Below are 57671 nucleotides of genomic sequence, written 5' to 3' on the forward strand. Positions count from 1 at the left end.
TTTCCCCGGTGGGTTGTGTAGGCACCCGGCCAGGGGTCCAGGGCGCGAATCTGGTTGGCCACCTGTTGAGCAGGGCGGCCCCAGTCGACCCGGATCTCTCCCTTCTGGATGGGAGGCGCCGGGCAGGCCAGATGGTCGTCTTGGGCCATGGGGCGGCACCGTCCGGCATTCCACTGGGCCAACGTGCGGCACATGAGCTCGGCTCCCAGCGCCGCCAGACGGTCATGAAGCGTTCCGGCCGTATCTTCCGGCTGGATGGGCACCCGCTGCACAGCCAGCACCGGGCCCGTGTCCATGCCTTCGTCCATGAGCATGATCGAAACGCCCGTTTCTTCTTCCCCGTTCATAAGAGCCCGCTGGATGGGCGCTGCACCACGGTATTTGGGCAAAAGAGAGGGATGCACATTGAGGGCCCCCAGCGGAAAGCCTTCCAGCAGGGCCTTGGGAAGGAGCTGCCCGTAGGCCACCAGCACCAGGCATTGGGCATCCAACGACAGAAGGCGCTCCACCGCTTCCGGATGCCGGATCCTTTCCGGCTGGTAGACCGAAAGCCCCAGCCGCTGGGCGGCGATCTTCACAGGCGAAGGCGCCGGCTTCCTGCCCCGCCCCTTGGGACGGTCCGGCTGGGTCACCACCAGGGCAATGTCCGCGCCCCGCTTGGCCAGCTCTTCCAGGGTGGGAACGGCAAAATCGGGAGTACCCAGAAACACCAGGCGGGGAAAGATTTCTGTCAGGCTGTTTGGGCCTCTTTGATCCGCTTTTTCCATTTCCGCTTGAAGATGTCCCGCTTGATAGGATTGAGATAATCAATGAAGAGCCGCCCCTCCAGGTGATCGATTTCGTGCTGCAGCGCCACCGCCAGAAGGCCGTCGGCGCGGATCTCCACCGGGTTTTCATCGGCGTCGAGCCCTCGGACCACCACCGATTCGTGCCGTTTCACATTGGAAAAGAAGTCGGGAACGCTCAAGCACCCTTCTTCCCCAATGACCTGCCCGGAGGCTTCCACGATCTCCGGATTGACCAGAACGATGAGTCCGTGGTCATCCTCTTCCCGCTGCAGATCCACCAGGATGAGCCGAAGGGGACGCCCCACCTGGTTGGCCGCCAGCCCGATGCCCGGTGCGTCGTACATGGTTTCGGCCATATCGTCGATGAGCTTTCGGATACCGGCATCCACCCTCTCAATGGGCTGCGCCTTTTGCCGCAGGACCGGGTCCGGGTACACGCATATATTGAGAATCGCCATCACAGTCCTCTCTTTCCTTAGATGGTCGCACGAAACCTCCGATGTCCCGCCGACTCACTGACTCTAAACATGTCGGTACGGAATTTCAAGGCGAACCCGGGGGACTCCGCCACCCTCACAAACTGGACAGGGGATCCCGATCCACCACCACGTGGACCGTGCGGGGCAGCTTGCTCGCTTTGAGCCGATCCATCAACGATTCCAAAAACGGCTGCAAATGCGCATGGCTCCATGCTTTGATGTACAGGTTCCACCGGAAACGCCCCTTGAGTTTTTGGATCGGAGCGGGGGCAGGGCCCATGAGTGCGATGGGACGGCGGTTCTTTTCGAAGGCGGCTTTGAGCTGCTCCGCCTCCTGGGCGCATTGGCGCGCCGCCCGTCCCGCGGCCTCCGATTCGGGGGCGGTCACCAGCAGGCGAGCCATCCGGGTAAAGGGCGGGTATTGGAGCTCCTGGCGGGACGCCAGTTCCGCTTCGCAAAACTGCAGATAGTCCATGTGCACAGCCGCCTGGATGGCGTGATGGCGAGGGTTGTAGGTTTGGACCAGCACGCGCCCCGGGGCGTCGCCGCGGCCGGCACGACCCGCCACTTGCAAGAGCAGCTGCACCGTGGTCTCCCCCGAACGGAAATCGGCCACCTGGAGGGCCGTGTCGGCATTGATCACGCCCACCAGCGTCACGTCGGGAAAGTCGTGGCCTTTGGCCACCATCTGGGTGCCGATGAGCACCCGGGCCTTGCCGGAACGAAACACGTTCAGGGACTGGACCAGCTGTCCCGGGCGGCTCACCGCATCGCGATCGATACGAACCGTTTCCACATCAGGAAAGGCTTTCTTGCATTCCTCTTCCACACGCTCGGTGCCGAACCCGAAGGGAATGAGCGCATGTTTCTGGCACACGGGGCAGGCCCCCGGCACCTGGGCTTCCCAGCCACAATAGTGGCATTGAAGACGATCGCTGCTTTGATGATAGGTGACGCTCACAGCACAATGGGGACATTGAAGCACGTAGCCGCACGTGCGGCACAAAAAGAAGGTGGCAAAGCCCCGGCGGTTGAGAAAAAGAATCGCCTGCCGGCCCTGTTCCAGGGTTTCACCCAGCGCCTTTTGCAGCTCGGGCGACAGGATGCGAAACGGTCCCCGGTGCCGGCGCATGTCCACGACGGCAACCTGCGGCAAAGGCCGATCTTCCACGCGTTTTTGAAGCCGAAGGAGCTCGTAACGACCCTGCCGCCAATGGTGAATGGACTGGAGGGAGGGGGTGGCTGAACCGAGAAGAACCGGGATGTCCAGCAGGCGGGCCCGCATGAGCGCAGCATCCCGGGCATGGTAGCGAAGCCGGTCGTCCTGTTTGTAGGAGCCGTCGTGCTCCTCGTCCACCACGATGAGCCCCAGATTGGGAAGCGGGCTGAAGACCGCCGAGCGGACACCCAGGACCACCGGGCTTTCGCCCCCCACGATCTTCTTCCATTGATCGTCCCGCACCCCGGGCGACAAGCCGCTGTGCCAGACGGCCAGCCGACGGCCGAAACGGGAGCGAAAGAGCGCCTCCAGCTGGGTGCTCAAGGCGATCTCCGGCACCAGCACCAACGCCGTCCTGCCGGCGGCCAACACCCGTTCGATCAGGGCCAGATAGACTTCCGTCTTGCCGCTACCCGTCACGCCGAAAAGAACGAAGGGGTGGAAGGCACCGGCCGTCAAGGTTTGGCCTACCCGGGTCACCACCTGGTCTTGGTCCGGCGTCAGGGCCATGGGAGCGGTGGGGGCCATGGCCTGGGCGAAGGGCGATTCCTGGACCACCTCCCGATCCTCCACCCGCAGAAAGCCTTCGTCTTGGAGCTTCTTGACCCAGTAGTGCACATGGGCCGCCCGGTTGCGCAGGTGGCCAAGGCTGCAGGTCCCGCCCGCTTCCAGGAGCACCTCCAGAAAGCTCCGCAGATATGGACTCCGGGCCACCCGCTCCGGCGGCGGTTCCTGCACCAGGTGGATCATGCGAACCACCCTTTGGGACGGCTGGGCGGCGGGCCACACATAATCCCTTTGGATCCAGCCTTTTTCTTCCAGTCTTTGGGCGTGCGCCTTCCAGCCCCTGGGCAGAGCCCGAAGCTCTTTGCGCGGGATGGCCCCGGAGAGCTTCAGGGCCTCCTCCAGGGCCCGGGCCCCCGCCGAGCGGGGCGCCGATCTCCCCGGAGCCCCCAACCCCTGAGCGCCTTCTTCAGTCAACCGGTAGCGCACGACGGGCTTTGCCAAAAGTCCCGTGGGAAGCGCCGTCTCCAGCACGGCAGGGAGGGGGTGCAGGTAGTAGGAAGCCATCCACCGGCACAGCTTCATAAGATCCGCGGGCAGCACCGGCCGCTGGTCCAGCACGACCGCCACATCCCTCAGGCCCTTTTCCAGGGCCGGATCGGGCAAGGTCCGGGCCACACCGACAACGATCCCCAGGGCCTCACGGCGCCCCAAGGGAACCAGGACACGAACGCCCGACTGAACCCTGGGCTTCAAGGCAGTGGGAATGCGGTAGTGGAGCGGTTCGGCCGGGCCGTTGGGAATGGCCACTTCGGCATAGGAGACGGCGGGATCGGACTTCATGGGCTGTCGGCGGATGGTGCCTCCACCCGGGCGACGGCGGTCTCTTGGAGCTTGGCCAGATGTCGCCGGCGGGTGGCTTGAAAATCGGCCAGCAGCTTCTTGGGAACCGATCTGGCATGGGGAAAAGTGGTTTTCAAAAAATTGATGGGCTTTCCGTTTTTGTAGAAGCGAAAATCCAGGTGTGGGCCCGTGGCCAGGCCACTCTGTCCCACATAGCCGATCACCTCCCCCTGTTTGACTCGGGAACCCACCTTGAGACCCTTGGCGAATCGGGAAAGATGTCCATAGGTCGTTTTGTAAGTGGCGTTGTGCTTGATCGCCACGAAACGGCCGAAGCCGCCCTTCCAGCCCCTGAAGATCACCTTCCCGTCGCCCAGGGCGCTCACCGGGGTGCCGGTCGGGGCGGCATAGTCGATGCCCAGGTGAGGGCGGTAGATCTTCAGGATGGGGTGAAACCGGCGGTAGGTGAAGGTGGAGCTGATCCGTCGGTAACTCAAAGGGGCCTTGAGGAACATCTTGCGAAGGGACCGTCCCTTCTCGTCGAAATAATCCCCATACCCGTCCGGAAGCTCATAGTAGTGGGCCTCGTAGGTTCGCCCCGAAACACGCATGGTGGCGGCCCGTATCGGTCCCGCTTTCACCCGACGCCCGTCTCGCACCGTCTGATCAAAATAGACGGCGAAGGTATCCCCCGTTCTCAGATCGGTATTGAAATCGATGTCGAAGGCGAAGATATCCGCCAGTTCCATGATCAGGGAAGCAGGCAGCCCGGCGCGGAGGCAGGATGTGTAGAGGTTATCGGTGACGGTTCCCGATACCGCCTGCTGCAGAACGAAAGCACCCTGCCCCTTATCCCGACATACCCATGTGTTTCCCACTTTGGCGAGCACCGATTGCTTGCCGTCCTTATCCGTGTATTCCACACGCACCGGCTCGCCGGTATTCTTGTCCGTATAGACAGCCAAGCGGTCTCCCGGACGGATCCGGTCAGGGCGGCAAAACCAGGGGCACGTCTCTTTCCACTCCAGCACGCAACCGGCCGGAAGACCCGCTTCCTGCAAGATCTTGTACAGGCTGTCGCCTTTCACGACCTGGTGCGTGCGCTTTTCCAACCGCGCCCAGTAGTTTTGTTCCAGCGAAAAGATATCGTCGTAAGCGGCAGGCGGGTTTTGCGTTGATCTCCCTTCCGGCGGGACGGATCCCGCAGGAGACGGCTGTCCCTGCACCCCCGAAGGCCCGTTGGAGGGGGGGGTGTGCACCTGGCGCATTCCCGCAAAGACCGCCACCGCAAGAAGGGCAGCCACGCCCAGGAGCTTGATCGCCCTGGGACCTCGGGGCTTGCGCCGGACCCATGGACTCGATTTCTTGGAAAAACGAATGCGCTTCATCTCGGGACCGGAGGCTACCATAGACCGCCACATAAGGTCAAAAAAAAGTAACCATCGCGCGTTGCAAGGAAGTATGAGATGCGCTTTGTTCTCTTCCCTTACAAAAGACAATAAAGCCCCCACGATGCGCACGTTTCTGTTATCACAGCATTTTTTGTTCATTGCGGACTTTTGAAGGAAAGCGCGAGCGATGCGACAGGCAGATTTTTCTTTATTTCATGCGGGTTTTGATCGATTAAAGGCTTGCAAAGCCTTGATCGGGCGGTATAATTTCTCTGCGTCTTGCGAGCTTATGTTCACGTGGCTTAATCTTCCGTTGCAGTCTGGACGCTCCCCCCCCAAGGCATTCATCAGAGGAGTTGGTTGGTTTTTCGGGGAACCATGAACCAAGAGGAGGAAAGAATGACGAAGGCAGATCTTGTGGCAAAAATGGCAGACGATGCGGGCATCACCAAGGCCGCCGCGGAAAAGGCGCTCAACAGCTTTGTTGACGCCGTGACCGAAACCCTGGCCCAGGGGGACAAGGTGACCCTGGTGGGTTTTGGAACCTTCAGCGTGGCGGAACGGGCCGCCCGGGAAGGCCGCAACCCGCGTACGGGCGAGGCGATCACCATCGCCGCCAGCAAGGTGATCAAGTTCAAGGCAGGCAGCAAGCTCAAAGAAGCTGTCCAATAAACTGTTCAATAAATCATCCCCTCCAAACCGGTTCGACGCTGGGCGATCGAACCGGTTTGGTGTGCATCGATCCCCGCCATGCCATTGGCAAGCTCCCGACCACTCATTGAGCCCCAACGATCCCGAAAGGATCCCACTCTCCCTGCCCATGCGGTGATGGCGTTCACACCCCAGGACCAGCAGGCTTGCCGATCTCTTTTGAGCCGGCGCTGGGAAAGGCCCCATCGGATCTTTTTGGCGGACGCGGTGGCGGGTGATTTTGAGGGCACGCCGGTGGCCGTCCTCGGTCCCATGCTGGGAGCGCCGCAGGCTGTCCTGGTGATGGAAAAAGCGATCGCCCTGGGAGTGCGCCGTGTGATCGCTTACGGTTGGTGCGGTTCGCTGCAGCCCGCCGTGGCGGTGGGTGATGTGGTTTTGCCCACGAAAGCTTTCTCCGAAGAAGGCACCTCCGCCCATTATCCCTTGCAAGGGCCCGCCCGCCCCTCCCCCGCCCTGCTCCATGCCTTGCGCCGGGCGCTGGCCCAATCCCAACTGACCCTTCATGAAGGAAGCGTCTGGAGCACGGACGCCCCGTACAGGGAGACGGAAGCAAAGGTTCTCGCCTACCAGGACCGGGGTGTTTTGGGGGTTGAGATGGAGATGGCGGCCCTGCTCACGGTGGCCGCGTTCCGAGGAATCGAATTCGCCGGCGTCTTGGTGGTATCCGACGACCTGTCCCATCTCAGGTGGCGTCATGGATTCAAGGATCCTGGATTTATCCGGACCCGAAAGCGCCTTCCCCAGCGGATTCTGCAAGCCCTGAGCAGCTAAAGGCCGGCCTGGAAGCGCCCAGATGGCTCCTCCATTCCCGGCCAGATCCCGGCGCACGAACCCCTGGGAACAAGAAAGACGTCATGAGGCACGTCAAGTGGCGGGTCACAAACAACGCTCCGTGTATTTTCAATCATCGAAAGGCAAGGTTTTATGGGCACGCGCCCATGGGCCACCATGGACAGCCACGAAATGTCGAATCGTCGGGATCAGGCGATGTTCGATCCATGTCGAGACCTTAAAGGATGGACTTCTATGCAGAAAACACGCGGTGTTTTGGCGGTGGACGTGGGAGGCGGCACCCAGGATGTGTTGTGCTGGTACGAAGGGCAACTGCTTGAAAACGCGCTCAAGATGATCCTGCCTTCCCCCACGGTGCGGGTGGCCCGCGAGCTGGAAAGGCTCCGGCAGGCAGGCAAGGACGTGGTCCTGGTGGGGCGGACCATGGGAGGCGGTCCGTCGGGCCGGGCGGTCCGCCGGCACCTGGAGGCGGGGCTCAAGGTTTATGCCCTTCCGGACCCGGCCCGCACCCTCCACGACGATCTGGCCAAAGTCCAGGCCATGGGCGTGGAGATTGTGGACACACCCCCACCCGGCGCCACCCCAGTAGTCCTTCAGGACCTGGAATCGGAGCGTCTGGGCAAGGCCCTGGAACTTTTCGACCTCAGGTTGCCGGAGCAGATCGCCGTGGCGGTCCAGGACCATGGCTTTTCCCCCCATGAGAGCAACCGCCTCTTCCGCTTTCGCTATTGGCGGGAATTTCTCACCTCGGGAGGAGATCTGAAACGACTGGCCACCACACCCCCGCCCGCCTACATGACCCGGATGAAGGCCGTCTGCCACACGGCCCCCGGCGCCCTGGTTTTGGATACGGGAACGGCGGCCATCCTGGGGGCACTCCTGGATCCTCGGGGTGCCCGGTGGAACGAAGACGGGCTCATGGTGGTCAACGTGGGAAACTTCCACACGGTGGCGGCCCTGGTACGCCACTATCAGGTCTTCGCCATCTATGAACACCACACGGGCCAACTCACAGCCGACAAGCTCACCCGTCACCTGGAAGCTCTGAAAAGGAAAGAATTGACGAACCAGGAGATCTTCGACGATAACGGGCATGGTTGCGCTTACGGGGACGCCGCTCTGGAGGGAGCGTTCCACAGGCTTCTGGTCACCGGTCCCCAGCGGCGTCGGTTTTTCGAAGATCCCAGCCTTTTTGCCGCCCCCTTCGGGGACATGATGCTTTCCGGTTCTTTCGGCCTCCTGCAGGCGGCGGCCTGGGCCGGCGGATTTTCCTTGGACCCGGAAGGCGTACGGTGATGTGCGACTGGGAATCCAAAGCGAGGAGCACGAGCGGCCGCCATGGGGGCCGCAGACCCCAGCCCCCAGAAGCCTGGCCGCGAACGCAGGAATGGGTTCCCTTTCATGCGGACCCGGGGCTCTGGACTCTCAAGGACAATGTGTTCCGCCGGCCAAGAAACGAGCCCACGTTGGTTCGCCGTTTCTGAATCATCAGGAGTGGGCGGACGGTGAAGAGAGAGAGTCAAGGCAAATCCATGACGACCACCCCATCCAAAGATTCCGTCCGAAGGCGTATCGAAGAGCTTCGCCGACAGATCCGTTACCACAACTATCGCTACTACGCCTTGGATGATCCTGAGATCAGTGACGCCCAATACGATGCGCTCTTTCGGGAATTGGTTCGCCTGGAGGAAGCCCATCCCGAGTTCGCCTCCCCCGATTCACCCACGCAGCGGGTGGGCTTCGCCCCCCTGGAACAATTCGAGCCGTTCATACATCCGGTTCCCATGCTGAGTCTGGAAAATGCCATGGACCGGGAAGAGATGGTGGAATTCGACCGGAGGGTGGCCAAGCTGCTGGGCCTGACGGAGCCCATCGTCTACACGGCCGAGCCCAAGATGGACGGTCTGGCGGTGGAGATCTTGTATGAAGAGGGGAAGCTGATACGGGCCGGTACCCGGGGCGACGGATACCGGGGAGAAGATGTGACGCCCAACGTGAAGACCATCCGCGCCGTTCCCTGGCGTCTCTTTTCCCCGCCCGACGGGCCTCCGATTCCGGAAAGGCTCACCGTACGCGGGGAAGTCTACATGGACCGCAAGGCCTTCCAAGCGCTCAACCGGGATCGGGAAGAAGCCGGAGAGCCCCCGTTTGCCAATCCCCGAAACGCCGCCGCCGGATCCCTGCGCCAGTTGGATTCATCCATCACGGCCAGCCGCCCGCTCAAGGCCTTCTTTTATGGCGTCGGCATATTGGAGGGCGCTTCCTTCCAAACCCAATGGGACCTGCTGCAGGGGTTGAGGCAGTGGGGCCTTCCGGTCAATCCTCTCTCGCAGCGCTGCCGGGGCATCGACCAGGTCCTGGCCTATTACGAACGCATCGAACGACAGCGCCCTGATCTGGCCTACGAAGTGGACGGCGTGGTGGTCAAGGTCGACCGGCTGGAATGGCAAAGGATCTTGGGCGAAAAGACCCGAAGCCCTCGGTGGGCCATTGCGTACAAATTTGCTCCCCATCAGGCCCGCACCCGCATCGTGGACATTCAGGTGCAGGTGGGACGCACGGGGGTTCTCACGCCCGTGGCCCACTTGGAACCGGTGTCCGTGGGAGGGGTCACCATCCGACGCGCCACCCTTCATAATCTGGACGAGATCCAGCGAAAGGACGTTCGGATCGGAGACGAGGTCATCGTTCAGAGGGCCGGGGACGTGATTCCCGAAGTGCTTCGGCCTGTCACGGAAAAGAGAACGGGCCAGGAACGCCCCTTCCACATGGTGAGCCAATGCCCCTCGTGCCACGGGCCGGTGGTGCGTTTGGAAGGCGAAGTGGTCCATCGGTGTCTCAACAAGAGCTGCCCGGCCCAGGTCAAGGCGGCCATCCGGCATTTTGCCGGCCGCGACGCCATGGACATCGATGGATTGGGCCAGAAGATCATTTCCATGCTGGTGGACGAAGGGCTGGTGAAAAATCCCGCCGACCTCTACCGCCTGACCGAAGAAGACCTTCTGAAACTGCCCGGTTTCGCCGAAAAGAGCGCGGCCAATTTGATCCGCGCCATCCAGGAAAGCAAGACCCCGGAGCTGGCCAACTTTATCAACGCCTTGGGGATTCAACTGGTGGGCGTCCATCTGGCCTCCGTCTTGGCAGGCCATTTCAAGACTTTCCAGGCCTTTCGGGAGGCCGGTCGTGAAGAGCTGACGGCCATCGACGGGGTGGGAGATAAAGTCGCCGACAGCATCGTTCGATATTTTGAAAATGAAGAAAACAACAAGATGGTGGAAGGGCTCCTGGCCGCCGGGGTCACCCCCCGCCCCGCGGAAGCAGAGCCGGTGGAAAGGGCATCCTCTTTCTGGCCTGACAAAACCGTCGTATTTACGGGCACCCTGGCGTCCATGAGCCGCAAGGAAGCCGCCGACAGGGTGAAGGCTTTGGGAGCCCGCGTGGCCTCCAGCGTGAGCGCCAAGACGGACGTGGTGGTGGCGGGCGAAAAGGCGGGATCCAAGCTGGAAAAGGCAAAAGCCCTGAACGTTCGGATCATGAACGAAGAGGACTTTCTTCGATCCTTACGGGAGGAAGCGTAACCCAAAGGCAGCCGGGTACACTCGACCGGAAGCAACGGGTTCACCATCCGCTTCCCATCTTGTGCCTTTTGACCTTCATGGGAGGAGACCCATGGCAAAAAAACGCGTTCATGTGTGGATTTCGGGAAGGGTTCAGGGAGTCTTCTTCCGCGCCTACACCAAGGACGCAGCGCTCCAGTTCGGCGTCAACGGCTGGGTACGTAACCTGCCGGACGGACGCGTGGAAGCCGTGTTCGAAGGGGATGAAGAGGCGGTGGACGGCGTGGTCCAGTGGTGCCACAAGGGAAGTCCGCTGAGCCGCGTGGACCACGTGGAAGTGGTGGAAGAGCCGTACCAGAACGAGTTCACCCACTTCGACATCCGCCATTGGAGGTGAGTTCATGGGCAGGTATTGGGAGGCTTTTGTTCAATTCCTCAAAGAATACAGCATGACCAAGGCCGGTGAGGCCCTTCGAAACGTGGACTGGGCCCAGGTGTTGCACCAGCCCGTTTTCTGGATAGCCGCAACCCTCTTTCTTGGTTGGGTCGTGTGGAAAAAGGCCTTCAAGAGCCTCCTGGTCGTCTGTTCCGCCGTGGGCTTCATCTTGTTGCTCCAGCACACCCTGCCCCCTGCAGGCCAGCCTCTGACCCTGGAAAAGCTCGTACCCTTCGCGGTGGGTTGTCTGGGCATCCTGGCCGTGAACGTCTATTTTCTCATCATCCGAAGCGGCTAGGAGCCTGTCTGAGAACGCCCAGATTCTTCCTGTGGGCCCGTGCGGTCGGCCTAACTTTGCGGGAGTCGGGGCGGGTTTTGAACCCGCCTCGACAAAGCTCAAAAAGCATCATGTAGCACAGTTGAATTGCATGTGTCAGAAAGACCCAAAAGGCCAAGAGTTCATTGTTGGACAGCCTCCCAGCCCAAGTTTGTCACTGTTTTGCGTAACTTGTTGTTATTCTTAGAATGTGGTTTTTCATTCTTCACTGCAAATTCTCAAGCGATGCTCAGGACCCTTTTCAAGGGGCTGCGGGGAAGTCCGAGGGCATTGTAAATTTCCACATGGATCGGCTCCGGCTCAGAAGTATTTCGGATGTGGATCCTTTGTCCCTTGTCGTTGATTTTGGTGGTGGTCACCCGTGTAGAGCCCCTGAATGGATGGATGCCTCCCTTGTTTTTGGATCGTAGCCTACGTGTGTCCATTATATTGGAAGGGCAACCCAGCAACACCTGCTCACCGGCCGGGTGCGGCTGGCAAAGCCGGAGATGGCGCCATGAAACACCTACCTGGTAGGCTGGGATCCTGCGCCTCGCTGCGGAAGGTATTGCCGAGCCGGAGCTCGGCGTTCCCAGTGATGTCGAGCCCTGGTTCGCCGCCCCTGGGGACACCGGGCTGGGAACACCGGGCTCCAGCCCGGTAAAGAGAATCACGCTTACAAAGGCTGGTACAGCCGGGGTTATCTGCTTCATTTGGATGCGCCGGCCTTGCTCCAATCCATCACCTTTCGCCTGGCCGATTCATTGCCACAGGAGAGATTACGGCAGTTGGGCCAAGAACTGGCAACCAAGCCCGAAAACGAGCGGGAGAAGTGGAAGCGTCAGCGCATCGAAGCGTGGCTGGATGCGGTGATCGCCTACATACACAACAACCCCGGGAAGGCAGGGTTGTTGTCAATTGTCGCCCGTAAAGGGGCCACCGTCTTTCGGTTCATCTTCAATTGCCGTGCGATCGCACGGTCGTTTTCCTCCGCTTGCCAATAGGCTGCTCCTCTCACGTGTAGGCGAGAGGAAACCATGCTCTATTCGGAGGAACCGCCCTGGCACCTCACTGGACCACTTCGGCCGACAACGACTGGACCACCTCGGGTGAAAATCCGTGGACCAGTCTGGCTGACATCTACTGGACCATTATCGGCCGAAAGATGCCAACCCCAGTAGGTCACATTGCCATCGAACGCCTAACTGCTCGTTGTTGGGCTCTATCATGGCACGCTTTTGCGCAACGCTCAGTCCAGCAATCCGGTCTTTTTTTTAACCAGTCCACCTCTACCTGCAGTTGACCAACCTGGCGGTACAGTCGGTCCCGTTCCTGCTCAATGCGCTCAGCTTCCCGGTCCTTACCCCTGCTGAATACCTTAGGAGCCGCTTCAAGCAATTGCTTCTTCCACAGATTGATCTGGTTCACATGAATACCAAATTCCTGGGCAAGCTCATTGGCCGTCCTTTGCCCTTTGATAGCTTCCAGGGCTACCCTTGCCTTGAACTCGTCTGAAAATCTCCTTCTTCCCTCTTTGGACCCCCTTTCTCGAATCGCTCATCCTCAATTTAGCATATGGTCCCGTTTTTGGGGGCCACTATACATCGCCCCATCACCCAGGGCCGCGAAAAGAGCACCCCGCCTTGCTCAAAGGGCCCTTGAAGCCATCCGTTCGCAGCGGATCGCGAGGACGTTTCTGGTCTCAGGCGTCACCCTCACCCGATCGTCCAGGCGATGGCCTGCGATCCAGCAGATCTTTTCCCGGTCGACCACAATGGGCACACGGGCCCTGTCGCTCTTGGGAACCTTGGCGTCCACAAAAAGATCGTGCACTTTTTTGCTCCCCCCCATACCCAGCGGGCGGAACCGGTCGCCGGGCCGGAAGGAGCGAACTTCAAGGGGCCACGCCACGGCTTCGGCATCCATGTGGACCGTCCAGGGCCCTCCTTGGCGGATGCGGTCTTCCCGAGCCGGGCCCTGCGGCGGAAAATTCTCCACGCGCATCACATGGATTCGCCACGGCCCCCACGTGTACTCCCCCGGCCCTTCCATCCGCAGGGTATCCCCGACCGGCGCTTCCCCACGAAAATGGGCTTCTCCGGGGGCGGTCACCACCACGCGGTCCCCTTCCACGGCCACCCGAACCCCTTTGGGGAGCACCAGCGCCCGACCCGACTGGGCCTTCGCTACCAAGCGGTGGACGTTTTCCACGTGTTCCATGGACAGGCCCCGGGCCAGCCCCACGGACTCCAGCGCTCGACGCAGCAGGCGACCGCGCACGGCAGGATGCTCTTCGACCAAACGCCGCCGGTCCAAGATCACCCGTCCTTCCTTTGCCTTCCGCACGCACCGGCTCCAAATGGACCCCAGCAGGCAGTCCCAAAAGTCGGCATCCCGCGCGGCCAATTGGGCATGGCGGCAGAGGACTCTTCGAACGTCCCCTTCAAATATGCGTTCCAATTCCGGCAGTACCTGAAGGCGCAACCGATTGCGCCGGCAGATGGGCTGACGGTTCGTGGCGTCTTCCCGATAGGGCTGCCCCTTGTCCTTCAGGTAGGCCAGCACGTCCCGGCGCGACGCCCAGAGAAGGGGCCGCACGATGCCCTCGTGCGTCTTGGATCGCATGGCGGCCATGCCCTCCGGTCCCGTGCCCCGCAGGAGACGGAGCAGGACCTCCTCGGCCTGGTCGTCCGCCGTGTGTCCCACCGCCAGTCGATGGGCTCCCAGCCGTTTCATCTCAACGAAGAGAAAGCGGCGGCGGCACTCCCGGGCAGCCATTTCCAGAGAAAGTCCCTGCCCCTCTGTCTTTCTGTACGCCTCCACGTCTTGTCGGCCGGAGACGAAAAAACACCCTGCGCGTCGGGCCATTTCGGCGACGAACCTTTTATCCGCATCGGCATCGGAACCCCGAAGTCCGTGATGGAAATGGGCCACCACCAGCCGTTCGTATTCCAGGGCCTGCCGGAGCGCCCGCAGGGTACAAAAAAGCGCCGTGGAATCAGGCCCTCCCGAAACGGCCACCAGTAACGTTTCGCCGGGAAGGCACAGGCCATGGCGCTGGATATGGTCAGCGGTCTCCTTTTCGAAGGGATGGATCCGGTCCATCAGGAATTGAGATCCGGCGACGGCGTCGGAGGCAGGCTTTCCCGGTTGGAAGCCGTCGGCGGGGGACTGGTCTGCGCTTCCAGGAGCGGCACAGCGTCTTTCCACTTCCTGCCGCGGACCAGGAGCTTCCCGTCCCGGTTGATCACCGTGTTGTCTTCCAGGATGACCAGCCCGTAGCGCTCCGCTACCTCGCTCTTGTACTGGTATTCCATGGAGCGCTTGCGCAGCTTGTAGTTTAGGACCAAATAGACCAGGGCGAACAGCGCCGCCAGCCCCAAAATCGCGCCCCCCGCCAGGAGAACGATCTGAACCGTCCGTTCACCCACGCGGCCCACAATATCCAGGACCACGTCCAGTTTGTAGACCAATCCGATCCCGGCCGCCAGAACCACCAGAAGCCCCAAATAGGGAAGCTTCTGGAGCCAGTCCACGGCCGCGGCCACCCGATGCGTTCCCGGTCGAGGCTCCCCGTCTCCGCTCTCGGTCCGCGTTTCCGCGCCATCGACTTTCTCCGGGGTATGCCCTCCCAAATAGAGATTGAAGCCCACGATGATGGTTCCGATGAGAAAGGTGACGGCCACGGGCGCCAGAAACGCCACCAGGAAATAGGCCTTCCAGGGAAAGGGAATCTCCACCGGTCCGAACCGATCATAGCCGCGCGTTCCCAGCTGGTAGATCCAGCAACCCGCAAAGATGGCCACTTCCAGCCATCCCAGAAAAATCAGATACTTGCGGAAAAGTTCCTTGCGTTCCAAATCATCGAAGAGCGCCGCCAAACTCCCCGATGCCTTCGTCGTGCTCTTTTCGTTCGTCTCCATAGGTGCCTTCACTCGAATCTGGCGGGCTTCCCGCAAGCCGCCGTCCCTCATCCGCGACGGAAACCAAGCTCTGAAGCAGAAACCGCCTCGGCCCAAGTCACCATGGCCGGCAAGCCGGCTTCCATGGAATGGACGAAGGCCTGAAGCTCAGAACCGCGCCGTGGCGCAAGGGCTCCGTTCCCATCGCCTGTCATTCATCGCCCGTCACGATGCTCCCGCTTCGTTGCCACGTCGCAGTGCCCGTTGCCGGAAAATCACTCCATCATGGGCACCTTATCAAAGGCTTGCGAACAGGGTCAACTTGGAATGGCCAAAGCCCTTGGGCAAAGGGCGGAACTTGTGTTAAGAGGGCGCTGACGGTCTCGTTGCCCTCGGAAAACCGACCTGAACAGGAGCCAAGGACATGAACGGTAACGCTGTTTTCCAGACCCAATTGGCCGGTCTGACCCTGCGTTCCCGGGGTAAAGTGCGTGATATCTATGACTTGGGAGATTCTCTTCTCATCGTGGCCACGGACCGGATCTCGGCCTTCGACGTGGTCATGCCCACCCCCATCCCTGACAAGGGAAAGATCCTCACCCAGGTGTCCGCCTTCTGGTTCGATTTCTTCAAGGAAATGGTCCCCAGCCATCTCCTGGCAACCGATGCGGACCGCTTTCCCGAGGTGTGCCGCCCGTACCGGGAGGAATTGTCCGGACGCACCATGTGGGTGCGCAAGGCGCATCCCCTTCCCGTGGAGTGCATCGTCCGCGGCTACTTGGTGGGATCCGGGTGGAAGGACTACCAGAAAACCGGAGCGGTGTGCGGCATTGGGCTTCCCCAAGGGCTTCAATTGGCGCAGCAGCTCCCGGAGCCCATCTTCACCCCGTCCACCAAGGCCGAAAAAGGAGCGCACGACGAGAACATTTCCTTCGACGAGATGGTGCGGCTCGTCGGGAAGGACCTGGCGGAACAGGTTCGGGATCTTTCGCTCTCCATCTATCAAAAGGGGGCCGCCCACGCCCGCGAGCGGGGTATCATCCTGGCCGACACCAAGTTGGAGTTCGGCCTTCTGGACGGGAAACTCATCCTGATCGATGAGGTCCTCACCCCCGATTCCAGCCGGTTCTGGCCCGCCGATCGATACCAGGTGGGCTCCAATCCGGAAAGTTTCGATAAGCAATATCTTCGGGACTACCTGGTGGCCTCGGGCTGGAAGGACGGCCAACCCGCGCCGGAACTTCCTCAAGAAGTGGTTGAAAACACTCGATCCCGCTACCTGGAGGCCTTGGAACGCCTCACGGGCAAAGGGTTGGAAGGTTAAGGGGTGGAAGGACCCGAGGAGTTGCGTGAATGGAGCTGGAACTGAAAAGGGTGCCACTGGAAGACGTGGATCTGGAAGATGCCACCTTCTCCCTTCCCGGCTTCAGGGACGACGCGGCGCTCTTCCAGTCCCTGAAAGCCGCGGGTCTGATCCAGCCGCTGGTGGCCTGGGAAAGAAGCCCCGGGCGGTTCACGCTGGTGGACGGCTTTCGAAGGATGGAGGGACTGCGCCAAGCCGGCATCGCCACGGCTCCCTTTCTGGTTCACCCCGCCGAGACCCCGCAAGAGCGGATCCTCAAAAGGCGCCTGGAAGACAAGATCTTCAGTGGGCCGCTCAACCTGGCCGAAAAGGTTCAAATCGCCGCACGCTACGCTCCCCTTGCATCCGAAGAGGAACTGCGGCGAAGGATCTTACCGGCCCTGGGCCTGTCGTCCAAAGAGGGGGCCGTATGGCGCTGGATCCAGGTGGGTGGCTGGCCGCCCCATCACCTGGAACTTCTGGGCCGGGAGGTGGTCTCAGAAAAGGCGGCTTTCCTGCTGGCTTCCTGGAAGGAACGGGAACGGCATGCCGCTTTGCAGCTCCTGGATGCCCTGCGCTGCAGCGCGTCCATCCAGGTGGAGATCCTGGAGCGGATCCAGGAGGTGGCCGTCCGCGATCAATGCCCGCTCCAGGAAGTGTTCCAGCGGGAAGAGCTTGCGGCCGTGGCGAGCTCCCACAAGCTGAACCGACGGGAAAAGACCGCCCATGTGCGGGATCTGGTCGCACGCTGGCGCTACCCCCGGCTTTATCGCAAGACTCAAACGATCCGGGAGAAGATCGAAGCGGCCCGACTGCCCCGCACGGTGGCCCTGAGCCCTCCGCCCCACCTGGAAGGCGACCGATGGGAGCTGCGACTGACCTTTACGAACCTTTTGGATCTGGACGCCCAGATCTCCTGGGCAAGGGATTTTGGCCGCTCTTCCCAGATGCAGGCCATCTGGAAAGCCTTCGAATCCGTGGACTAACCGTTCGCACACCGGCGACGCCCATGACAGGGAACAAGCTCAAAGCCCCCATCCGCACCGTCTTGGTGGAAAAGGCAGTCCGCCGAAGCCCGCTGGTACAAAGGCTCCGTAAGCGACTTCCCCACGCCCGGTTCCAGGAAGTGGAGACCGTCCCCGCGGCTTCCGCCCGGGTGGCGGGGCTTTTGGAAGTGGAGCACTTCAAGGGGCGCTTCTGGAGGAACTGCCCCGGAACCCGGGTCTACGACTGCTGCGGTTACCAGATCATCCATTTCGGCACCCAGTGCACCATCGACTGCACCTATTGCATCCTGCAGGCCTACTTCAACCAGCCCAATCTCCGGCTTTTCGGAAACACGGACGATCTCCTCCGGGAGGTGGAAGAAAGGCTGGACCAGGACCCCGATCGGCTCCATCGCGTGGGCACGGGGGAGTTCACCGACTCCCTGCTATTGGACCCGTGGACGGGCCTTTCCCAGGACTTGGTGCCTCTCTTCGCACGCCGTCCCAACGCGGTGTTGGAACTGAAGACCAAGACCGATCACGTGGACCAATTGCAAGACCTGCCCCACGGCGGACACACCCTCATCTCCTGGTCCCTCAACGCCCAAGAGGTGACCCGCCGGGAGGAATCCAGGGCCGCCTCCTTGCGAGCGCGGCTGGAAGCCGCCCAAAAATGCGCCCGGTGGGGTTACTATCTGGGATTTCACTTCGATCCCATGATCCACTATCCCGGATGGCGCCAAGGCTACCGCAAGACCTTGGACGCCCTCATGGACGCCGTCGATCCATCCCGGGTGGTCTGGATCAGCCTGGGGGCCTTTCGCTTCATGCCGGAGCTGAAGCCCATCATCGCTCACAACCACCCGCGCACGCGCATCACCACCGGGGAGTTCATCCGCGGGCTGGACGGAAAGCTCCGCTATTTTCGAGACATTCGCATACAGCTCTATTCCATGATGGTCGAAGCCCTGAAGGGCTGGGACCGCAACCTATGCGTGTACCTGTGCATGGAAGGGCCTTGGATCTGGCGCAAGGTCTTCGGGTTCGAGCCCGCCGACAAGGGCGGACTGCCCAAGATGCTCGATGACGCCGTGCGAACACGCATGGGCGTGATGCCATGAGAGAGAGGTGATCGGCAATGCGGGATGGGTCAAGGAGCAAAGCGGCCATGAGATGGGGTGAACGGGAAAAGGAGATCGTGCGGGCGTGGAGCGCCCATGTGACGGCATCCGTCCATCTGAGCGTGGAGAAGACGCTGGATGCACGCAGTGCGAAGCTGGAAGATTTCGCCCGGGAACTGGCCCGTCTGGTCCCCAAGGTGTCGGTGGAGGTTTTGGAGCGGGAATCGGACGACCTTCCCGCCCTCCTGCCAGGGGCCGGCTGGATCTTCCACGGAGTTCCGGACGCAGCGGAATTGAGGCCTTTTCTGGAAATCCTGGCTCTCAGTACCCAGCCGACACCGCCCCCCCTCGACAGGGACCTGCTCTCGATGGTGGCCTCCCTGGAAAGCCCCAGGGAATTGACCCTTTATGTCACCCCCCACTGCCCCCATTGCGCCCACACGCTCTTCGACCTGGCTCCCCTGCCCTTGGCATCCCCCCGGCTCCTGGTTCGAGTGATCGATGCCGATTCCTTCCCTGAGCAAGCGCGCTCGCTGGGAATCCGTGCCGTGCCCACGCTCCTTCTGGGCGAAACCTTCCGATGGACTGGGCAGGTCAGGATCCGAGAGGTGTTGGAGGTGGTCTGTCGGGAAGAAGGAGGGGCCCTCTCGGCAGCAGCCACCATCCGGCTTCTCAAAGAAGGCAAAGCCGAAGACGTGGCGCGGCTCATGGCCCGTTCCGATCGGGCGTGGCAGGATTTTCCCCGCATTCTCACCCATCCGGAATGGTCCGTACGTTTGGGCGCCCTGGTGGTGTTGGAGGAATTGGCGGAGGCGCGCCCGGACCTGGCCCGCTCCCACCTTTCGCCCCTATGGGATCGCATGGACGGGGCACATCTATCCGTCCAAGGAGACATCCTCTACGCCATCGGTCTGGCGGGAGACCGATCCTGGATCAGCGTCTTGGAAAGATGGCTGGAAGAAAACGACCCGGGCCCCGATCTTCTGGAGGTTGCCCGGGAAGCCTTGGAAAAACTGGACACCGACCCCCAGGTGGATTCCCCATAGACCGCGATCCGCCCTGGGCGTGGCGTCCATCCCCCCGCCCCCTTTGGAAAAGGGGGGAGACTTCGGGGTCCACCCCTTGGTCCTCACCCTGCGCGACCCACAGATCACGGGACACGAAAAAGTTGGGGCCTTCGAATGGTCCGAAGGCCCCCGGTGGGAGAATCCACTTTCGCTGTCGCTTTTTACACCCCAATAAGCACCGCTACGCCACGGCCCCCATCAGGAGGTTTTCCAAGGCCTCCCGTTGCGCTGCATACTCACTGGTAAACAAAGGGGGGCACGCTTTCAATTCGATGTCCTTCTTGGCCAGCCTGGCGGCAAAAGCCATGCAGGTGGGCTCTCCACATTCCTTGCAGTTGGTCTTGGGAAGATGTTTCAATATTTCGACCACGTTAAGCTTCATGCTGCCACCTCCTTTCCGTCCTGGCGTTACCGGAAACCCGGCGCCCCCTCTCGGCACCGATCTTCTCTTGGGGAGGTCTTCTGTCATGGAGCATGTGATCGAACAGGAACACCGTGAGGTCTGCTTGCGGGTCCGAAAGCACCTGAGATCGATCCGGACCTCACCTCCAATGAAATTTAACTATTGCCATCGAAGCAAGTCAACCCACCGAGTGCCGGCTAGCCGGTGACGGGCCGTCTCGGAACCCAAAAACCAGCCGGGGCCTCCGCAGCACACCCTTTAATGGGAAAGAAAAGCGTTTTGGCCTCCCGGAGGAGCGCGGCCTGGATGATCTCAAAACACACCACCTTTGAAAAATCCGTTTCACGCCCATCCAGCCCCGGCCACCACAGAACCGACAGTCCCTCGCACCTTGCACAGGCAGGATGCAACAGGGGGAAAGGCCCGGATTGCGGAGAATCAGCCAGTTTCCTGGTTTTTCTTCTTGTGGGATCGAAACTTGTCAGCCTTTATCTTGAAACGGCGCATCACCTGCTGGAGCGCCTGGCGCTCAAGACCGCACAGCTGGGCTGCACGCGTCACATTGCCTTCCGTCATGGCCAACAGTCTTTCGATGTAGGCGGTATTGAACCGTCGCAGCACCTCTTCTTTGGCTTCCCGATAGGGCAATTCATGAAGGTGCTGGTCATGGAGCAGGTCGTGGGAAGGAGAGGCATCTGAAAATCCCACGTGTTCGGGAAGAATCTCCTCTCCGGGGGCAAAGAGAATGCCGCGCATGATGGTGTTTTCCAGTTCCCGCACGTTGCCTTCCCAATCGTGGCGTAGAAAAAGGTCCATGAGCTGGGGCGAAACGCTCTTGGAGGGTCGGTTGAGTTGTCGCCCGTGAATTTGCAGGAAGTGGTCCACCAGCAGCGGGATATCCTCGCGACGCTCCCGAAGCGGGGGCATCTCAATGGGCACCACGTTCAGCCGGTAGTAGAGATCTTCGCGGAATTCGCCCGTGCGCATCTTTTCCAGAAGATTACGGTTGGTGGAGGCCACCACCCGCACGTCCACCCGGATGTCTTTGGTATCGCCCAAGGGCTTGATGGTCTTTTCCTGAAGAACCCGAAGCAGCTTGGTTTGAATACTGGGGGAGATGTCGCCGATCTCGTCCAGGAAAAGGGTTCCGCCGTGCGCTTCTTGAAAAAGCCCCATCTTGTTTTGAGTGGCGTGGGTGAACGCACCCTTGCGGTATCCGAACAGTTCGCTTTCCAGAATGTTTTCGGGAACGGTGGGGCAATTGACCGCCACAAACGGCCCGGTCTTTCGCCCGCTCAGGTTGTGGATCGCCCGAGCCACCAGATCCTTCCCCGTCCCCGACTCCCCTGTGATGAGCACCGTCAGGTCGGAATCGGCCACCATCTGCAGGGCGTCGAAAACCCGCTGCATGGCCGGACTTTTGCCCACGATGTTCTGAAAGGACTTTTCTCCTTTGAGCCGTCGCTGCAAATGCAGGTTTTCCCGGATGAGCCGGCTCCGCTCCAAAGCCTTTCCTATCGTAAAGGCCAGGGCGTCATGATCGAAGGGCTTGGTGAGGAAGTCGTAGGCCCCTTGGCGCATGGCCTGCACGGCCAGCTCAATGCATCCGTGGGCGGTCATCATGATCACGGTGAGCCACGGATGCTCCGCCCGAATCCGGTCCAGCACGTCGAGCCCGTCCATTCCGGGCATCTTCATGTCCAGAAGAACCAGGTCCACGGGCTCGGCCCGGAGCCGCTGCATGGCCTGTTCGCCGGAAGAGGCGGTCAGCACGTCACAGTCCAGGTCCCGCGGCAACGTCCTGGTCAAGAGCCGGAGCAGGTCCGGCTCATCGTCCACCACCAGGATGCGCTCCTTCATCTGCCTTTCTTGCTCATACATCATACCACCGTCGTCGAAGCCTCATGGGACGCTTCTGATTGCGCCCCGCACCCCTCAGCACCCCCCACCGGGCAAGCGCAAGTTTCAACCCACCAATCCCTCCCCCTCGATGGGGTAGGTTAGAAGGGGGTGATCCAATCAGCTCACCTTCATCTCCCCGCTCAACAAGGGCAAAAGACGGCCCCTTCCCACCATCCAACCCCCCTCCCCTAACCCCTCCCACCAGGGGGGGAACACTTAGGTACCCACCATTGACCCAGCAAGGGAGGGGAATTTTTAGGCGTCCATCATGCCCCGGCAGGAAAGGCCGCTCGCGTTCTTCATCGGCATCTCATGGCTTTTCGGTGTCCCTGTCTTCGGACTCCACGGGGAGCACCACTGTGAACGTGGAGCCTTCTCCCAGGCGGCTTTCCACCAGGATGTCGCCTCCATGGTTTTTGACGATTCCATAGCTCACCGAAAGCCCCAGTCCGGTCCCTTCCCCGGTGCTCTTGGTGGTGAAGAAGGGATCGAAGATGCGAGGCACGACCTTGGGGTCCATGCCGCACCCATTGTCGCTCACGATCACCCGGACTTGCCCCCGTTGGGAATCCCACCGTGTGACCACCCGAATCAAGCCGTCTTTGCCGATAGCCTGTTTGGCGTTCATGATGAGATTCATGAAGACCTGGCGCATTTTGTCCCGATCCAAGACCATGGTGGGAACGCTCCGATCGAAATCCTTTTCCAGGCGAATCTGATCCAGTTCCAGGTTGTGGCGCACCACACTCAGGACCTCCTCAATGGTCTCATGCAGACTGGCCCGCTCCTTTTTGGTGTGGGCCCGCCGGGAGAAGCTGAGCAGGTCCTCCACGATGGTCTTGCACGTGCGGGTGTGCCGTTCGATGGTCCTCAAGTCCTCTAAGCGTTCGGTACCTTCGGGCTCCTCGCGAATGAGCAGCTGGGTATAGCCCAGGATGATCCCCAGGGGATTGTTGATCTCATGGGCGATCCCTGCCGCCAATTGCCCGATGGACGCCAATTTGTCCGCCTGCAGGAGCTGCTGCTGCATGACTTTCCGCTGGGAGATGTCTTTCACCACGAAGTGAAAGATCTCCGTCTTGCGGGTCACCTCGCATTCGCTGGCCGCACTCAAAAGTACGTGCACCTCCCGGCCGTCGGCGGCCACCAGCCTCGTTTCCGCATCGCTCACATAGCATTCCCGAAGGATTCTTTCGCGGAGCCGGTCCCAGTCCCGGCGGTTGGCGAAAAAGCTTCCCAAGTCCGCCGGATCCGGTACCCGTTGTTTGACGCCGTGGGGGATGCCGAGCATTTCACATCCCGCTGGATTGATGTCCAGGATGGTTCCATCGGCGGCCACCACAGCGATCATGTCCCGCGACACCTCGAAGATCCGCCGGTACTTTCCTTCCGAACGGGCCAGTTCCTGGGTGCGCTCTTGCACCAAGTCTTCCAGGTGCCGGTTCAGAAAAAGGAGTTCTGCATGGGCCTTCTGGAGCGCTTCCTTGTCCCGAAGCACTTGCTGATAGACCCCCCAGATCCGCTCGAAAAAGAGGGTCACCGCCCCCACCACGCAAAAAGTGATGGTGTTGACGGAGCCGCTGTAGGGCCGCAGCACCGCCCAGATGTCCGAACGCCCCCCCAGAATCAGGAGCTCTTTGGCGATGTGGCCCACCCCGCGCGAAACGGCAAAGGCCGTGAGGGCGTGGGAAACCATGAGCAGATAGGTCCACACCACGTTTTCCCGGTCCTGGTTGCGCAGCTTAAGGGATAAGCCCACACACAGGATCGAAAAGACGATCATGAGGGCCGAGCCCACCAGATCCACCAATAAGACGGGCCAAAAGGGAAGTTGCATCAGCCGTTTTCACTCCTGGGAAATCGGTATCCGGTACGGATGAGTTCACGAAGGGAAAGGAAGAGAAAGACGATGGCCGGCACACACAACAGGTGGTCCATCTTTCCCAGATAGAAGGCCCAGGTAATCCATTCGCGCCCGGGAAAAGGCTGCAACGTGGCCTGCAAAGTCCCCTTGGAAAAGGTGAGAAACAGGTCTTCGCGGCCTTCCAGATGGTGGATAAACATGGTGTCCAGGTTCCAGGCGATGAAGGAAAGGGCCGCATATTGCAAATATCGCCATCCGCGATGGTGCGTGAGATGCCTTTCCCGCAGCCAATAGACCAGGATTCCCATGGAGACGAGGAAAAAGGCATGGGCCAGCTGATGGGCGTAGAGCCCTTCCGGTTCTGTGTGCACCTGGGTGGCCCAGACAACACGGGGCATCGCCACGATCAGGGCCAGCCCAACCCCCAACCCCTTAGCCCACCTGGACACAGGGGAAAATGCCCATTTTCTCTTCATCAACATAGTGCACTCCGCCATTATCAATGTATTTTTCGTGTTTTTAACAGGTTCCCACATCCCGCTCGTCCCTGGACCCGTCTCCGCGACGCAAAACGCCACCTTTTCGCCTCGTCCAAGCCCCGGAACGAATTGGCCGATCACAATCTAACCATCTGAAACTACAGCCTAAACAAATTCACACAACGATCCACACGTCCCTTGCCTTTACCTTAGGCGAACCCAAAGGTCAATGGTGGGAAACGTTGGCAATGGTGAGTTGGGCCAGTTTGTCCGAAGCAATGGAACCGGTTGGACCTGAAAAGGAGAGGGTCATAACCAGAGAAGTAAAGATCTGGACCGGTGGGATTCGTTCCAACCAGAAAAAGGCATGGCGCAGGGTTCAGCAATCCTAACGTATTCGGAATGCACAAGCAGGCTCCGACGGACAAGCTCACGAAATCGCCACATCCTCATGGAAGCAGCCGAATACGCGATGCCGATGGGCCATGCCCATCCGACATGGTTTAACGATTTACCTTGCAAAACGGGACAAGGGCCATCCCGCGCGAGTTTCATGGCTGTTCAATCGCTGCGGCAGACCTGTCGAAAGATGTTCATTTCCCATCCGTCCCCGTTGAAACCCTGTTCAAAACAGACACCACCAGGATGCGGGAGGGTTCCAAACATGTTCAAAACCCGTCGAAAACTCACTTTCCAACACGGCGGGCTTTGCCCGGCGGACGCCCTCGGCCTCGGGTGCACGTGATCCCGTAACGGTGCAACTTTTTGTGCAGGGTGGTTCGATGGATCCCCAGGATTTCCGCTGCCCGGGAGATGTTCCCACCCTGGCTGCGAAGGACGCGTTCAATGTGCCGCCGTTCCACCTCCTCCAGGGTCAAGTGGGTGGATGGAGGCGGAGGCGGCGCCTGGAGAAAGGCCAGGTCCGAGACGCCGATCCGGCGCCTCTTGGCCAGCACCACGGCCCGTTCCATGGCATTCTGCAGCTCGCGCACGTTGCCCGGCCACGCATAGGACTTGAGCAGTTCCATGGCCTCTCGACTGACGGCATCCACCTGTTTGTTGGTTTCGCGGCTGTAGCGTTTCAGAAAGTGGGTTGCCAGCAAGGGAATATCGTCCACACGCTCCCGCAGGGGCGGCACGTGGATGGAGATCACATTGAGGCGGTAGAACAGATCGGAACGGAAGCGGCCTTCGGCGATGGCCTTGCCCACATCCATCTTGGTGGATGCGATGATGCGGAGGCCCCACCAAGAGAAATCTTCCCATTCCGGTTTATGGGCACTCCTTTCGCCCAGGATCTGTAGCAGATTCAATTGCATTCGAGGCGACAGCTCTCCGACCTCATCCAGAAAGAGCGTGGAGCCGTCTCCCGACGCAAGGCTTCTTCCACGGGCCTGCACGGTGCTATGTATGGCTTCCTTTGCTTGTCCGAACAGCTCGACTTCCAGCAAATACTCCGGCATGGCACCGCATTTGATCACAACAAACGGAGCATCGGCGCGGAGGCTCGCTGCGTGGATCGCCCTGGCCACTACTTCCTTCCCGGTGCCCGCCTCCCCTGTGATGAATACAGGGGAAGCAGAAAGGGCCGCGTCTGAAATCACGCAGGAGATGCGCTCCATGGCCCTGGAACGACCTAACAGATTGACATCGCGCAATGGCACTGGATTTTTACTCATCATTTCTTCACCTACACGCCCATACTGCCCCATGCAGGCGGGACCGCCGCATGGCTTTGGACGCCCTCCACGTGGTATGTGAAGCTGCTGCAAATCGTCTTCGATTCCATATCACTGATCCCAAGGAGGCGGACTACCGGATGGATTTGAGGAATGTCTCATCTTGGATGATCACATTTTCGGAATGCCTTCGCACTAAGATTTGAAGCAAAACCGGGGCAATACTCTCAGTCGCACAGGCCGGTGCTGGAGCAAATCACAAAGAAACAGCTCGTCTCCAATGAGTTCGATCGCCTGAACCAGTTCGGAAAGGCCCCAAGATTCCGGTCGTCAGTGGTCGTGGAGAGCCCCTTCTTGTTACCCCCCACAACTCGAGCGGCGCACTCGGATCCTGGTCCTTCCCACCGATCACTTGAGCCGGCCCCTGCTAAAGCCCTCCTTCCTCCGCACGAGGCAGAAACCTTCGGCAAAGCGAGCCACGGCCTATGATGCCGATCTCAACACGTTCCACCGCCGGCATTGGATCTCCATGCCCGGAACCCTCCTTGTCTTATGACCGTGGATCCCTGATCCCTTGCGGCTCCCAAGTCGGTAGGCGAACGGCAAACACCGGCCCGACACAGGCCCGGTGCAACTCCAAACGTCACGTATCGCACGTCTCGCACCCGGTGAAAGATCAGATTCCTACCGAGGGCCTTTCCAGAGGGTTCCATGTGTTCAGCGTTGCCTTTGCCGTAAAGCCAATTGCACCCGGTCCGCAAGCAGCTTGGCACAGGTGGGACAATAGCGGTGGTGTTCCTTCACATCCGGATGAGGTTGTGCGTGTTCTTCCGCAAATTCAAGAAACTTATGCGTGGCAAACTGGCGGCCGCACGCCTCGCAGCGTTCCAAGGCATGGATGCCGATGATCTCGTCTCGAATGGAAATTGTTCGGGTATCTTCGGTATCTCGGATGACGATCGCTCCCGTCGGGCATAGGTTGGCACACGTCCCGCAGCCGATGCAGGCCCCTTCGGCGGGCACCACATAAGCCACACCCTCGCGTTTTTCCATCCTCAGAGCTCCGACTCCGATAATTTCCTTACACACACGGATGCACAGCCGACAGCGCACACAGCCATCGGGCGGTGGTCCCAGATCGACACCGTATTGCTGGGCCAGATCCAGGATTCTCCGACTCTGGGGCGCCATCTGCAAAAGCCGCTGAAAGGCTTTCCTGCGTGCATTCTGGACGATCTCACTGTCCGTTCGAATCTGCAGTCCTTCCTGAACAGGCATGATGCATGAAAGCATGGCGACGGGCCGCCCCGATTTGCCCATCACCTCCACGGCGCACAGCCGACAACTACCAGACGGTTTCAAAGCCGGATGGTAACAGAGCGTAGGGAGTTGAACGCCGAGGAAGCGCAACGCCTGCAAGACGGTCTGCCCCTCTTCGACTTCATATTCATGTCCGTCGATGGTGATCGTAACCATTGGGAAGTCCCTTTCCTTCAGTCGTGCATCGCATCTTCCAGGCGGCTGACATAATCTTGCAAGTAATGGAGCTCCGCCTTCAACGATCCCACATAGTTTTGGATGATGTCTCGGACGGACAAAAGGCCGACAAGCCGGCCTTCCGAAAGCACGGGCATATGGCGAATATCCGCTTGAATCATGGCAGACATCACGTTACTCAGCTCGTCATCCATCCGAGCGACGATCAGATTCTCTGTCATACCGTCACCGACGGAAAGGTTTGTAAACGGTTTATCCGGAAATTTCAGATGAACTTTCAGCACATCCCTTTCCGTAAAAATGCCCACAGGACGATCTTGGTCCATCACAATCAAAGCGCTGATATGCTTGTCCGCCATCATGCTGATGGCATCCTCCACCGTCTGGCTCTTATCAATGGCATGGACACATGGTTCTCTGTTCGCCAGCAAGCTCTCAACTTTCATGGAAACTCCCGCATATCATTCCGACCACGGCAGACCCTTTACCAGCATGCAACTCTATCGACCTCCCCCACGCAAGACCGGGACAAAGAAGCATGAAAGACACCGTCTGCAATGCACCGCCGGCCAAGGGACTGCGTGATGGATAACAAGCCCACAGCTTCTCCCAGCTCCACCCTACCTTTGGGTGCCGGGCACCACAGTCTCCATACACCGCTTTCTTTTCCCGCGTTTCGTCTCACCCTGCCCAAAAGAAGGGCCAAAGCCGTTCTGCGTTGAGCTTACTCTTCCAAGAGCCGGAGACAATCCTGGGGGAATCGGTGTGTGCCCCTATCATCAAGCGTCACTTCCACCAGGGCGCTGGGATCGTTTTTGCTGGTATCCGGATCCGTGATCACGCCGCGGGCGCCCACATATTCGTCCATGTAGGGCTCCCAGCTTTCATCCTCGGATCTCCTGTGAATTTCCACTCGTTGCCCCCTTCGAAACGTCATCGGCACCTCCTTTTCGGCTCCCGTTGGCCCCTTCCGCCGTCCCACAGTCCCGGACGCTCGGTAAAGGAGTGGCATCCCTTTTCAGATCCCTTTGCCGACGGGAGGCGTTAGTTCCGCATGCTTGGCCGCGGCCTTTTTGCGGGCACACTTCAAACAGAGTCGATGTCCCGCCACCGTCGACGCCAGCTCCTTCATGCGCCCCATAATGAAATCATGGTACCGTTCGGGACCGAGAACACTCCCACACTCTTCACAGTATTCCAATTTGAGTTGGTTGAGAACCGTCCCGCAGATCGACAGAACCCGCGTACCATCCCGATCCTCGATCTGCATGGCATCGTTGGGGCAATGGGTGGCACAGGCGCCGCAGGTGATGCACCTTTCCGCCGTCGCTCGAAAATCCGTTTCCGTCTTGTGTTCCACGTCCAGATAACCCAATTTCAGGGCATCGATCTTCATCTTGTCCCGACAGATCTCGACGCACAATCCGCATCGTCGGCACACATCACAGCGCAGACACCGAAGTGCTTCTTCCCGGGCCTCGTCTTGCGTCAGCCCCAGTTCCACCTGTTGGAACGTGATCCTTCGCCGATCGGTATTGAGCTCGGCCATCCTGGGCCTTTCCAGGCGCATCTTCTTGGACGCCGACACTTCCAAAAAGGGCAGCCTGCGGCGCCTCACAGGCACCGGAGGCATCTTGGGCTGGGGAATTCCTTGGAGATAGCGATCGATGGCATCGGCGGCTACTTTGCCCATACCAATGGCTTCAATGACCGTCGCCGGCCCCGTGACCACGTCTCCGGCAGCAAAAACCCCCTCCTGACTCGTTTCCATGGTCGCCGTGTTGGCCTTGATAGTGCCGCGTTTGGACCATTTCAGGCGGTCCAGGTGGTCCACCCCCCTGCTATCAATGGCTTGACCGATAGCCGCAATAACACAATCCACATCCAGGTCGTGATCGCTGCCTTCCACCGGAATCGGGCGTCTGCGCCCGCTGGCATCCGCTTGCCCCAGCTCGGCACGCAGACAATGCAGGGCCGTCACACGACCGTCTTGCCCCTTGACCTCAACGGGTACGGTCAGAAATTGAAATTGAACCCCCTCTTCTTCCGCTTGTCTGACTTCGATTTCATGGGCGGGCATTTCGGAGCGCGTTCGACGGTAGAGCAACGTCACCGATTCGCAGCCCAGGCGGATACAAGTGCGGGCCGCATCGATGGCCACGTTCCCACCACCGATGACGGCCACCTTCTTACCCGGGGCATGGCGCTCGCCCAAGGCCACGTCGCGGAGGAAATCCACGGCACTGATGACTTGGGGGAAATCCTCTTCCCCGGGAATCATCAACTTGTAGGAACTGTGGGCTCCGATGGCGATGAGGAAGGCTTCATAGCCTTCCTCGCGCAGCTGCTCGATGGTCACATCCCTCCCCAGCCGCGTGTTCCGCCGTATCTCCACACCCATGTCTTCGATCATGCCCACTTCGCGGTCGATCACCTCGCGCGGGAGTCGATACCGGGGGATTCCCACCATCATCATGCCGCCCGCCACCGGCAGTGCCTCCAGGATGGTCACCTGGTAGCCCTTGAGCCGCAGATAGTAGGCAGCGGTCAGTCCCGCGGGACCGGCCCCCACGATGCAGACCTTCCGTCCATTGGACGGAGGCAGCGGCGGATTGACATATTCCATGCGGGACATGGCCCGTTCCGCCGCATATCCTTTGAGGTCCTTAATGGCAATGGGCTTGTCGATCCGTCCCCGGACGCACACGAATTCACACGGATGCGTGCACACCAGGCCGCACACCCAGGGAAAGGGGTTATCTTCCCTGATGATACGAATGGCTTCGGCTTCGCGTCCCATGCCGATAAGGGTCACATAACTGGGGATGTCCAGGCCGGCCGGACACGCCATCTGACAGGGCGACGGCGCAAGTTTTACGCAATCGCCCGTGGCGCAGTTGTGCGTTTGGATGTGACTGACGAAAACTTCCTCGTATTCGCTCAACGTGTCGAGCAGGAACCTCCCCGCCTCGACCGTCCTGGCCTCCGCACCCTGGGACAACAGGGATTCTCCCAGAGATCGAAGCGCGGAGAGATGGTCCCCGCCACCCCGTCCCCAGGCGATATCTCCCAGCAGAAGAAAAATTTCTTCCGCCAAATGACGCGACCTGGGAAGGGTGATGGTTTCCGAGGCAAGAAGCTCATCAAAATATTGACGACACTCGTTGACCGGACATCTTGAAGACATCATCCGTGATTACCTCGAAATTAGACTGAAAAGTTCACTGCCCATCGCCCCTTAGCAGATTCTCATTCGTCGACCGTTCATCACTCCAAAGACGACAGGGCCTTGGCGTGACGTTGCCGCCGAATGTCGCGCAGCTCTTCCGGTTTCCCGAATTGGAGGCAGTGGGTGGTGCACACGGTCACACAGGCGGGTTTTAAGCCCTGGTCCAGGCGATCTTTGCAATAGTCACACTTGACCACCTTTCCCGTTTCCGGGTTCCACTGCGGGGCGCCCCACGGACAGGCCGAGATACAGGTTTTGCATCCCACGCACAAGTCTTCGTCCACAAAAACGATCCCGTCTTTGGCTCGCTTCTGCATGGCGCCCGTCGGGCAGGCCGCCACACACCACGGGTTTTCGCAGTGGAAACACGGCATAAAGATGTAGGAAGCCCTGGGAAGCGGCCCCACAAACTTGGGGCCCACTTCCACGACCTGGCAGATCTTGGGCCCCAGGGGCATCCCTTTGTTGGCCTTGCACTGGACTTCGCACGTATGACAACCGATGCACTTCTTCGCATCCTGGAAGAGGTAGTACTGACTCATTCGCATGCCCTCCAAATTGGGTCCAAGTTTGTTAATGAAGCCGCTTGACGGTCACGACCGTTTCGTCCAGTGCGGGACTGCCACCGATCGTGTCGGAGATGTTTTCTTGAAGCACTCCGTCGGCCAGACCCCGGTTGAAGCTCCGAGCGGCTGACCGGGCCTGGTGACCGAAACCGTGCAGCATGAAGACAGCCTCCGGGTGAATCATGTCCGTCACGTGAGCTCGGATCTCCCCGGAACCCACCTTGGAACTCACCTCGACCCAGTCTCCGTCCTTAATGCCGAGGCGCTCAGCTTCCTTGGTGTGAATCCAGAGGCAATTTTCCGGAACCAGCTCGTTCAAATAGGGGTTGTTTTGGGTCGATACGTGGGTGTGTTGGGCACAGCGGCCGACCATGAGTCGGTACTGGCCTTCGGGCGGTGAGGAAACCGGTTCATAAGCAGGAAAGGACGGATAACCCGCCTCTTCGAGCAAAGAAGAAACCAGTTCAATCTTGCCCGAAGGAGTCTTGAATTTGATCCCGTTTTCCCGGTCCCAAAAGATCTGCTTGTCGGTGTAGGCAACGAAGCCTTTCTTGGCAAAGTCTTCCAGATAGAAACCCGTCCCCTCCAGCTGCCAGCGGACCAGATCTTCCATGGTTTCATAAGGGAAGTACTGGCCCACGCCCAGCCGTTCGGCCAACTGCTTCAGGATGATGGCACCCGGACGCGTGTCGTAACGCGGACTCAACGCCTGATGGCGCAGAAACATCTGCGGCTTGAGGCCGTTGGCTTGCTGCACGCAATCAAGCCGCTCCAGATAGGTGGACTCGGGCAGGATCACATCGGAATACCAGGCGATATCACTATAGTTGATGTCGATGGTCACCACCAGATCCAATTGATCCAAGGCCCGTTTGTTCTGGTTCATATCCGGAATGGACATGAGCGGATCGAAACGGTAGGCAATCAAAGCTTTCAGGGGATAGGGATCCTCGTTCAGGATGGCCATGGGCAACATCTGTGCCACGCCGTGATTCTTATCGGGCAACGGGAAATCAGCCGTTCCCACCTTGTCGAACCGCACCACGTCCACCTTGGGAAGCCCCTCTTGTTCCGTCAGCTTCCGCGCCGGTTTGCCGCCCACTTCGCCCGGCCCCTTCTTGAAAAAGAGCCCACCCTTGGCCTCCACGCTTCCCATCAGCGCGTTAAGAATCAGAATGGAGCGCCGCAGATAGATTTCTTGGGGATGGCTGGCCCCGCGATAGCCAAAGTGAAAGATGACCGAGGGTTTTTGCTTGGATATCTGCCTGGCCAAATTGACGATCCGGTGAGCTTCGATCCCCGTTTCCCGTTCCGCCCATTCGGGAGTATAAGGCTGGACGAAATCCTGCAATTCCGCAAACCCGTCCACCCAGCGCTCCACAAAGTGCGCATCGTAGAGTTTTTCCTTAATGATGACGTGCATGAGCGCGTAATTGAGAGCAAGGTCGGTTCCCGGCCGGATCATAAAATAGTCGTGGGCTTTGGTGGCCGTCACCGTCACCCGGGGGTCGATATAGGTGATCTTCGCCCCGTTTTCCACGGCTTCCATCAACGCATTGACCGCTTTGACCTCCACCGCCTCAAAGAAGTTCCGGCCGTAAAAGACAATGTGCTTGGTGTTCTTGTAATCGAAGCTCATCTGAGCGTCCGTGTACCCGAAAAGGGACCGACCTGCGGTGTTGACGGAGCCCTTGCAGATGGCGTCATGCGTGCAATGGTTCGGGGACCCGATGGCCCGCAGGAAGGTCTTGCTTACATGGGTGGCAAGCTGGGTCCGCTCGGCTAAGACCACGCTCTGGGGGCCATGCTGGCCGATGATTGCCTGGAGTTTTTCCGCCACGTAGTCCAGGGCTTCGGCCCATGTGGCCTTCTTCCATTTGCCGCTTCCGCGTGGTCCGGTCCGGATCAGCGGCGACTGCACCCGCTGGGTGTCGTTCAAAAGAGCCAAACCGGCGGCACCCCGAGGGCACAGGCTCCCTTCCATGCCGGCCACATGTGGATTTCCTTCGATCCACTTGGCCTGGCCGTTTTCCACAACCACCTTGATAGGGCAACGAACCGAACACATGAAACAAAGACTGTAGACTTCTTTCCTCATGGACTTTCCTTTCTCTAGGCTGACCATCACTTTTCCAAAGGACGCTCACCCAATGCACTGTTGACACGATATTCCAGATCCTCGATCTCCACCGGCTTGACCAGGTAATCCTCAATGCCCAGGCGGGTGGCTTCCCGGGCCGTTTCCGCAGACGGAAACCCCGTGATCATGATCACCTTGGCGGCCGGCCAGCGGGATCGAAGGAGGCGAAGCACCGAAAGGCCGTTGTCCTCCCGGAGTTTGATATCCAGCAAAGCCAAATCCGGCTCGTTGTCTTCCAACCAGGCCCGCGCCTCGGCAGATCCGGTAAAGACCAGCACCTGGTGCCCCATGGCGGACAGCACCCGCTGCATGAGCCGGCAGGCGTCCTTTTCATCGTCTAAGACCAAGATCCGTGCCATGACTCACACTTCATAGACAGACGGGCTCTCCGCGAAGGCGGAAGAGCTGTTCGACGCATGCACTTTTCGCAACCTTTTCAGGAGCCGCGGCCCCAGAAACCAGATCAGGTGGCATCCCAGATAGACCGCAACGAACCAAAAGACGGAACCGACCGCGACCGTTTCCCCTCGCCCTCCCGGCACAGTGAAGAGGGCGTCGCGGCCGAACAGGGCCGTCAGGCGTTCCGGGCGATAGGCCTCGTTCACATAAGCGAGCATGCTCAAAAAGGGTAGGTAACTGGTCACGATGTTTCGCAAAAGTCCTTCAAAAAAGTAGTTGTAATAGACCTGATTGAGCTTCGCCTGGTCGATGTTTTTGGCCAGGGCTTTTGCCTTTTCCGGATCCCCGCAGGCGAGTGCTTCCTGGCGAAGTCCGTACCAGTAGTGAAATTCCTCCTGGAGCTCCTGGTATCTCTTGGGGCGATAGATACGATCGAGCACACGGGTGATGCCGAAGGTGATTCCGGCGGCCACGGCCACCGTGGCGGCCGGTCCCATCCCATGAAGAGGCCCGAAAGCCGCATCCAATAAATGAGCCAGACCTTGGATGAAGATGACGATCCGTGCCCATAGTTGGTCCAAAAATGCGTCCATGTCTCCGGCTTCTCCTTTCGGCGTCGTCTCCGACCTCCAGGTAAGGAAGGCCCGGTCGGAGGGGCCCTGCCCCTCCGACCGGGCCGATGACCGCCCTTAGATCCAGATTTCGATCTTGAAAAAGCGGAAGAAGAGGAAGAACAGGGTGATGGCCAGCACCCACTTCAAGGTCTTTTCACTGAAGAGCTTCTGCAAGCGGCTGCCCAGCATTCCACCCACGAAACCGCCGATGATGATGGCGATCGCCAGCCACAGGTCCGGCAGGTAGCCGTTGAGCAGGTAGCCCAGAAAGGCTCCGATACTGCTGAAGCACGTCCCGATGAGGGACACGGGCACGGCCACGTACATGGGCAGAGCCCCCAGCGTGGTCATGGCGGGCACCAACAGGAACCCTCCGCCGATTCCAAAGGAGCGGGAAACCACGCCGATGAGGAGCCCCAGGATACCGAACAGCAAAGGATTGATCTGGAATTCCTCACCCCAGAACTTGAATCGGTAGTCGGTCAGACCGCTTTTCACCGGTTCGATCCGGCCCATCTGGGCGGCACGGCCTTCGGCCTTGGCGCGGGCCACCTCTTCATTGAACTTCTTTACCATGGCCTTGATGTTTTTCCGCTTTTCCATCACGGCCGGCGTCAGCTCATAGAGAGTCCGAATGCCCATGAGCACCACCAGGATCGCCAACCATTCCTTGTAGGTCTTCAGAGGCAGGTACTGGGTGGCATACTTGCCGAGCCAGATGGAGCCGATGAAGATGCCCACGCCGAAAGAGATGCCCACAGGCCAGGCCACCCGCTTTTCCACCGCCGCATAGCGGTAGAAGGAACCCAGCGGAGAAAAGAGGGTGAGCGCCATGTTGGACGGACGCAACACGTTGGCGGCGTTGATGCCGATGGGACCGGCCGTCTGGACCACGATCACCTGGAAGGCGGCCATGAGCATGCCGCCGGCGGCCCCGATCATGGAGAAGTAGGCACCCACCAGGATGGCGCCGATGGTAATCCACAGGGGATTCATGTACCGAAAGCCCTTGGCCAGCCAGAAACCATTGCCCTGAACATTGTAAGCACCCACCTTGGTACCGTTCACGTAGACGTCGAACTTGGTATCCGGCGGGGTGTGACGAAAGCTCTTGAAGGTCACCTTGAAGGCACCCGTGTTCTTGTCCAATTGGATGGTGGTGCCCTTGTCCCAGTAGTTGCCGCTCTTGGCATGGTCGGTGAGCACGCTGCGGGCGAAGATGGTCACTTTGCCCTTCTTGGTGGCTTCCTTCACGATGGTGTTGATGCCGTAGTTGCTCTCATGGGCAAACTTGTAGAAATTCCACTCTTCCTTCGTCTGGATGGGGCCCAGATAAGGAAGAATCGACGGATCCAGATCATCAAACTTGCTCAGTTTGAACATGGTGGTCTTATAGAGACCGCGCTTACCGCCTTGCGTAAAAAAGGAAGGACCGCCGAAGCGCTTGACGGTTATCTTTCCGAACTTTTCCGGACGGGTGGTGATCATGTAATAAAGAACCGGAATGGATGTGTCCTTGGAAAAGCCCCGCTTCTTGGCCTCCTTGGCCAACCGCTTGGTTTCATGCACCCCCTGGGTGTCCTTGGGGGCGAAAGTCGTCTGGGAAGCGACCGCCACGTACAGGTCCTGACCGGGTTCGATCTTCCCTTCGATGGTCACCAGATCCCCAGCCTTGTAGTTGCTGGAACCCATGGAGGCGCTCACGGCCGCCTGGCTCACCCCGCACAGCCCCAGAAGGGCCACCACAGAAAGCATCACGGTTACCGCATTAAGGAACTTTCTCATTGAAAATCCTCCTCCAATCATTCTCCGATCAAAGAATCTCGAAAAAGACGAAAAGCTAAGATGTTTCCAGTCCTGTCTTCAAACTACCCTGGATGCAATCCTCACCCCCTTTCCTGTCCGGACAGTGCAGACACAGATATTTTCCCCGACGACCCGCCATCCGATTACCGGGCCGCCTTGGCCTTTATCGCCAGCACCCCACCCCCGAGGCCGCTCAGCGCCGCCACGGCCACGCAGACAAGCGCCGAGCGGGTTCCGAGAAGGGGCATGCCATGAAGGTAGGCAAAAAGCGTGTTCGCCAGAACGTGGGACAGGGCCCCCACGGCGGCGCCGGCCGCCACGGACCACTGCCGGGGATGCTTGAGCTGCCCACCCGTCCGGTCCACCAACATGAAAGCAGCCATGGCCCCGTTGAAAGCCACCACCCAGGGCAGGCACCCCGGAAGCGTCTCCACGGAAAGCATCCCGTTGAGAAAAAAGATCACCAGCAACGTCCCCACCGTGCCCACCACCACGGCGTGCACCCATCGCACACTCCAATGGGAGGAAATTCTCCAAAGCATCTCCATAACCGCCCGTCCCCTTTCCTTCATTTGGGCCACTCCAGCCGTCGCCCAACGGCAACTCACTTCGTGAACAGGACCACGAATCCGATGGCCCCCGAACATAGGGCAACGTTTGTGCCATTCGGAGCACGCCGGAGCACAAAAGAAGGGCGTGGCTATTTTGTGTGGTTATTTCGGAAAATTAGAGTAGCTCAGAAGGGATATACGCCCGACTCCGGCAGGCCGAAGGGATAGGAGAAAGGGCGCTTGAAGTGCATTATTTTTACTGCACTGAAAGATTCCCTTTGCGCTCGTCTTGCGCCCGCGGGGGCCAATCGGCGGGTCCGTGCCGCCGGCCGGTCCCTGCCCCGACGGGGCCTGTCCCATAATGGCCTCCCGCCCTGTTGTGGCTTTCTGGCCGGTTGATATTCCACCGGCCCCGTGGTGCTTTTTGGTTTCTCTCAGGCAGCCTTGGTGGGGTGGGTTCGGCCCCCCCACCAAGGCATGGCAAGGGCCGCAGCACAAGCCCGCTTGAAAGTTCCAATCTTCCGGCCACACAAGAAGGGAGGATCCCGGGCGTCTTCGGACAGGCTCCCAGGGATGTGTCGAAACCGTGCCCATCGTCCTAGTCTTGCACCAGGCTGGCCTCAAGCGGGCAGGCGCATACTTTTTATGGCACCCCCCGCGTGAAGGCCCCACCGGCGAGATCACTGGGTGGATTCTTCTCGGAAGAAGCGCTCCCAGCGGAAAAGCCGGGCCGAAATCTTTTCCTTTCGGGTGTTCCAGAGCCGCAGGCAGGACCGCCGGCATTCCTTCATCTCTTCCAGCATGTAGTCCAGGAACAGCCGGTGTTCCGTGGAAAGCAGGCCCCGGTCCAGGTCCTTTTGCATGCGGGCCAGCATGGCCAGGATCGCGTAGGTGTAGAGGCTCAGGGTGGTGAGGCGCCGCAGCACGTATTCCTTGCTCATGACCTTTTTCCGGTGGATCATGGCAACGGCCGGCAGGGCGAACTTCAGATACCGCGCGTTGCGCTTGGCCTGCCGTGCGGCGCATCGCAGTTGCTTGTCCCGGAAGGGCACATCCCACTGGAGGCCGCCCGTCAGGTGTTTCCAAAGGACTTTCAGGGACCCCAGAACGCCCTGCTCGGTCCCAGCCATCTCCTTGGTCATCCGACGGATGGCGAAAAGGGGCGGATAGATGGAATGGATCTCCGTGGTGCCTTCGAAGATGGTGGTGACCCGAAAGTCCCGCAAGCGCTTTTCGTAGGGATTGGTCTTCAGGTATCCGGACCCGCCCGCGGTTTGGAGTGCGTCGTAGAGCACGTCCCAGGCACGGGTGGTTCCGAAAAGCTTCACGTGGCTCGTTTCCATGGCCACATTGCGGTGGGGGTCCTCTTCCAGAAACAGGGCGGTGAGTGTCGTCATGGCGTCGCAGGCAAAGGCGTGGGCCCGGGCGCGAACGATCTTCTCCTGGATCAGCTCGAAGTTTTCGATGGGGACACCGAACTGGATGCGGTTGGCGGCCCGTTTGGCCATGTCGGTGGCGGACTGGTCCATGAGGCCCGTGGAGGCGGCTCCCAGCCCCAGGCGGCCGAAATTGAGGATGGTCATGGCGATTTTGAAACCGTCACCGGGTTTTCCCAGCAGGTTTTCCCGGGGCACCTTCACGTCCTTGAAGTGGATGGCCGCCGTGGAGCTGGCCGTGAGGCCCATCTTGGGCATGTCTTTGCCGATCTGGACGCCTTCCCAGTCGGTTTCCACGATGAAGGCCCCCATGTGGCCCGGCTTTTCGGGATCCAACTGGGCGAAGACGGTGAGGCCGCCGGCGTAGTTGGCGTTGGTGATGTAGGTTTTTCGCCCATTCAGGACGTAATGGGTTTCGTCGTCGGAAAGAACGGCCGTGGTGTGGATGTGTTTGGCGTCGGAGCCGATGTGGGGTTCGGTGAGCGCATAGGAAAAGATCATGTCCCCGGACGCCGCCAGCGGCAGGTACTTGGCCTTTTGTTCCTCCGTGCCGAACAGCTGGATTCCCTTCACGCCGATGGACAGATGGGCGATGGAAACCAGGGCCACGGAAAGATCCCGACGGGCCAGCTCCCGAATCACCTCCAGGTACTCCCACAGGTTGAACCCCAGGCCGCCGTATTCCTTGGCGATGGAAAAGCCGAAGAGGCCCACCTGTCCCATCTTTCCAATCATTTCGTCGGGCACCCGGCCCAGGGATTCGATTTCCTGCGGAGAAAACTGTTGCAGCAGGCCCTCGTAGGCCACCACCAGTTCCTCCACCCTGGCCCGGTTCACATGCACCGGGAATTTTTCATAGATCCCCGCGTCCAGAAACCCGCGGTAGGCTGTCTCCAGAAATCCAGCTCGCTACATAGGCCTCACCTCTTGTCCTTAAGGTTCACGTCCGCGCCTCTGGGAAAGTGCCTCCAACGGCATGAAGCGCAATCGGCCGTCGGGGTCGTTCACCCAGCGTACCCGGCCGTTCCGGAAAAGAACGTCCGCAAATTGATAGAACCACAGGTTGCCCCGGATGCTGGTGGGCGTCCCCTGGACCGCCAGCACCTGGTCGGGCGTGGAACCGATAGTGAAGTATCCCGACGAACCAGACCCCGCGGCCACGGCATCGGGGGACGGGAGCAACCGGATCTTCAGGTTGCCGAAATAATTGTCGTAGGAAACGACGCGCCCATCTTCAAAGCGCACCTCGCTGAACCCGTACGTCCAACGGTCGCCCCGGACACTGGTGGGCGTCCCCTGAACCCTCAAGACCTCGTCCTTGGTGGATCCCAGCGTGAAAAAGGGCCTTGTCCCGTCCGTTGTCTGCTGCCGGGACGGCCGCAGAGAGACTCGAAGACGTCCATCGAAGTTGTCGTAGCCCGTCACCCGGTTCTCCCGAAAACGCACCTCCGAAAGCCCATAAATCCACCGGTTGCCGTACTTCTTTTCAGGGGGCCCCTGCACCCGAAGAACCTCTTCCTGGGTGCTTCCCAGGGAAAAAGAAGCCCTCGGAGGCGTTTTTTCCCTATCTTTGCGTGCATGATCCTGGGGAAGACGGGCCGGAGCCTGCACAATGTCACGCTGCCTTTTGGCCGCATCGTCCAGTTTTTTCGCCAGCCCGGAAGTGCTCGTGGACAGGGGGCCTCGGGGGGGAGTGGCTGGAGTCCGCACGGCCTGCCGGGTAGAAGACGGGGGGGCTTTCACCGGATGGATCCCGGGCCGTCCATACCACAGGGCAAAGGCCACGGCGCACAAGACCGCCGCCACGGCTGCGCGGCGCGCGGTGGCAGAGCCCTGGCCTCCCAGAAGCCGCTGAAGGAGTGAACCCCTCCGCCGGTCGGCCGTGGTTCCGGCCCTTTGCCGCCCCGGGGCCTTCCCCCCGGGTTCCGAGCGCCTTTCGGTCCGGGAGGTCTCTCCTCCACGGGTCTTTCCATCGGCGCCTGAATGCCCATGGGAAGACGGGTGAACCGATGCGTGGGATTCCAGCGGATGCTCCAGAACGCGCCGATAGGCCTCCTGAAGCCGCTTGAATCGCTCTTCGGCTTCCGCTCGGGCCATTGGGGTGTCTTGAGCGAAACGGTCCGGGTGCCACTGCTTGGCCAGTTCACGATAGGCCCGTTTGACCGCTTCTTGGGGCGCCCCCGGCTTCAGGCCGAGCAAGTGATAATCGCGCTCCGTGGCGTTTTGGGAATCCGGCATCGAAGCCATGGAATGTCCTCAAAAAACAGATGGCACCAAGAATTCGTGCCTTCAAACATAGCCTTTGGCACTTTTTGGTTCAAGACTTTGCGCTCTTTTCCCGATAGGAAAGATGAAGTGGTCTCAGAAAACGAGCATCATGACTTTCAGGAGAATCTTCTATGGCGAACCAGGCAGACCATTCCCCAAAACCGTTGCAGGATATCTTGAAAGTGGCCGAAGAGCTTCCGCCTTTTCCCGACGTGGTCCAGAAGGTCATGCCCCTGGTGCAACGCATGGCCCCGGTGGAAGAAATCGAAGCCGTCATCCGCTACGACCAGGTGATCGCCGCCCGGGTGCTGGCCCTGGCCCGTTCGCCCCATTATGCGCGGAGCAATCCGGTCCGATCCCTCAAGGACGCCATCGTATCCCTGGGGCAAAAGGCTCTGGTGGAGGTGATTCTGGCCGCCTGCACGGCCAGGTTCCAGGACGGTGCCGTCCAGGGCTACGATCTTCGGGAAGGCGAGCTGTGGGAACATTCCGTGGGCACGGCGCTCATGGCCGACCGGATCGCCGAACGGCTCGGCATGAAGGAACGGCTCACCGTCTACACGGCGGGACTGCTCCATGACATCGGCAAGACGGTCCTCAATCGGTACGTGGAAGATTACCTGGGCAAGATCATTCGGGCGGTGAAGACGGAAAGGAGCACCTTTCTGGACGCGGAACGGAACATCTTGGGCATCGATCATCAGGAGCTGGGAGCGACCATCGCCAAAAACTGGAACTTTCCGGGCCCCGTCCTGGCCGGCATCGGCTTCCACCACAGCCCCCAGGACGCATCCGAAAACCGCCGGGTGGCGGCCGTCCTCTACGCGGCCAACCGCATGGTGGCCGCCATGGGCATCGGCGCGGGAGTGGACGGATTCCTCAACCCCAACCAGGACGAGGTCTTCGAGGAACTGGGCATCGACGCGCGAACCATCGAACGGCTCATGGCGGATGTGTTCGTGGCCCTGGACGAGACCAAGCAATTCCTGGCCGACTGAGAAACGAAAAGGAGCCGCCTCCATTCGCAATCAACGCCCTTCCGCCTTTGGAAGGTTTCCAAGTGACTTGCGGAGGCGGCTTTTGGTATGGTGTCCCCAATCTTCCAAACCAGTTTGTGCCGCACCGGCACGGACAGCCGCCGCAACGGGGGACGCCATGCTCGTACTGACCCGCAAAGTGGGAGAAGCCATTCGGATTGGAGATGACATCCAGGTGGTCATCACCGCCGTGGACCAGAACAAGGTGAAGGTGGGTATCAGGAGCCCACGGCACGTGCCCATTTTCCGCGAAGAGATCTACCGCAAGATCCAGGAGGAAAACCGACAGGCAGCGGACATCCGGGCCGACGACCTGGATGAGCTCCTGCAAGGCCTCCCCACCCAGGCCAAGAAGACCTGAAGTCCCCAAGGACAGGTAGCGTCAGGCTCAGCCATGGCACAGAGTGACATCGAGGAACACATCGAGGCATGAAGATCCCAACCACACGATTCGGCACCTTGGACCTGGATGAAAGCACCTTCATCCACTTCCCGTGGGGCATTCCAGGCTTTGAAGAAGTGAAGCGATACGTCCTCCTGGAACACCGCCAGGGACCCTTCAAATGGCTTCAGGCGGTGGATCATCCGGACGTGGCCTTTGTGGTCTCCCCGCCCCACGTCTTCGGGATCCGCTACAAGGTCCCCGAAAAACGAGTCGCCCCCTTGGACGTGCAGGAACCCCAGGACCTGGCCATCCTCGTTCTGGTCTCCTTCGACAGAAAGACCCGGGCGGTGCGCCCCCATGTGCGGGCTCCGTTGCTTCTGAACGCCGCCAACCGCCGGGCCTACCAGTGGGTGATGGAGCGGGCGGAGATTGGAAGCGCCATGGAATCCGTCGAGCCGACGGCCCCCGGGGACGGCGAAGCCTAAAGCCCTCCGGGCCCCCTTGGCCCCGCACCCCGCCGGAAATTAGCAGTTATTCACAAAAAAAAAACCTTCTGTGCCCCGATGGATTGGGACACAGAAGGTTTTCATCGTTTTCCGGCAAGGCTCCTCCGACCGTCTTTCCCGCTTCACGTCGGAGTGTTCTCAGGCCCCACCGCTTCCATGACCTTTGAGCCGGGCGACTTTTTGATATTGAGCGGAAGCGGACTTTCCTTGCCGCACCACGGCCATGCGCCCTGCCACACGACGGGAAGCCGCCTGGCACTGCGCCACACAGGCCGCGTAGCCGCCCTGGAGGTCCTCAAGCAGGCGCCACACCCGCCGGCGGTTTTCCGCCTGCCGAGCGATCGCCGGGTCCATGGCGCGGACCGCATCCTCCAGGCGCGAAAAGGCTTCCCGGCAGTGCCGCAGGGCCCGGTCCATTTCCCAGGCCTCCGCGTCCTGTTCCGCCCCGTCCTGCAACGTCTGGACGGCCCGGCGAAGCTCTTGGATCACCCCAGCCAAGCTTTCAAGCGGATCGACTGAAGTCACGGGGAGTTCCTTCCAGGGTTCCGCGGAGCGCCAGCGGCGGTTCAGGCGGTCAGGGACCGGGCCCAACCGTCTTCCACCCCGCCCAGGTTCAGCTCACCCCGATCGTATTTTCTCTTCACTTCCTGCCAGCCTTCGCGGAGATCTTCCAGAATGCGGATGAGGCCGTCATAGACCTCGGGGTCCTTCTTGGAATTGATTCCGATGAGTTCCCGGAGCAGATAATTGTAGATTCGGGAAAGGTTCACCGCGATCTCACCGCCGCGCTCGAAATCGAGCCCCACCAGCAGCTCCGTGATCACGTCCTGACCGTGGCGGATGCGCTCGTAGGCGGCATCCATGCGTTGGGAGGCATGGTGCTCCTGGGCTTGTCGAAGATCCTGGATGGTCGCGTCATAGCACATGAGGACAAGACTTGCGGTATCCGCCGTCTCCACATTGGTCTTCCGGTAGGCATCCTGTGCCCTGTAGTTCATCATCTGTCACACCTCCCCATGCGTTTCTTCCTTCTCAACCGGCACAAGCCAACTGGCCCCATGCGTCGCGCAGCTCCCCCGTCATGGCGATCAGCCGATCCAGGGTCTGCTGGGCCTGGGAATCCCGTATGGCCACCAGTTCCTTGAGCATGTAGTTGTAGATCCGGCCGAGGTTCTGGGCCACCTCTCCTCCCCTTTCATAGTCCAGCCCGATGAGAAGCTCCGTCACCAGATCCTGGGCATGGCGGATGCGATCCATCAGTTGCTCCTCATCACCCCGGCTGTGGGCGTGCTGAGCTTCCCGGAAGTCTTGCAGCATGGCATCGTAGCAACGCACGATGAGGTGCAGGAAATCATCCTGGGAGACGTCTCCATTCTGGAAGGCCGGCAAGGCTTGAGCGTTCATTTTTTCCTCCCCACGGCAAATTTTTCCCAACCTCGGGTCATGAAGAAAAACTGGCAAAGAGTTGGGACAGACTGCTCATCTGCGCATTCATCTCGTTCATGGCCGAATCCATGGCGATGAATTGGGCCTTGAGCCGCTCCATCTCGGCATCGATTCGATCCTCCATGGTCTGGACCCGATCGTCCAGGGAATCGATCTGGTCCTCCACGCTTTGGATCTTGTTGGGCACGGTCCCGTCCACCGAATCGGTCATGGTGTCCAGAACGGATTGCAAACTTTGCGCCAGGCTGTTGAACTTGGACACCGTCCCGGCATGATCCTGGGACAAGGCCTGGGTGAACTCGTCGGCGTCGAACTCCAGGGTGCCCTCGTTGGAAAAGGTGATGCCGTAGTCGAACATCTGCTCGTTCAGCAGGGTCGTCTGCAGGCGGCTCTTGATGGAGCGAAGCTGCGCGTCCCCGAAAAGAACCCCGCCGGCCTCTTGGGAGACCGAATTGTATTGAAACTGTTGGTTGATGTATTCCATCACGCCGTTGTAGGCGTCCACGAAACCCTGGACCTTGTCTTGGACGGCTTGCTCGTCCCGGGAAATATCCACGGAGACGGTGGTGGCGGAATCCTCGCCGCGCAGCTGCAGCGTCACACCTTCTATCGCGTCGGTGATGGTGTTGGAAGAACGGGTCATGGCGATCCCGTCCACGGTGAAGGCCGCGTCTTCTCCCGCCTGGAGGATGGAAAAGTAGTCACCGGGGGCGTCCGTGAACTCAATCCCGGCGGCCCCTTCTTCTTCGCTGGTCAGGATGAGGCGGTAGTCGGAATCGGAGACCTTGAGGACCGCGGCCATGACCCCGGTGGCGCTGGTGCCCGTATTGAGGGTGTTGATCTCATATCGAAGATCGTTCAGGCTCTTGCCGTCCAGGGTGATGTCGTTTCCTTCGATGGTGATGGTCCCCGTCCATCCCGCATCAGCCGATGCGGACGAGACCGACGCGGATTGTAGTTTTTCGGCCTTGGCCAGGTTGGTGACCTGGATGTCGAAGCGGCCGGCCGCCGCGCCGGATCCCACCGACACTGAGAGAAGGCTTTCCGGATCCACGCTGCTGGAAGACGTGAGGGAGGCGGAAAAGAGGTCGAAGGCGTCGGAACCGTCCATGTCCTGCACCGCGTTGAGGAGATCGGAGAGCTTGGTGGATACCGTGTTCCAGGCGGACAAGACGTCTTCCTGCCGCTCCTTCTGGTCCTGGAGCGGCTGGATGTACTGCTCCTCCTCCACCTGCTGGAGCTGCTCCAGTGTGGTCTGCCAGTCGAAGCCGCTTCCAACCCCACTGAGGCTGATTCCCATGGTGTTCACCTCCTGGCGGTCCATCCCCGGGCCTTACCGTGACGGCCGAAAGCCGGAGAAGAATCCAGCGATCAGAACGGTATTCCCGTTCCCACTTTATTGATCGGCAAAAGGAGCCCGCACCTTGACAGTTTTTGCTAATAAAAACCATCTTCGAGCATCAACAAAGAAGGGGCGGCTCCCCCCTGGAACCACCCCCCCCTCGGACTGGTAGAGTGTGATGAACCTGGATGGTCTATCCCAGCAGCTGGAGGATCTGTTGCGGAGCCGCATTGGCCTGGGCCAGCATGGCCATGCCCGACTGCTGGAGGATCTGGTTTTTGGTGAACTGAGTGACTTCATAGGCCATGTCGGCATCGCGGATGGCCGATTCGCTGGCCGAATAGTTTTCGATCATGATGTTCAGGTTGTCCATGGTGTGCTGCAGCCGGTTCTGGTACGCTCCCAGCTTGGCGGTGTAGTTGTTGATGCTCGAAAGCGCGTTGTCGATGGAAGCCATGGCATTTTGTGCGTCGCTCAACGTCCCAATTTTACTAGCACTCACACCCAACGCGGCTGTGGAGACAGCATTGAGTTCAACCTCCAATTGATCGTGGCCCACATTCTCCGCACCAATCTGGAAAGTAAAGGAGGTTGTGGCGCTGGCACTGTCACCGTAAACCAGTGTCACCCCGTTGTATTTGGACGTCTTGGCGATGCGGTCCAGCTCGCCCTGAAGTTCCGTAAATTCCGTATTGAGCAACTCCCGCTCTGTATTGGTGATCTGATCGCCTGCGGCTTGGGTGGCCAGCTCTTTCATGCGCACCAGAATGTTTTCGATCTCATGATACGCTCCATCCGCCACCTGCAGCATGGAATTGGATTCCGTGGCGTTCTGATAAGCGACCCTCAAGGACGCCACCTTGGCCTTGAAGGTATTGGCCACCGCAAAACCGGCCGCATCGTCCGCCGCCCGGTTGATCCGGTAGCCCGTGGACAGCCTTTCCAGCGACTTGGAAAGGTTCCGGTTGTTGATGGTGAGATTCCGCTGAACGTTAAGAGCCGTGACGTTGGTGTTGATCCGAAGTGCCATGATCCTTCCTCCTTGAATGGTGTGTTTTTGACTTCCCTGCCAAAAAGCTTTCTACCAGTCCTCTTGTGCCTTCACTTTTGCTATCGGCACGACGGTGGAAGGGCTTTAACGATTTTTCGCAACCAGAACCCCGTGCTTGATCAACCAGTCCAGATGGAGCAGGGACGCGTCCCGGTCCAGGTCGTACTCGTTTCCCGCCAGATAAAGAAGATCCACGACGTTCGAAGCCCCCCGGGCGGAAACCCGATGGACCATGGCTTCCAGAACTTCCTGACGAAGAAGCAAGGCCGTCTCCTCGTATCGGATGGGTCGGAAGACGCCCCGGGCAAAGTCCTTGCCCTGGGGCCCTGGAAAAACCGAAGATGCTTCTGCCAGGATCACGGATGGATAATGGGGAAAGATTTTTGAAACGGAAGGCGTGATGACAGGCCGCGCCACCGGCTCGTGGCAAGATTCCGACCGGGCCGAGGAACCCAGGTCTTTCCAGAGCTGCCGATAGGCTTGGATGACCCGGGGCCATCGAAATTTTTCGACGCGCCGTCTGGCGTTTTCCGAAAAGAATCGACGGAGCCGGGGTTTCAAGACGAGTAACGTTAAGGATTTGACCAAGGCGTCCATGTCGAAGGCCACTTTCTGGGCCCGATAGTATCGGAGCACGGAAGGCTCCAGGATTCCGGCCAGAGCGTCCCAGGGCTCCTGGCCCGCACTGGCATAGGTGGGCACGAGAAAGCCCGTCTCCCCGTCCACCACCAGATCACGGTAACCATTGAAATCCGAAGCAATCACAGGAAGGCCCGCCTCCATGGCTTCCAGGAGACTGAGCCCGAAGGTTTCCTGGTAATTGTCCACCAGGGAACAGAAAAGATCGGAGGCCGCGAGCCAGTCCTCCTTTTCTTCCACCGACACGTTGGCCCGAACCCGCACCCTGCCCGCCAGGCCCAGCGCCTTCACCATCTCGGACACCAGCCGCACACTCTCCTTGCGCCCTCCACCTGCGATCACCAGGGTGACCATCGCCCCCCCGCCAGGTTCCAGGGATCCCAAGAAGACCTTGAAGGACTCCAGAAAGGGGCTGAGATCCATCTTGCTCCGGGGCGACAGCCGCCCCAGACTCAGAAGGACCACGTGATCTTCAGGGATTCCCAGCCGCTTGCGGGCTTGAGTGCGGGGTGGCAGGGGCCTTCGCCGAGCCGGAAGTCCCAGCGGGATGTGGACAAGCCGGGGAGGAGCGGGAAGCACGGCACCGAACCGGTCCCGGAAGCTTTCCCGAATCTCGTCAAAAGATCGACGCAACATCTCCACCGCGCATCGGCTGGTGCAAACGATGGCATCGTAGGGCTGGGGACCGGCCAGGAGCAACAGAATGAACTTGGTGTAGAGTCCCACCGTATCCAGGGAATGGGTCACACCGGTCACGGGAAACCGAAGGGAAGGGCTCAAACGGTTCCGCCATTCGATCAGATGGGGCATGTAGTAGGTAAAATCACCGTTATGGATCACATCCGGCGGGAAGGCTTCAACGGTCGCGGACAAGGTGGCCTGGGGCTGCACCTGTACCCGATCCGCTATCCCTGGGAAACGCTCTTGCAACAGCCCGGCAAATCGATGGGCGGCGGCTCCGTCGGTCGCAAAAAAACGATAGGAAGCACAATCTCCATGCTCCAACAGGGCATGGAGAAACTGCTCATTGGCAACCGGCATGCCCATCTTCTGTTGCCAGAAGGGATCGTCGATCAGAAAAGGATCCAGCGTCGCCCAATGCATGGCCCGTTGGCACCCACCTTTCACGCGAGATTTGTTTGGCCGTTCACCGATTCTTCCCACCGGGCGAGGCGCCGTGCCAGCCGTGCCAAGCCGTCCTTTTCTTGCTCCTCCAGGTGGTGGGCGAGCCCATGAAAGACCAAGCGGGCCTGGGCTCCGTTGGGCTTTTCCAATCCAAGAAAGACGGCGAGATTCTCTCGTATCTTTCCAAGCGCGGACGAATCGTGTCGGTCACACGCCATGATTCCATAAGCCAGAAGAACCGGAACCTGGCAGCAGCCCTGGTGCACCAGCCGGCGGAACATCTCAAAGGACTCATCCGATCGGTTGCTTCTCCACAGGAGATTGGCCAGGTGGATGGCCGCCCCTTCGGCAGCTTGGTCCAACTCCAAAGCCTTTCGCCAGCACGTTTCGGCCCTCGGCATGTCCCCCATCCGTTCCCACACCACGCCCCACTGTTCCCAGCCCAAGGCCGTGAGATCTCCCAGTTCCAGGGCCTTTTCGAAGGCCGTTTTTCCCAACCCGTATCGACCGGCTTCCGCAGCCCATACACCCAGGTTCTCCCAAGCCTCTTTTCGGGCCCCGGTACCATCCAGCAAGGTGATGGACCGAAGGGCCTCTTCTTCTCGGTCCAGACAAAAGAGGCTCAAAGCAATCCGGGCGGCCACCTGCGCGGGGCCGATCCTGGGGGTTGGAAGGGCCGTGGGTTTTTGTTTCTCGGGGTCGACACGAGTCAAAAACCGCAGGGCATCGGCATGGGCTTCCAAGGATTGATAAGATGTCCCTATTCGAAAAAGTGTCAGGGGATCCAGGGCGGACTCACAGGTGATTTTTGCCAGCAGGCGACGGGCGTCCCCGTTCTTTCCGCACTCCAGCCATTCCTGAACCAGGAAGAGCTGAGCATCCAGCCACTGATTTCGAAGCAGATCATCGGCGTCCTTCTCTGAGTGAAACATCCGCTTTTCCAAGTGGTAAACCGCTTTTTGCATGTGCCGGATGGCCGCCGGGTGGTTGCCCGCATGGCGATAGGACAGGGCCAGATAATAATGCAACGTGGCATCGTCTCTTCCCTCTTCCAGCTCCTTGAGAAAGAGACGAATGTTTCTCCGTACCTTTTTTTCCAAAAGAAGCGGATCGTTGTAGCCGTGGTGGGTGATGACGATGTCCACGTCCACCGGGCGCAGTTCCTTTTCCAGACCGTCCCAATCGATGCTTTCGTGGACCCTTCCCTTGAACCGAACGTCTTGTCGGTTGGGGATACAGCGAATCTGCATCAGGGAACGATACAGCTCGCCGTTTCGGATGTCTTGGAGTTCGAAGGCGAAGGCACGCCGGCCGTCGAATTGCTTTTTGAGGGCGTTGATCTTGGCGGCATTGAGCGCATCCACGCGATCATCGGCATCCATCCAAAGGAAGTAATCACAACGAGCCTGGCGGAAGGAAAAGTTCCGGGCGGCTGCAAAATCATCGTGCCACGGGTAGTGGTACACGTGGGGGGTAAAGGAAGCGGCCAGCGCCGCCGTGTCGTCCGTGGAACCGGTGTCGACCACGATGATTTCGTCGGCAAAGTCTCGGAAGGACTCCAGGGCCTGGCAAATGTTGGAAGCTTCGTTTTTGACGATCATGCAAACGGACAGGGAACCCGAGGCATCCCTCATTCGTAAAAACCTCGTATTCAAAGGTGGAGCGCCATACTTTTGACGGCCGCTCCAATGGAACCACACAAAAGGAAACGGGAAACGCCCGTCGGCCTACCACATGGCCCCCACGGCCTCCCGGGACCGGCCATGGCGCAAGAGATGGGCGGCCCGCTCTCGGTCTCCCAGCCCATACCACACGGCGGCCAGCCGCCGCCTCACTTCCGGGTTGCCGGGGTCGAGCTCCAAAAGGGCTTCCAGCGCTTCGGCCGCCCTGGCGTAATCTCCCGCCTTGATCCGGCAAACCGCCAGGGCGTCCAGAACGAGGGGGTGAGTGGGACCGTTTCGCACGATCCGCTCCAGAACTTTGCTCAAGGCCCCGATCCGCTGGGATTCAAAACACCGCTCCACCAGCGTCGTAAAGATGGACCCGGCCTTCTCATTGTGGAAAAAAGAAGCCCCCGCATCTTCCAAAACCCTCAAGGCCTCATCGGCCCGATCCAGACGAAGGAGGGCTTGGACCCAGGGAGCTCCCAGCACCGCCCAGGACGCCCCCAACGCTCCGGCTTGCTGAAAATGGCACGTGGCCGAACGGTAAGACTCCATGGCCAAGGCGCAAAGGCCTTGCAGCAAAGCCACCGTGCCGTCCGGGGAATAAGAACGCGACAGTCTTTCCAAAAACTGGTAGGCCAGGGGATAGCGGCCCACTTCGTAGGCACTTCGGGCGACGGCCCACAAGAGCTCTTTTTCTCCGTGGGCATGCTCCAGGCTGATGTCACTGCGGCGCCTCATGAGCGGCTGGCGCTGAAACTGGTAGGCACCTTGCAAAAGGGGAAGCGCCTCGGCAAACTTCTTCTGGTTGTAAAGGGCGATTCCCAGAAAGAGCCTCCCGGTATGCTGCTGCGTGGTGACGGCAAGGGAGCGCCGGGCCCACTTTTCGGCTTCATCGTATTGACACCGGTGCAGGTGATGGTGAGCGATCATGTTCGCCACCAGGCATTCCATGTTGGGGGTCTCAGGGCCCAGCTCATGGGCCTTTTGCAGGTGCCGAAAACTCCCCTCAAAGTCTTTTTTCCCGATGAGGGTCATGCCGATGTAGTAGTGCACATAAGAACTGTTGGGGGTTTGCTTGAGCTGCGCCATGAGCAGCTCCAGGTTGCGGTCCAATTTGCGTTGCAGCTCCCCGTCGGAGACGGCGTATCCCCAGTGCCGGATGGGCACGGGGGATTGCGCGATGCGCGCGTTCTGGCGAAGCAGCCAATCTCCCACGCTTTCGTGGGCTTTCCCCTCGAACCGGATCCCCTCCAGTTTGCGAAAAAAGCGCACAGCGAAATGGGCGGTAAAGGAGCCGTCCGCCTTCATGTTCTGAATCGGCACCAGATAGGCGTCCACGTCCGTGGAGGCCGCCAGTTCGGGCAATGTCATGCCCCCGGTCCCCTCCAGGAGCTCCTCGTCGGCGTCCAGCCACAAGACCCAGTCGCCCGAGGCGTGATCCAGCGACACATTTCTGGCGGCGGAAAAGTCGCCGTTCCAGGCAAATGTCACCATCTTGGCTCCATAACGGCTCGCCACCTCCACCGTGCGATCCGTGGAGCCCGTATCCACCACGACGATCTCATCCACCTGCCCTTGGACGCTGTCCAGGCAGCGAGGAAGGTTGTGTTCCTCGTTTTTGACGATCATGCACAACGAGATGCGCGGTTTCTTCACTTCCCCCACCTTCGAGCCTTGAGGTGCCCGTTAACGTTTATCAACCGCCCCATGGCCCCCATCCTTCAGTTGGCGCAACCCACCGCCGATTCTTCCTGGCCAAAGCCGGTGTCTTCCTCCAATGGACCGCCCTCGGATGGCGCCTCCTGGATGCGCCGGCGAACGGCGCCGAGAGCTTCGGCCACCTCCTGGTTTTCCTCATCCAGTGCTTGAGCCTGCTCGAGCAGTTCCAGCGCTTCGTCCGTTTGGTCCAGGCGCGCGTAAAGGAGGCCAAGCTGGAGGTAACCCTCCGCGTTTTCGGGATCCAGGCGAACCGCCCGGGCAAACGCCTCGGCGGCCCCTTGGACATCGCCCGCGTCCGCCAGGCGCCGTCCCATCTCCACGTAGATTCCGGCCACTTTCGCATCCAGGTTGTCGGGGCGCCACGCCTGCACACTTTGGCGGACCAGTTCCCGGTACTCCTCCCACACATCCGCCTCTTGGGGGTGTGCCGAAAGGTAGACTTCCAGCAGCTGGGATGCGGTATCGCAATGGCCGGCGGCGCCCAGGGCCCTTGCGGCGTTGAGCAAGATTTCCCCGTCGGTGGGGGCCAGATCCAAGGCCTTGTCCAAATGGGCCAGTGCCCCGTTCAGATCCCCCTGCTGCCAGGCCAGAACGCCCAGGTTGTTGTGCGCCTTGGCATTGGCGGGATCCTTCTCCAGGGCCATTTCAAAGCACGTGCGCGCCCGTTCCAGGTTTTCCTTTTCAAACTCCTCTTCACCCAGCTCCACCAAGAGGGCCGCCTTCGACACCCCATCGTCATTTGATTGACAGGTAACTTCTGTTTCAGGCCCGGACGCATTCAAATGGTCCATGTGATCCTTCACTTCCATATCCCAGGGATTTCGATCCAGGTAACTTTGAAGAATCTCCCGCGCGTCCTGGACTCGGCCGCATTCTTGAAAGACGCGGACACAGTCTTTTATGACCTCCCCATCATCCGGATCCAGCAGAAGGGCCCGTTCCAAGCTCTCCACTCCCTCCTGCCGGTCCCCTTGCTTCCACAGAGCATAGCCCAGCTTGCCGATGGCCCTGGCGTCGTAAGGCCTTTGTTCCACCATCGGTCGGAGCAAGGAAACCGCTTCCTGCCACCGGCCCGCCTGCATCAAAGGCCCCACTTGGCTCAAATCACCACCCATCTGTGCCACTTCAATCATGTCTCACTCCTATGCCATGGAATCCCATCATCCTGCTCAAGGCGTCTTGTCCAATGCTTTGTTAGCAAGATAGATACCAATCCATCTCGTTTGGAAGCCCAGCCCGCTGCAATCCACCGGCTTCTTTGGGAGCTACGACTTTTAAGTAGGACCGGATCAGGGGTTGGCAGGGAAAAGCACTTCACCTCGGCCTTGGTTATCGAGGGACAAATCGGATAATGGGTTTTTGAACGATCTCATGAATCCTTCGGGAAACCAGCCCGGCGACTCGGTCCCAGCTGTGATGACGGCATGCCTGCTCGGCAGCTCTTTCCCCCTTCTCTCTGGCTTCTCTGGGGTTCTTAAAGACATGGACCAGGATTCGCTCTAGATCCCGCACATCCGGTTCGAGAATCCAGCCAGCCCCCCCCGCGAACTGGATGGAAGGCGACGTGAAACTTCTTCGCACGGCGCGAACCTTGTAGCTGGTGGCAGGCGTACAAAAGTCGTCCGTGGCCCCGCCTTGGGTAACAATCACTGGAAGACCGCAGGCCATGGCCTCCAATACCGGCAGAGCGAACCCCTCGCCACGATAGGGATGCACGAGACAATCACACGCCTTGTATAAAGCAGGCATGGTATACTGATCCAAGTCGTTTGTGATGTATAGGATTTCGGGGCTTTCTGGATCTTCTTGAATCTTTCGGATATGTTCAAATGCTCCCTGCCCGCGATAAAATGAATTTTGTCCCATATCCTTTATGACAAGAACCACATCATCGGAACGCGTGAATATTCTCCGGTAGGCGGTCAGCAGAACATCGATCCCCTTACGCCAAATTGTCCCCCCCACAAAAAGAAACTTGAATTGTTTCCTTGTATCCAGGTCAAGGGGCGTAACAGCAGGTCGGAAGATGTCAAGATTAACACCGTTCGGTATGACCTGAACCCGTTCGGCGGGAATGCCGCTGGACACATAGGCCTTCCAAACATGACGGCTGGGAACCCATATCTCATCTACCAAAGAGCTCATGGGTTCCACCCATTCTCGAGGCAACCGACCGTACTCCCACGGCTGAATCATAACCCAGTGACCCCGTTGGGGTGGGCAGAAATTCGGAGGCCATTCGTGCCTCACATGCACGCAATGCTCCAATCCAAAACTTCCGTAGAATCTTTGAGCAAGACACCTGGTCGTAACATCTTCATGGATGGACTGGTGAGATGAATCTTCGGGGATGATGCAGAGTTTCACATCCTCTTGATCCATAAGTCGAAGGCAAATCTCTTTATTGACAAGAGCCAAGGAACTGTACACAAGCTGTGGGCCTTCCCATATAACTTCAATGGAAGATTTTTTCTTTGCTGATGGGGTCAGGATCGCGGAGTCCGAATTCCTTGCTTTCAACTTATGTGTTATGGCCTCCAGGCGATCCAGGGCTTTTTGAGCGGCCGATTCCCAGCGCCATTTTTCCACCACATCCCGACGGGCCCGCTCTCCTTTCCGTCTCGCTTCATGGGGGTAGTCATACACACGGCGCATGAGTGTCTTTAGGCTGTCCAATGATGGAGCCGCCCAATAGTGTCCGCGATAGAAATCAATATCCATTCGAGTCCCAACTTGTTCCAAGCCATCGATATCAATGAGATAAGCATTGCGCTCATTCATGAAAGCCATGTTCCCCCCCCAAGCCGTCCCAATCACGGGTAAGCCGCAGGCCATAGCTTCCATGTAAGGAAGTCCCCAGCCTTCACCGCGCGAAGGAAGCACAAAAGCATCGGCTGAAGCATACAAGTGCGGCATGTCGCCGGCGGGTATTTGAGCACCGAGGACGATAATGGGTGCCACCTCGCTGGGAGATTTACCCACATGTTCCCTGAGGAACTGCCGGATTCTTGCTTGAATCAATTGGCTGGCGTTATGGCAGTCCGTTGCATTGATGGGGTAGGTTCGAAGAATAAGACATACATCCTCTCCGGGAGAAAAAACATCCGCCCAGGCCTTCAACAAGAGATCCCATCCCTTTCGGTAGCTCCACTCAAAAACGGACAAAAAAGCAAAAGCCCGGCGCCCTGGGATGGACAGAGGTTTCAGACCGGGTTTGAAAAATTCAGAGTTAACCCCCTCCGGCACCGTATGCACGGGGACTTTGACCCCGCTTCGACAAAAGGTCTCAACGTTGAATCGGGTGGGTACCCAAATCTCATCCATCCTGTTACAGGCATCCACCCACAAGGGAGGAATCCGATCCGTCTCGAACACCGTTCTCCCGATATTGTAGAGCGCTCTCTCATCACGGTGGAAACCGTAGGCAGGAATGTGGATGAGATTGATATATTCCCTTGGCAGCGGCCGATTCTCCAGGGATCGAAAGAGCTCTCTTTCCCCATCGGCCATGCCTTTAACAAAGTCTGTAGAAAACCGGCCTATCGGGTCCACGCGAAGGGGCCAAACACACTGGATGTGCTTGATCAAATGACGGGCCTCCTCGCCGTAGCCACTGGGATCGTACACAGGCGCTTGCCAGTTAACCATCGGTCGAAGCCGTCCCCGGGCAACTTTCATCATCGGCACCTCGCGGGTATCGCCGGAATCACTCGCATCAGGAATGGATCCAGGCCAATCTGTTTTGAAACCAGCGAACGGCACGCTCCATGTTCCAATGATTCAGGATATGCTGGCGTGCCGCCCGGCCCCGTTGTAGCGCTTCGTCTCGGTTGTCAAAAACATGGCGCATCAGTTCCGCCGTGTGAGAGACGGACGGCTCGGCCAGCTTCTGGTCTCCAGCATAATAGGAGGTTTCTGCAGTCAACTGAGAATCCGCAGGCCGCAACCCCTCCACATCGACCAGATAACTGTTGTCGTCATTCATGTAGTCCAGATGGCCGCCCCAGCGCGTGGCGATAACGGGAAGCTCCATGGCCATGGCCTCCATGTAAGGAAGTCCGAAGCCCTCCCCCCTGCTGGGTAGCACATAAGCATCCGCGGTGGCATACAGCGACGGCATGAACTTTTCGGGAATGAATTTATCGAGCAAAATGATCGGTGGCGTCTCCCTAGGGTCGACACCCAAGTTTCGAATATAGGTTTCCATTCGCTCTCTGATGGGAGGCTCCTTGATTTTGTAGGGATAGGTTCTAAGGATGAGACAAACATCTTCATCCGGCTCAAACGCCGAGAGATAGGCACGCAGGAGCACGTCCCAGCCCTTGCGATGAGTCCATTGAAATACGGACAAGAATGCAAAACCACGTCGATTCTTTATGCTGAGCGGGACAACACGACGCCGGTCATAAACGTTGGTATCGATACTGGTGGGAAACACGTGGATCCGACTCGGATCCACGCCCCCCCGCGCGAAGGTCTCCCTGTTGAAGGTGCTGGGCACCCAAAGCTCATCCATCCCGTTACAGGCATCGGCCCATCCCGGAGGAAGGCTGTCGGTTTCAAAAGTCGTAATCCCCACATACGTATCAAAACCGGGGTTTGCTTCGCGCCAGGCTCTAAAAGCATCGGTTCCGTCTTCTAAATTGGGTACGGCAAAGCATAGATATGCTCCTTGCCCTACTGGCTTTCGCATGAGTTCGTTCCACATGGCCATCTCTGATGGTGTTAAGTGGCGAACAAAAAGCTTATCCGGCGCCGTAGGCACAACGGACAAGAAAATTCTCGTTTGCTGCAAGGCTGCAATCACTTTTCGAGCATGAGATGCATGTCCGTTGAAATTCCAAACAGGACTTTGCCACCTGATTCCCCGAAGGCCCTTGGAGCCTGTCGAGTACCCTGTCTTCCCTTCATCCGGTCGGTTTGGAAAAGCCAAGGGCCCACTCGTTTCCGTAGAAGAAAAACCACCCTCAAGCTCATGACGCCATTTCTGATAAAATCTTTGATAGCTTCGATGATTTAACCTATTGATTTCAGATTGATCGGGCGATGACTTACCCTCGAAGTGAATCACGGTGCTCTCTGGGCAATAGATGATTTTCCTCCCCAGGCATCGAACCTTCAAGTTAAGATCTATATCCTCAAAGTACATATAATAGGATTGGTCGAAGCCACCCAATTTCTCAAAGAGATCTTTGCTGATAAGTAGGCACGCCCCGGTCACCGCTTCCACCTCTCTTTTTCGGTTCACCTCCGCAGCGGTGGATGGAGCACCGCGCCAAACATGAACGGGCCATGGGTAACGAAGGCCTTTTGACTCAATCCAGCGAAAAGCAATTCCGGCGTGTTGTATCGTCCCATCGGGATAAAGTAATTTGGCCCCGACAATCCCCACTTGGTCGTCTTGCCTGTAGGCTTCCACAAGAGCATCCAACCAACCCGGAAGCACCACGGTGTCGTTGTTTAGAAAAACCAACAAGGAGCCACGCGCGGCACGTGCTCCCACATTGCATGCAACGGCAAACCCACCATTTCGCTCTAGATGAATAATTTTGAGAAACGGGTAGCGCTTTTCCACTTTCTTCAGAAACATCCTTGTTTCGTCGGTGGATCCATTGTTCACAACCACCACCTCGAAATCCGGTCCACCGGAACCGCACCGAGCGATGGACCTTAGGCACTTGTCCGTGTAAGCCAACTGGTTGTGAACTGGTATGACAATGGAACACAAAGGTGCGCATGACTCCTTTTCGCCGTAAAACAACCCGGGGGCTTGGCCGGCTCCATCGTCCCTAAAGTGCCCCCGGTCCGCCTTCCCAAACGAACGGCGGTCGCGAGCAGGCATGTTTCCATCTCCGAAGGTGGTTTCAGAAAGAGAAACGGGATACTTGCCTCCACGTCCTTGAGCCGGAATGCGTCGCCCCCGTATTGATCCCCAATCCTCGGTAGGACCGGCTTTTTTTTCGGCGCATTCTTTTAAGGCTTCATACAAGGCGAAGACGTGGGTCATACCATGGGGAATCTGCTTATCGCATTTCTGGTGGTCATGATGCCTTAAATTTGTCCGGACAGTCTGTGCCGCATCCAATATCCTTCTACGAGATACAGATATCTGAGCCCATTGAAGCAACCCGGATAATTCCCCACAAGGATCTCTTAATACATCACCATATTCCAAAACATAAAAACTATCGTTCATAGCTTGGTATAATTGCATGTTATATATATACCACAACTGCATCCCGCGAATCAAATTCAATCCGTTACGGCGATTAAGGCTCTGCGCCACCTCCAAGGGATGCCGAAGTGGTACCACGACTTTTAGTTCGGGAGCCATCGTTTGCCAGAATCGTAGAGTAAGCGAATTACGGGGGTCCTTCCATCCCGAAAAAAAGCGAACTCTCAGCGGTGCAAGGAGTCGTTTCGCTTCCGCACGGATCGGCTCCAGGTGAGCACTGTGAACCCAGTCT

The 57671-nt window shown here is 59.2% G+C and carries 50 protein-coding genes (2 of these 50 cut by a window edge); 14 read left to right on the plus strand and 36 right to left on the minus strand.

Annotated features, from left to right (window positions below; translation table 11 throughout):
• The 4 genes from fmt to B9A12_RS06985 form a co-directional block, all read right to left on the minus strand.
• Nucleotides 1–767: the 5' portion of a methionyl-tRNA formyltransferase gene (gene fmt / locus B9A12_RS06970; protein WP_084057174.1), read on the minus strand. 214 nt of this gene lie to the left of the window's left edge; the window shows 767 of its 981 coding nt (coding positions 1–767); the start codon lies at nucleotides 765–767; the stop codon falls past the left edge of the window.
• Entirely contained in the window at nucleotides 731–1246 is a 516-nt protein-coding gene (gene def / locus B9A12_RS06975) for a peptide deformylase (RefSeq protein WP_084057175.1), read from the minus strand. Before def ends, fmt begins: the two co-directional genes overlap by 37 nt.
• Nucleotides 1247–1361: 115 nt before the next feature.
• Nucleotides 1362–3833: a replication restart helicase PriA gene (gene priA / locus B9A12_RS06980; protein WP_084057176.1), complete on the minus strand. Its 2472-nt coding sequence runs from the start codon at nucleotides 3831–3833 to the stop codon at nucleotides 1362–1364.
• Nucleotides 3830–5221 carry a peptidoglycan DD-metalloendopeptidase family protein gene (locus B9A12_RS06985; RefSeq protein WP_170920415.1) on the minus strand — a complete coding sequence of 464 codons (1392 nt, stop codon included), beginning with the start codon at nucleotides 5219–5221 and terminating at the stop codon, nucleotides 3830–3832. The genes priA and B9A12_RS06985 overlap by 4 nt, the downstream gene beginning before the upstream one ends.
• Before the next feature lie 381 nt (nucleotides 5222–5602).
• Between B9A12_RS06985 and B9A12_RS06990 the strand changes: the two genes are divergently transcribed.
• The 6 genes from B9A12_RS06990 (at nucleotide 5603) to B9A12_RS07015 (ending at nucleotide 11018) form a co-directional block, all read left to right on the plus strand.
• On the plus strand, nucleotides 5603–5896 hold the full coding sequence (locus B9A12_RS06990) for an HU family DNA-binding protein (protein WP_281247906.1): 294 nt from the start codon (nucleotides 5603–5605) through the stop codon (nucleotides 5894–5896).
• 156 nt (nucleotides 5897–6052) lie between these two features.
• Nucleotides 6053–6706: a nucleoside phosphorylase gene (locus B9A12_RS06995; RefSeq protein ID WP_170920416.1), complete on the plus strand. Its 654-nt coding sequence runs from the start codon at nucleotides 6053–6055 to the stop codon at nucleotides 6704–6706.
• Nucleotides 6707–6961: 255 nt separating this feature from the next.
• The gene (locus B9A12_RS07000; RefSeq protein ID WP_084057179.1) at nucleotides 6962–8023 is read left to right on the plus strand and encodes a DUF1786 domain-containing protein; all 1062 of its coding nucleotides are present in this window, start codon (nucleotides 6962–6964) and stop codon (nucleotides 8021–8023) included.
• A 236-nt stretch (nucleotides 8024–8259) separates the two neighbouring features.
• Complete coding sequence (ligA, locus tag B9A12_RS07005) at nucleotides 8260–10305, plus strand: NAD-dependent DNA ligase LigA (RefSeq protein WP_084057283.1); 2046 nt, start codon at nucleotides 8260–8262, stop codon at nucleotides 10303–10305.
• 91 nt (nucleotides 10306–10396) lie between these two features.
• On the plus strand, nucleotides 10397–10681 hold the full coding sequence (locus B9A12_RS07010) for an acylphosphatase (protein WP_084057180.1): 285 nt from the start codon (nucleotides 10397–10399) through the stop codon (nucleotides 10679–10681).
• Between the two features lie 4 nt (nucleotides 10682–10685).
• On the plus strand, nucleotides 10686–11018 hold the full coding sequence (locus B9A12_RS07015) for a hypothetical protein (protein WP_084057181.1): 333 nt from the start codon (nucleotides 10686–10688) through the stop codon (nucleotides 11016–11018).
• A 257-nt stretch (nucleotides 11019–11275) separates the two neighbouring features.
• Here the strand turns inward: B9A12_RS07015 and B9A12_RS17300 are convergent, their stop codons facing one another.
• On the minus strand, nucleotides 11276–11416 hold the full coding sequence (locus B9A12_RS17300) for a hypothetical protein (protein WP_212636856.1): 141 nt from the start codon (nucleotides 11414–11416) through the stop codon (nucleotides 11276–11278).
• 408 nt (nucleotides 11417–11824) lie between these two features.
• Here B9A12_RS17300 and B9A12_RS07020 point away from each other — a divergent pair, with 408 nt between their 5' ends.
• Nucleotides 11825–12040 carry a hypothetical protein gene (locus B9A12_RS07020; protein WP_084057182.1) on the plus strand — a complete coding sequence of 72 codons (216 nt, stop codon included), beginning with the start codon at nucleotides 11825–11827 and terminating at the stop codon, nucleotides 12038–12040.
• A 178-nt stretch (nucleotides 12041–12218) separates the two neighbouring features.
• Here B9A12_RS07020 and B9A12_RS17945 read toward each other — a convergent pair whose 3' ends face one another.
• The 3 genes from B9A12_RS17945 to B9A12_RS07035 form a co-directional block, all read right to left on the minus strand.
• Entirely contained in the window at nucleotides 12219–12590 is a 372-nt protein-coding gene (locus tag B9A12_RS17945) for a transposase (protein ID WP_139796540.1), read from the minus strand.
• Nucleotides 12591–12683: 93 nt separating this feature from the next.
• Complete coding sequence (gene tilS / locus B9A12_RS07030; RefSeq protein ID WP_084057183.1) at nucleotides 12684–14141, minus strand: tRNA lysidine(34) synthetase TilS; 1458 nt, start codon at nucleotides 14139–14141, stop codon at nucleotides 12684–12686.
• A complete protein-coding gene (locus tag B9A12_RS07035) occupies nucleotides 14141–14959 on the minus strand; it encodes a hypothetical protein (RefSeq protein ID WP_084057184.1) in 819 nt (272 codons plus the stop codon). The genes tilS and B9A12_RS07035 overlap by 1 nt, the downstream gene beginning before the upstream one ends.
• A 403-nt stretch (nucleotides 14960–15362) precedes the next feature.
• Between B9A12_RS07035 and B9A12_RS07040 the strand changes: the two genes are divergently transcribed.
• Genes B9A12_RS07040 through B9A12_RS07055 form a run of 4 tightly spaced genes read left to right on the plus strand, consistent with a single transcriptional unit; the run spans nucleotide 15363 to nucleotide 19433 of the window.
• The gene (locus B9A12_RS07040; RefSeq protein ID WP_084057185.1) at nucleotides 15363–16262 is read left to right on the plus strand and encodes a phosphoribosylaminoimidazolesuccinocarboxamide synthase; all 900 of its coding nucleotides are present in this window, start codon (nucleotides 15363–15365) and stop codon (nucleotides 16260–16262) included.
• Between the two features lie 29 nt (nucleotides 16263–16291).
• The gene (locus B9A12_RS07045) at nucleotides 16292–17266 is read left to right on the plus strand and encodes a ParB/Srx family N-terminal domain-containing protein (protein ID WP_084057186.1); all 975 of its coding nucleotides are present in this window, start codon (nucleotides 16292–16294) and stop codon (nucleotides 17264–17266) included.
• A gap of 23 nt (nucleotides 17267–17289) precedes the next feature.
• The gene (locus B9A12_RS07050; RefSeq protein WP_084057187.1) at nucleotides 17290–18387 is read left to right on the plus strand and encodes an SPL family radical SAM protein; all 1098 of its coding nucleotides are present in this window, start codon (nucleotides 17290–17292) and stop codon (nucleotides 18385–18387) included.
• Between the two features lie 47 nt (nucleotides 18388–18434).
• On the plus strand, nucleotides 18435–19433 hold the full coding sequence (locus B9A12_RS07055) for a thioredoxin family protein (RefSeq protein WP_084057188.1): 999 nt from the start codon (nucleotides 18435–18437) through the stop codon (nucleotides 19431–19433).
• 202 nt (nucleotides 19434–19635) lie between these two features.
• On the opposite strand, the gene B9A12_RS07060 is transcribed toward B9A12_RS07055, so the two are convergent.
• The 17 genes from B9A12_RS07060 to B9A12_RS07140 form a co-directional block, all read right to left on the minus strand.
• A complete protein-coding gene (locus B9A12_RS07060) occupies nucleotides 19636–19836 on the minus strand; it encodes a (Fe-S)-binding protein (protein WP_170920417.1) in 201 nt (66 codons plus the stop codon).
• Nucleotides 19837–20295: 459 nt separating this feature from the next.
• Complete coding sequence (locus B9A12_RS07065) at nucleotides 20296–21717, minus strand: sigma-54-dependent transcriptional regulator (RefSeq protein ID WP_084057190.1); 1422 nt, start codon at nucleotides 21715–21717, stop codon at nucleotides 20296–20298.
• A gap of 352 nt (nucleotides 21718–22069) precedes the next feature.
• Nucleotides 22070–23596 carry a two-component system sensor histidine kinase NtrB gene (locus B9A12_RS07070; protein WP_084057191.1) on the minus strand — a complete coding sequence of 509 codons (1527 nt, stop codon included), beginning with the start codon at nucleotides 23594–23596 and terminating at the stop codon, nucleotides 22070–22072.
• Nucleotides 23596–24051: a hypothetical protein gene (locus B9A12_RS07075; protein WP_139796535.1), complete on the minus strand. Its 456-nt coding sequence runs from the start codon at nucleotides 24049–24051 to the stop codon at nucleotides 23596–23598. The genes B9A12_RS07070 and B9A12_RS07075 overlap by 1 nt, the downstream gene beginning before the upstream one ends.
• A 737-nt stretch (nucleotides 24052–24788) precedes the next feature.
• Nucleotides 24789–25781, minus strand: coding sequence for a sigma 54-interacting transcriptional regulator (locus B9A12_RS07080; protein WP_170920418.1), 993 nt, complete (start codon nucleotides 25779–25781; stop codon nucleotides 24789–24791).
• 717 nt (nucleotides 25782–26498) lie between these two features.
• Nucleotides 26499–27257: a 2Fe-2S iron-sulfur cluster-binding protein gene (locus B9A12_RS07085; protein ID WP_084057194.1), complete on the minus strand. Its 759-nt coding sequence runs from the start codon at nucleotides 27255–27257 to the stop codon at nucleotides 26499–26501.
• 17 nt (nucleotides 27258–27274) lie between these two features.
• The gene (locus B9A12_RS07090) at nucleotides 27275–27724 is read right to left on the minus strand and encodes a CBS domain-containing protein (RefSeq protein WP_084057195.1); all 450 of its coding nucleotides are present in this window, start codon (nucleotides 27722–27724) and stop codon (nucleotides 27275–27277) included.
• Nucleotides 27725–28002: 278 nt separating this feature from the next.
• Entirely contained in the window at nucleotides 28003–28215 is a 213-nt protein-coding gene (locus B9A12_RS07095; protein WP_084057196.1) for a hypothetical protein, read from the minus strand.
• Nucleotides 28216–28296: 81 nt separating this feature from the next.
• Entirely contained in the window at nucleotides 28297–30468 is a 2172-nt protein-coding gene (locus B9A12_RS07100) for an NAD(P)-binding protein (RefSeq protein ID WP_212636857.1), read from the minus strand.
• 77 nt (nucleotides 30469–30545) lie between these two features.
• On the minus strand, nucleotides 30546–31049 hold the full coding sequence (locus tag B9A12_RS07105) for a 4Fe-4S dicluster domain-containing protein (RefSeq protein ID WP_084057197.1): 504 nt from the start codon (nucleotides 31047–31049) through the stop codon (nucleotides 30546–30548).
• A 31-nt stretch (nucleotides 31050–31080) separates the two neighbouring features.
• Nucleotides 31081–33171, minus strand: a complete 2091-nt coding sequence (locus tag B9A12_RS07110; protein WP_084057198.1) for a molybdopterin-dependent oxidoreductase — start codon at nucleotides 33169–33171, stop codon at nucleotides 31081–31083.
• A 26-nt stretch (nucleotides 33172–33197) separates the two neighbouring features.
• Nucleotides 33198–33572: a response regulator gene (locus tag B9A12_RS07115; protein ID WP_084057199.1), complete on the minus strand. Its 375-nt coding sequence runs from the start codon at nucleotides 33570–33572 to the stop codon at nucleotides 33198–33200.
• Nucleotides 33573–33575: 3 nt separating this feature from the next.
• Complete coding sequence (locus B9A12_RS07120; RefSeq protein ID WP_084057200.1) at nucleotides 33576–34205, minus strand: hypothetical protein; 630 nt, start codon at nucleotides 34203–34205, stop codon at nucleotides 33576–33578.
• Between the two features lie 96 nt (nucleotides 34206–34301).
• On the minus strand, nucleotides 34302–36011 hold the full coding sequence (locus tag B9A12_RS07125) for a sulfite exporter TauE/SafE family protein (protein WP_084057201.1): 1710 nt from the start codon (nucleotides 36009–36011) through the stop codon (nucleotides 34302–34304).
• 164 nt (nucleotides 36012–36175) lie between these two features.
• Entirely contained in the window at nucleotides 36176–36604 is a 429-nt protein-coding gene (locus tag B9A12_RS07130; RefSeq protein WP_084057202.1) for a hypothetical protein, read from the minus strand.
• A 659-nt stretch (nucleotides 36605–37263) separates the two neighbouring features.
• The gene (locus tag B9A12_RS07135) at nucleotides 37264–38862 is read right to left on the minus strand and encodes an acyl-CoA dehydrogenase family protein (protein ID WP_084057203.1); all 1599 of its coding nucleotides are present in this window, start codon (nucleotides 38860–38862) and stop codon (nucleotides 37264–37266) included.
• 90 nt (nucleotides 38863–38952) lie between these two features.
• A complete protein-coding gene (locus tag B9A12_RS07140; protein ID WP_084057204.1) occupies nucleotides 38953–40266 on the minus strand; it encodes a DnaJ domain-containing protein in 1314 nt (437 codons plus the stop codon).
• Nucleotides 40267–40418: 152 nt separating this feature from the next.
• On the opposite strand from B9A12_RS07140, the gene B9A12_RS07145 reads away from it, so the two are divergent.
• From B9A12_RS07145 to fliW, 3 genes are all read left to right on the plus strand, one after another.
• Nucleotides 40419–41285 carry an HDOD domain-containing protein gene (locus tag B9A12_RS07145; RefSeq protein WP_084057205.1) on the plus strand — a complete coding sequence of 289 codons (867 nt, stop codon included), beginning with the start codon at nucleotides 40419–40421 and terminating at the stop codon, nucleotides 41283–41285.
• Between the two features lie 157 nt (nucleotides 41286–41442).
• Nucleotides 41443–41685 carry a carbon storage regulator CsrA gene (csrA, locus tag B9A12_RS07150; protein WP_084057206.1) on the plus strand — a complete coding sequence of 81 codons (243 nt, stop codon included), beginning with the start codon at nucleotides 41443–41445 and terminating at the stop codon, nucleotides 41683–41685.
• A 68-nt stretch (nucleotides 41686–41753) separates the two neighbouring features.
• Nucleotides 41754–42194, plus strand: a complete 441-nt coding sequence (fliW, locus tag B9A12_RS07155) for a flagellar assembly protein FliW (RefSeq protein ID WP_084057207.1) — start codon at nucleotides 41754–41756, stop codon at nucleotides 42192–42194.
• 159 nt (nucleotides 42195–42353) lie between these two features.
• Here fliW and B9A12_RS07160 read toward each other — a convergent pair whose 3' ends face one another.
• From B9A12_RS07160 to B9A12_RS17785, 11 genes are all read right to left on the minus strand, one after another.
• Nucleotides 42354–42740: a hypothetical protein gene (locus B9A12_RS07160; RefSeq protein ID WP_084057208.1), complete on the minus strand. Its 387-nt coding sequence runs from the start codon at nucleotides 42738–42740 to the stop codon at nucleotides 42354–42356.
• Nucleotides 42741–42781: 41 nt separating this feature from the next.
• A complete protein-coding gene (gene fliS, locus B9A12_RS07165; protein WP_084057209.1) occupies nucleotides 42782–43216 on the minus strand; it encodes a flagellar export chaperone FliS in 435 nt (144 codons plus the stop codon).
• A gap of 31 nt (nucleotides 43217–43247) precedes the next feature.
• A complete protein-coding gene (gene fliS, locus B9A12_RS07170) occupies nucleotides 43248–43619 on the minus strand; it encodes a flagellar export chaperone FliS (RefSeq protein WP_084057210.1) in 372 nt (123 codons plus the stop codon).
• A gap of 37 nt (nucleotides 43620–43656) precedes the next feature.
• Nucleotides 43657–44961 carry a flagellar filament capping protein FliD gene (fliD, locus tag B9A12_RS07175; RefSeq protein WP_170920419.1) on the minus strand — a complete coding sequence of 435 codons (1305 nt, stop codon included), beginning with the start codon at nucleotides 44959–44961 and terminating at the stop codon, nucleotides 43657–43659.
• 235 nt (nucleotides 44962–45196) lie between these two features.
• Nucleotides 45197–46033 (minus strand): flagellin N-terminal helical domain-containing protein, encoded by an 837-nt coding sequence (locus B9A12_RS07180; protein ID WP_084057212.1) that lies wholly within the window; start codon nucleotides 46031–46033, stop codon nucleotides 45197–45199.
• Between the two features lie 105 nt (nucleotides 46034–46138).
• Nucleotides 46139–47797 carry a glycosyltransferase family 4 protein gene (locus B9A12_RS07185; RefSeq protein ID WP_084057213.1) on the minus strand — a complete coding sequence of 553 codons (1659 nt, stop codon included), beginning with the start codon at nucleotides 47795–47797 and terminating at the stop codon, nucleotides 46139–46141.
• A 20-nt stretch (nucleotides 47798–47817) separates the two neighbouring features.
• Nucleotides 47818–49452: a glycosyltransferase gene (locus tag B9A12_RS07190; protein WP_084057214.1), complete on the minus strand. Its 1635-nt coding sequence runs from the start codon at nucleotides 49450–49452 to the stop codon at nucleotides 47818–47820.
• 93 nt (nucleotides 49453–49545) lie between these two features.
• Nucleotides 49546–51141 (minus strand): TPR domain-containing glycosyltransferase, encoded by a 1596-nt coding sequence (locus B9A12_RS07195; protein ID WP_084057215.1) that lies wholly within the window; start codon nucleotides 51139–51141, stop codon nucleotides 49546–49548.
• Between the two features lie 65 nt (nucleotides 51142–51206).
• Nucleotides 51207–52337: a tetratricopeptide repeat protein gene (locus B9A12_RS07200; RefSeq protein WP_084057216.1), complete on the minus strand. Its 1131-nt coding sequence runs from the start codon at nucleotides 52335–52337 to the stop codon at nucleotides 51207–51209.
• Between the two features lie 196 nt (nucleotides 52338–52533).
• Nucleotides 52534–54792 carry a glycosyltransferase gene (locus tag B9A12_RS07205; RefSeq protein WP_170920420.1) on the minus strand — a complete coding sequence of 753 codons (2259 nt, stop codon included), beginning with the start codon at nucleotides 54790–54792 and terminating at the stop codon, nucleotides 52534–52536.
• A gap of 127 nt (nucleotides 54793–54919) precedes the next feature.
• On the minus strand, nucleotides 54920–57671 hold the 3' portion of the coding sequence (locus B9A12_RS17785) for a glycosyltransferase (RefSeq protein WP_084057218.1). The gene runs 218 nt beyond the window's last position; 2752 of the gene's 2970 nt are visible here — the last part of the coding sequence; its start codon lies off the right edge, out of view; it ends in the stop codon at nucleotides 54920–54922.

The sequence above is a fragment of the Desulfacinum hydrothermale DSM 13146 genome, from assembly GCF_900176285.1.
GTDB classification, from domain to species: Bacteria; Desulfobacterota; Syntrophobacteria; order Syntrophobacterales; family DSM-9756; genus Desulfacinum; species Desulfacinum hydrothermale.

Bases quoted from the DNA above. Each gene is read 5' to 3' on its own strand.
- def (WP_084057175.1), bottom strand. From the start codon at position 1,246: ATGGCGATTCTCAATATATGCGTGTACCCGGACCCGGTCCTGCGGCAA.
- priA (WP_084057176.1), bottom strand. From the start codon at position 3,833: ATGAAGTCCGATCCCGCCGTCTCCTATGCCGAAGTGGCCATTCCCAAC.
- B9A12_RS06985 (WP_170920415.1), bottom strand. From the start codon at position 5,221: ATGAAGCGCATTCGTTTTTCCAAGAAATCGAGTCCATGGGTCCGGCGC.
- B9A12_RS06990 (WP_281247906.1), top strand. From the start codon at position 5,603: ATGAACCAAGAGGAGGAAAGAATGACGAAGGCAGATCTTGTGGCAAAA.
- B9A12_RS06995 (WP_170920416.1), top strand. From the start codon at position 6,053: ATGGCGTTCACACCCCAGGACCAGCAGGCTTGCCGATCTCTTTTGAGC.
- B9A12_RS07000 (WP_084057179.1), top strand. From the start codon at position 6,962: ATGCAGAAAACACGCGGTGTTTTGGCGGTGGACGTGGGAGGCGGCACC.
- ligA (WP_084057283.1), top strand. From the start codon at position 8,260: ATGACGACCACCCCATCCAAAGATTCCGTCCGAAGGCGTATCGAAGAG.
- B9A12_RS07010 (WP_084057180.1), top strand. From the start codon at position 10,397: ATGGCAAAAAAACGCGTTCATGTGTGGATTTCGGGAAGGGTTCAGGGA.
- B9A12_RS07015 (WP_084057181.1), top strand. From the start codon at position 10,686: ATGGGCAGGTATTGGGAGGCTTTTGTTCAATTCCTCAAAGAATACAGC.
- tilS (WP_084057183.1), bottom strand. From the start codon at position 14,141: ATGGACCGGATCCATCCCTTCGAAAAGGAGACCGCTGACCATATCCAG.
- B9A12_RS07035 (WP_084057184.1), bottom strand. From the start codon at position 14,959: ATGGAGACGAACGAAAAGAGCACGACGAAGGCATCGGGGAGTTTGGCG.
- B9A12_RS07040 (WP_084057185.1), top strand. From the start codon at position 15,363: ATGAACGGTAACGCTGTTTTCCAGACCCAATTGGCCGGTCTGACCCTG.
- B9A12_RS07045 (WP_084057186.1), top strand. From the start codon at position 16,292: ATGGAGCTGGAACTGAAAAGGGTGCCACTGGAAGACGTGGATCTGGAA.
- B9A12_RS07050 (WP_084057187.1), top strand. From the start codon at position 17,290: ATGACAGGGAACAAGCTCAAAGCCCCCATCCGCACCGTCTTGGTGGAA.
- B9A12_RS07055 (WP_084057188.1), top strand. From the start codon at position 18,435: ATGAGATGGGGTGAACGGGAAAAGGAGATCGTGCGGGCGTGGAGCGCC.
- B9A12_RS07060 (WP_170920417.1), bottom strand. From the start codon at position 19,836: ATGAAGCTTAACGTGGTCGAAATATTGAAACATCTTCCCAAGACCAAC.
- B9A12_RS07065 (WP_084057190.1), bottom strand. From the start codon at position 21,717: ATGAAGGAGCGCATCCTGGTGGTGGACGATGAGCCGGACCTGCTCCGG.
- B9A12_RS07070 (WP_084057191.1), bottom strand. From the start codon at position 23,596: ATGCAACTTCCCTTTTGGCCCGTCTTATTGGTGGATCTGGTGGGCTCG.
- B9A12_RS07080 (WP_170920418.1), bottom strand. From the start codon at position 25,781: ATGAGTAAAAATCCAGTGCCATTGCGCGATGTCAATCTGTTAGGTCGT.
- B9A12_RS07085 (WP_084057194.1), bottom strand. From the start codon at position 27,257: ATGGTTACGATCACCATCGACGGACATGAATATGAAGTCGAAGAGGGG.
- B9A12_RS07090 (WP_084057195.1), bottom strand. From the start codon at position 27,724: ATGAAAGTTGAGAGCTTGCTGGCGAACAGAGAACCATGTGTCCATGCC.
- B9A12_RS07095 (WP_084057196.1), bottom strand. From the start codon at position 28,215: ATGACGTTTCGAAGGGGGCAACGAGTGGAAATTCACAGGAGATCCGAG.
- B9A12_RS07100 (WP_212636857.1), bottom strand. From the start codon at position 30,468: ATGATGTCTTCAAGATGTCCGGTCAACGAGTGTCGTCAATATTTTGAT.
- B9A12_RS07105 (WP_084057197.1), bottom strand. From the start codon at position 31,049: ATGAGTCAGTACTACCTCTTCCAGGATGCGAAGAAGTGCATCGGTTGT.
- B9A12_RS07110 (WP_084057198.1), bottom strand. From the start codon at position 33,171: ATGAGGAAAGAAGTCTACAGTCTTTGTTTCATGTGTTCGGTTCGTTGC.
- B9A12_RS07115 (WP_084057199.1), bottom strand. From the start codon at position 33,572: ATGGCACGGATCTTGGTCTTAGACGATGAAAAGGACGCCTGCCGGCTC.
- B9A12_RS07120 (WP_084057200.1), bottom strand. From the start codon at position 34,205: ATGGACGCATTTTTGGACCAACTATGGGCACGGATCGTCATCTTCATC.
- B9A12_RS07125 (WP_084057201.1), bottom strand. From the start codon at position 36,011: ATGAGAAAGTTCCTTAATGCGGTAACCGTGATGCTTTCTGTGGTGGCC.
- B9A12_RS07130 (WP_084057202.1), bottom strand. From the start codon at position 36,604: ATGAAGGAAAGGGGACGGGCGGTTATGGAGATGCTTTGGAGAATTTCC.
- B9A12_RS07140 (WP_084057204.1), bottom strand. From the start codon at position 40,266: ATGGCTTCGATGCCGGATTCCCAAAACGCCACGGAGCGCGATTATCAC.
- B9A12_RS07145 (WP_084057205.1), top strand. From the start codon at position 40,419: ATGGCGAACCAGGCAGACCATTCCCCAAAACCGTTGCAGGATATCTTG.
- csrA (WP_084057206.1), top strand. From the start codon at position 41,443: ATGCTCGTACTGACCCGCAAAGTGGGAGAAGCCATTCGGATTGGAGAT.
- fliW (WP_084057207.1), top strand. From the start codon at position 41,754: ATGAAGATCCCAACCACACGATTCGGCACCTTGGACCTGGATGAAAGC.
- fliS (WP_084057209.1), bottom strand. From the start codon at position 43,216: ATGATGAACTACAGGGCACAGGATGCCTACCGGAAGACCAATGTGGAG.
- fliS (WP_084057210.1), bottom strand. From the start codon at position 43,619: ATGAACGCTCAAGCCTTGCCGGCCTTCCAGAATGGAGACGTCTCCCAG.
- fliD (WP_170920419.1), bottom strand. From the start codon at position 44,961: ATGGGAATCAGCCTCAGTGGGGTTGGAAGCGGCTTCGACTGGCAGACC.
- B9A12_RS07180 (WP_084057212.1), bottom strand. From the start codon at position 46,033: ATGGCACTTCGGATCAACACCAACGTCACGGCTCTTAACGTTCAGCGG.
- B9A12_RS07185 (WP_084057213.1), bottom strand. From the start codon at position 47,797: ATGCATTGGGCGACGCTGGATCCTTTTCTGATCGACGATCCCTTCTGG.
- B9A12_RS07190 (WP_084057214.1), bottom strand. From the start codon at position 49,452: ATGAGGGATGCCTCGGGTTCCCTGTCCGTTTGCATGATCGTCAAAAAC.
- B9A12_RS07200 (WP_084057216.1), bottom strand. From the start codon at position 52,337: ATGATTGAAGTGGCACAGATGGGTGGTGATTTGAGCCAAGTGGGGCCT.